This is a genomic window from Alteromonas sp. ABH4_456, assembly GCF_056160645.1.
This window is the reverse complement of sequence record NZ_JBSWXO010000020.1, coordinates 1-50,228: the sequence shown is the minus strand read 5'-3', so window position 1 is coordinate 50,228 and position 50,228 is coordinate 1. Positions and strand designations below refer to the sequence as shown.

Genomic DNA, 50,228 nt, shown 5'->3' with positions numbered 1-50,228 from the left:
TGCGTCGCACTGTCAACGGCGACATGCAGTTTGCGCCAGCGACGCCGTTTCTCTCTGCCATGTTTATAGGCGTGCCATTCGCCTTCGCCATCAGGAAATATGACGATCTGATCAGGTAAACGCTGTAAAGTTCAATTTAGGCAACAACGCCCTTTAGGGTGGTTATAACGCAGTCAGTACCGTTGTCAGGCCACTGTTGTGTATTTAATAAACTATTGATTTAGCGCTTCTACTTACTGCACAATACCGAATAATATATTACAAATCACTCACACTTAATATGAAAGAAGTTGTACGAAGTTTCTATTCTTATCTTTTCATATCATTGATAATTATACTTTTTCTTGAAGCTGCGCTTGAATATCGTGCTTATAAAAGAGGCTACGATACGTTGTTTTTTGGCGTAAAAGCCATAAACACAGTGGCCGGAAACAGCGAACCGGCGAAGAGTGATACAGACACACATTCCCTTTCTGCAAAAAAGTTTGGCCCGGTTGACGATTTTCCGTTCAAAAGCGAGGTTCTTGAACCGTCTCATCACTATAAAAATTTGATTTGGATTGCATCGGCGTCTCATGCTGAAGGTGGCCGTATTATTGCGCCAAAGGTCTTTCCTAATTTGATTTGTGATCATGTTCAGAATTTGCCGGATTGCGCAGTGATAAATGGCAGCAAAGGCGGCATGACGGTAGAACAGGATATCGGGTTACTACACAACTACAGCAACGAGTTCCCGCCAAAAGTAAGTGTGCTGTATCAAATGAGTATGATTATCAGCGCGCAACAACGGGCATTAACCACGTCTAACGCTACATCGGATGGTGAAATAACAGCACCGGACGAGAACCACAGCATTTTTGATGTAACGGCAATCTCAGCCAAAATTCAGGAAACGTCATTGTACGGGCATTTACATGACATTATTGGTGGCAGCATTAAGCTGCAGGGGGCGCTGCACGAGGAACTGCCTGAACGCTTCAATGAAGACTTCGATAACGAGATCCTGTCTTTTCTGAAGGCATGTGATGAATTACATATCCAGCCTGTACTCTCTACCTTTGCGGTGTCGCACAACCTCGACAATGTGGATTCAATGCGCTTCCAGACAAAAGTCGGGCTGGTGAAATATAATAGTTATTTGTCACCTACCGGTTGGATAAAAACGGTTAATAAATACAATGAAAGACTGCGTAACATTGCCGCCCGACATGATGTTCCGTTGATCGACCTGAACGGAGCGTTAACGGGGAAAAGTGAGTTCTTTATGGATTTTGTTCACTTTAATGAAGCTGGCCACCAGGAAGTTGCCCGTCTTATTGCTGAAGATCTCGACAACATTCTTAAGCATGAAGGGGCCGCAAAATGACATTTAACTCTTTGCAGTTCGCCCTGTTTTTCCCGGTATTTCTGATCATCTTTTTCAGTGTGTATAAGCGTGAGAATACCCGGAACGTATTTCTGCTTATCGCCAGCTATTTCTTTTATATGTCGTGGTACTGGCAATATGCAGGCCTTATCGCATTGTCGACCGTTGTTGATTACTTTATCGGTAAACAACTTGGTAAAGAATCAGACCAGAAGAAGCGTAAGCTGTTACTGATTGCCAGTTTAACGCTGAACCTCGGTATTCTGGCTATATTCAAGTATTACAACTTCTTCTATGAAGCCAGCCAGACGGGACTGGGATTCTTTGGTATTGATATACCTGACATGTACCACCAGCTGTTGCTGCCGGTTGGTATATCGTTCTACACCTTCCAAACCCTCAGTTACAGTATTGATGTTTACCGTAAACAACTTGAGCCTGAGCACTCCTTCATCAAGTTTGCGGTTTTTGTGTCTTTCTTTCCGCAACTGGTTGCAGGGCCAATTGTTCGTGCAAAAGACTTTTTACCGCAAATTAATCTGCCCACCAGAGTTACCACACAGGAATTTAAATACGGGCTGCAGCTTATTTTTGTGGGTTTATTTAAGAAAATTGTTATCGCTGATCTGCTTGCCTATCTGGCAGTAGACGCAGTTTTCCAGAACCCTGAGAACTATTCGTCGTTCGATTTAATCATGGCGCTGTACGCGTATACCTTCCAGATTTATTGTGATTTTTCAGGCTACTCAGATGTAGCTATAGGTCTGGCCCTGATGATGGGCTTCAAACTGCCGGTCAACTTTAACCGCCCCTATATGGCGCAAAACCCGTCTGACTTCTGGCAACGCTGGCACATTTCGCTATCAAGCTGGCTGAGGGATTATCTTTACATTTCGTTAGGTGGTAATCGCTCAGGAAAACTGCTTACCTATCGCAACCTGATGATCACCATGTTGCTGGGCGGCCTGTGGCATGGTGCTGCGTTCAACTTCATTCTGTGGGGCGCATTCCACGGTTTGATTCTGATGTTTACCCGTAACCTGATTACCGAAAAGCAAATTAACGGCAAAGCAGTTATGAAGATCCTGCTGAACTTCCACCTGATTGTATTCAGCTGGTTGCTTTTCCGTGTAACCAGTATGGAGAACTTCTCTGCTTACGTAAGCGGTGTATTTGAATTTACCGGTGGTACCGTGCTTAGCCCGTTATTCTTCAGTATTCTGGCGCTGGCGGTGGTGCTGCACTTTGTGCCGGTGAAGCTGGTTGAGCACATTAAAGCCAGGTTCCTGCGCTCGGCGATAGTGTTCCAGTCTATGGTCTATGTTGGTCTGATACTGTTGTTTGCCAGCGCCTCTATCGGCGCTCCGACGTTTATCTACTTCCAGTTTTAGCACAACATGTCCATTCCACCGGGCGGAGGAATGGACGCACTTTGTGTGTGATTATTTCTGCTGAACTAACCTCTGTCAGTCTTTCTGAGGGGCAATAAATACGTCAGCGTATTCACTGAGCAATTGTTGATAATCTTCCTTGAACAGAGCTGAAAGCCTTTTGTACTCTGCGTCAGATATTTTATCTACCGGCTTAGTTGCAGAATGCTTCAGTTTATCCATTAATGCTTCAGGCAGGGCTTTTTTCAAAAGTCTGGTGGCCTTTTGAATATACTTCGGATCGACATTTTTCAGTATTGCTGCCGGCCCGCTCCACTGATAAGACTGGTTAGTTTGCTTACCTGATTCGTCCTCTTTTAATTCCATTGGTGCAACATCGAGGAATGTCAGAATTTGTTCGAGTATCTGTTCCGGGTGTTTGATGAAATCCTCAAATTTGATAATGCGAATTTGCTCACGGGAGAATGCTTTCTCATACTGCTGCATTTGGTAGTGATAACGGGATCCTACAAAGTGAGGCGATTGCTGATCTTCTATTGCCGCCATTGGCTCACGTTTTTCTACACCATTTCGAATGTAATGCCAGTAAGAAGACCATGCGCGCTTAGCAGGGTCGCGCACCAGATATAGAATTTTTGCGTCGCGGTCCACTTCGGCAAGGCGGGCGGCCACTCTGTCGCTGTCCAGCCGCTCTGAGTAAGCTGTAGAAGCATCAATTCTTACTGCCGACGTGTTATCGAACAGCTTATCGTATTCGGTTAACAACGCGGGCGACACATCCGTCGCGGCAAAGGTGTCTGGCTCTTTATCTGCAGACAGACAAATTTGTGGGTGTAAATCGAGCAAGTCGGCAAGTTTAGTTGTGCCGGATTTAGCCGACCCCACTAAAAAGGCATAACGGCATTTATTGTTTTGCATCCGTGTAATCTCATCAAGATATAGATCGCTGAACTTCGCAGTATCATTGCGTGAGGATAAGGGAATTATCATACCGGCGAAGCAGGAAGATTAAAAGCCGGAGGCCGGCGCCAATGCTGCCGGCCAGGTATTAAAAAACACTTATACATATAAACTGTCAAACCGGACGTTGTTGCATAGTGTATAGATAGTATTTATTCTTCGGTAGCATCTGTTATGCCAAGGAACTGCATTGAAAAAAGTTATTGTATCTGTCATCACCTGCCGCCGGCCTGAATGGCTAAAACGGCTGTTGGTAGCGCTGGAAAAACAAGAAGTCAGCAATGAAATTTCAGCAGAAATACTGGTTGTAGATAATGCGAGTGACGAGGCGACAGCCTCTGTGGTTAAAGCTCTGGATGCTACCAGCCCGGCATTACCGGTTACTTATAAAACAGAACCAGAGCCGGGTATTGTTGCCGCACGCAATAAATGCGTGGATGTATTTCTGAAATCTGATGCAGATTATCTTATTTTTATTGATGACGATGAATGGCCTCACGCCACAGACTGGATCAATAAACTCGTTGCGGGTGCGGTTGATCAAAAAGCTGACGTGGTTACCAGTCATGTTATTTCTGTGGGCGAACCGGGCACGCCGGAATGGGCTGTAGATTTAATTTATGGCAGAAACCCCTACAAGGCTGGCGACTACATTGATGTGTTCTATACCAACAATGTTTTAATTAGCCGCCCTGTGCTTGAACAACTGGCTCCGGTGTTTGACTCCCGCTTTGCGATGACCGGTGCCAGTGATTACCATTTTGCTCTGCGTGCAAGGCACCGCGGGTTCAAATGTTTGTATATAGACAACCCGGTCGAAGAAGAATTTCCCAAAAGCCGTGCTACGGTAAAGTGGTTTTGCCGGCGGGGGTTTCGCTCAGGGATAGGATACACACGCTCGCACCTGTTTGAAGAACCCGGTTATAAAGCCGTAGTCCGCTGTCTGGCCATGGCCGGAGTACGCGCAGCCCGCGGCATGATTTATCTTTTGACTGGTGCACTGACGATGAACAAAACCAAACGAATAGATGGTTTATTCCGAATTTGCTCAGCAGCAGGCACCATTGCGGGCTTTTTCGGGATTCAACACGAAGAATATAAAGTTATTCACGGCAAGTAACTTTATCGTTGCAACAATGGCGATGTATCTACGTCAATGTATCTGCCGGCAGCCGGACGAAACTGCTTAACCTGATATTGAAGGTCAGTTCTTGCGTCTGCTTCTGTCGGATAGATATTTATAGTTGGACTGTAATCATCCGGGTCATATTTCATCGCCCGTAAATACAGAGCATAGTCACCAAACGCATTGTCTGTAATGGTGATATCCGGACTGCCTTTTTCCCACTGTTCCGGTGTCAGCGTATCAACCAGAGTACGGATCTGGTATTCCTCACCCAGGAAACCTATGTAGTTTCCATACATTTTAAATTCGCCCAGGCCCTGGGTTATACGGACGATGGATTGTTTGAACTCTGATGAAAATATAAATGCATTGTGCTCAAGCACAACGGCGCCCCTGGACGGACTCTTACCGTCGCCGCCAATACGGCTACCCAAACCACCGCTGGCGTGAATCAATACGTTGTTTCGAACGACATGATGTTGCTTGTAAAAATCGTAGCGACCATCGTAACCGATTAGCTCTAATAAATATTGAGCCAGTGGATCATCGCCAACTTCAATCCAGTTGCTCTCAATTAATGTGCTTTGGGCACGGGATTTAATAACATTTCCCATATTGTCGTGAAAATAGTTATTTGTGACCGTCAGTTTCGAGTCAGGAAAAGCATGCTGATCTGTCGCCACATACACAGGGTGTCCCCACGGAGTACCGCTCTCAACTTTTCCGCCGCTTTGCCAAAATTCTGAGTTTTTAATCGTGAGATTGCCAGAACCGTAGTCTGAGCCAAGCACACCAAAGATACAGTGGCTGAATAAGCTGTTTTCTATCACCGTACCAGCCGAAGCACTGCTAAGACAGACATAGCTGTCTTTGAATTGAATGTTCGATATATGCCAGTAATGCGAACCAAGCAGCCTTATTCCCGGCGAATTGGTTTCACTTGAGATTACGGGTCGTTCAGCGGCTACCGTTGCATTTGATGTCACCGTAACAGGCGACTCTTCACTACCTGAAATATAGCGTGCTTCAAAAGGCTCAAATGCTTCGTTTTTATTGAGAATGATTGTATCGCCAGCATGTAACCGGGTGACTATCTGACTCACCTGAGTGTATTCTTTGTCAGAGCCTACGTACCAGACTTTCTCGCCCTGTGGCGGATTGGGTGTCTGAATGCTCCAGTTTATGTAAAACAGCTGACGACGAATATCCGGGTCCGTTTCGGCAAACTCTATATTTGAGTGAGTTCTCTGCCCGTATCCCTGTGGTGCAGTGGTTCTGATCCTCAGCTCGTCATTGTCATGTATCTCCAGCTCAGACCCGTTTGCAAAGGGCTCGCCGTTAACCGACAAATCAAACCGCCGCGGTGTAACCAGTATCGGTTTTTCACCCACGCCTTTAATAATAAAGCAATGTTCTACTGTCTCACCGGGCGTAGCATCCAAAACGGATGGCAATGCCGCGTAATGTCTGTGGCCCCATTGGTAGATGGAAACATCAACTGTGTCACACAGAACCGGTACTCCCTGAATCGCATGGGCCGGAGACTGTAAACAAGCGAAGGTGAGGAAATGTAGTGCAACAAGTATGATATGTTTCATAAGAAACCTTTTTTAAATTAATATCCGGGCAAGCCATACATAATGAGGCGCTAACTGCGCCATACACGAATTCTGGTTACTTCTTGCCTGTATACCGGTATCCTAATAGTATTTTCTAAATTTTGCTTTAGCACAAACTATTTTATTTTGCTGTAATCGGGGAAAACGTTTTGAGCATAGGGAGTACCGCAAAAAACGGGTTAAAACTTGGTTTAATCCTCGGTATTTCAGGACAGTTATTATCCTGGATATCAACGCTATTTGTAGTCAGAATTCTTAATCCGGAAGACTTTGCGTACCTCGCCACCAGCGAAATGCTTGTAGGATTTCTCGTGATGGCCGGTAAACTGGGGTTCACCGGCGCACTGATCAGAAAAGACGATCTGGAAGAAAAAGAAGTCAATACGGCTTTCACCTTCCTGCTTGCCATCAACGTTTTCGCCTACCTCATACTATTCGCTTTTGCGGACGGTCTGGAGAGCCTCTTCGATAAAGACGGGATCGCCAGCCTTATCCTTGTCAATGCCTTGTTACTGTTGCTCAGCCCTCTCGAAGTTGTTAACTCGGCTCTGCTTAACAAAAATCTGAAGTTTCCGGTTATCGCTAAAATTCAACTGTTCACTACACTTCTGCAGTCATCTCTGAATTTGATACTTGTATTTTCGGGCTTCGGATTTTGGTCAATAACCCTGTCACTCATTGTGTCACAGACAATTGCTACGATTTGCTACGGTCACTTTTCACAGGCCCGCCCTGCGCTTAATTTCCGGTTAGGTAATATTAAGAAGTTATGGGAAGACGTAAACAGCAGCTTTTTTACCTCGGTACTTTGGGATGTAAATACCCGCGTTGATGTACTATTTATTCAGTCGTTTTTTGCTTCGAACATACTGGGTTTCTACCGTATGTCGAAAACAATATCTGAAAAACCGGTTAACCTGGTGTCAAAAGTGGTTCAGTCCATCACCCTTTCAACGTTTTCAAAGGTTGCCAAAGACAAAGCCCTGCTGGCACAGTACATCAAGGATTCCGCTTTTTTCGCGATTTTCATTTCCATGCCATTGTTCATTGGCATTGCGCTGACCGCAGATAACTTTGTCCCCCTTATTTTAGGTGAGAAATGGGTACCAGCTATTCCTGTGATTCAGATTCTTTGCCTGATCCAGATAGTCAACTCAATTAAGGAAATCAGTGGTATTGGCCTGTTTGCAGCAGGTAAAGGAAAACGTAAAGTAACCCAGGCTCTTCAGGCACTGGCAATTACCATTGTTGCGTGGTCAGTTGGCGTGTTCTTCAACATCACTCTGGCGCTTCTGCTGGTGTTTGCAGGTAATATAGCCTGGTACATCCTGCACATCCGGGATTCAGCCAGGCACATCGAACTCAGTGGCTTTTTTAGTGTATTTAAGGCGCCTTTCATTGCTTCCGCTGCAATGACTGCAACACTTGTGGTGATCCAGCTATTGCTGGCAGAACAATCAGATATTCTGTTAACCGGATTGAAAGTGACTGGCGGAATTGCAGTTTACTTCCTGACACTGAAGCTTCTGTTCGCCCCGGAGCTAATAAAATTTATTCGCCAGGTCAGGAAATAATTTTCTTTGCAGTGCGCTTTAATGCAGCAATAAAAAGCGCACTTTTACCGCGGCAGGAATAGTAATCAGGCGGCGCCTTCATGAGGGCAAAATACCCTTCTAAACCGAGTGCATGTACAATTTTATAATCAGTTAATTCACAAAGCAGTTCCTGCAAACACGCTTTATCATAGCCGGACGCGTTGTGATAAATACGACTGTAAACCTCATTCACCCTCAGGAACTGGCTTACGGTCAGCGTTTTCAAATAGCCTTTATTCGCATAATAAACGTGAGGTAACAAATCATCATTCACCTCAACATTCAAACCCCGTAATTGCTCAGCAATAATGCGGTAGTGATTTTTAGTCGACTCACCGGCGTTCAGTACACTCACTTGCTCGCCGTGGTTATTATAATTATGCAGGACCTCCGGCACATTACTCACCGCACCGCCAGCAGAAATGATATCAACCCACAGACCGTAATCTTCACAATGTTTGTTCTTCTCTTCGTATTTCAGACCATGGGCGCGCAAAAACTCGCTACGGAGCATAACGGAGGGATGAGCAACCGGCGGGCCAAATAACGCATGCACTTTACAGGACGCTGGTGTGACAGGCATATCAACTACCCGTTCGATATTGCCGAAGGTGCGGTAACGGGCACCACACACAACTACGTCGGGGTTTTGCTCCATGTACTCTACCTGAACAGTTGCACGTTCAGGCCCGGAAAAGTCGTCGGCATCCTCGCGCATGAGATACTTTCCTTTTGCAACGGAAAGGGCTTCGTTCAGAGTGTAAACTAAACCATGATTCTCACGCGTGATGATCTCTATCTGCGGGAACTGCTTTTGATATTCTTCCAGAATCGCCAGGCTTTGATCTTTTGAGCCATCGTTGATGGCAAGGATTTCCAGCTTCGGATAGGTTTGTGCCAGCAAAGCATCCAATGTTCGCGGCAAGGTTTTCTCGCCGTTATAAACGGGCAGAATCACCGTAACCAGGGGCTGTTCAGGCATTTTTACTTACCACATTATTGTAGTTAGCCAGGGTTCTGTCAGCCATTTTTCCGGCTGTAAAGTCTGACTCAAAAACAGTGACTGACGCTTTCGCAAATTCATTGCGTAACGCATTATCAGCCAGTAACTTATTCACCGACGCGGCAACCTGAGACGCATTGTAAGGTTCACAAAGCAGACCGGTAGTGCCGTGCTGAACAACTTCCGGTATCCCGCCTCCTGATGAAGCAATGACAGGCAGAGCTTTCATCATAGCTTCAACGAAAATTAAGCCAAAAGACTCGTAAACAGAAGGCACGACGAATAGCGTGGCATCATTGTAAAAGCCCTCAATATCTTCATCAGCAACGAAGCCGTGAAATATCACGTTGCCGGTATAGTCCGGATAATGCTCTTCAAAATAAGCTTTAAAGAATTTTCCTTCCGGCGCATGCGGCCTGTCTTTACCCACGATATGGATCTGCAGGTCCGGATGTTGTGCCACCATCTCCGGTACGGCCTCAAGAAGCGTTAACGTACCTTTACGATGCTCAAGTCTGCTCACATAAAGAATGTTTGGTGTTTTGTCTTGCGGCCATTCAATCACTTCACTTTCCGGATTCCGGGTGTCCGGAATGCCCAGTGGCAGAATCTTGAATTGTTCTGTGCCATAGCCATATTCTTCTGCAATTGTTCGGGCATGAGCAACAGTAGACGACACCAGTGAATGCGCGTTGTCACATGAGAATTTTTCCATGAAGCAAACAGCCTTTTGCTTGAACGTGAGGCTGCCTCCCTCAATTTTTACCGTTTCGAAAAACGGAGTATGTACGCGCACAACGACCGGAAATGACGGGTTCAGTCTCTGAAATATAAACCCTGCCCCCTCCCAGTTTGCAAACTCAATAATATCAGCTTTGCCATCAGCAATGAGTTGCTTACAGATTTTACTGACCTGATAGCTCCAGCTGATCCCCGGAACAAAACGTTCCAGTAAACGGATAAAACGGGGACGACGCCGGATAATGGTCAGATTAGGATGTGGAGTATCAACTGCATCTTCAGGCGCACGGCATACCACTGTAACAGCGTGTCCCTTCTCTGCTAATGCATTGGACAGATTGTAAATATAAGTTCCGATTCCACCACCATCATCAGGCGGATAAAAGCTACAGACCAGGCAAATATTCATAGTTTAAATAACTTCTAACGTTTTCTCATAGAAGCGCCTGTTCAACGCCCTACATTTTTCCAGGGCATCATCGTGTGCCACAGTCCTTTGCAACAAACTATCCAGCTCGGTTTCTTTCCCCATGGGAATGTCGAATGGAAACAACTCAAACTTGGAAGAAAAGGGAATACACACCACTTTTTTCCCCATCAGCATTGACCAGTACATACCGTGATAGCTATTCGTTACAACATAATTAGCACTGGCCAGAAACTTAATAACTCCCGGAAAATCATTATTATTGTTCTGCATTTTTGGAATATTGTTGTCATCGATTTTCAGCGGAATGTGCTCATGCTCGAAAATCACAATGTCATTTGTCACCGCATGCTTCTTGTCCAGTTCGGTATGCATACAACTGACGCACGGCAAGAATTCGTAATCAGGCTTGTTATCGCGTACGCCATAGAGAGAGGCTTTATCCAGAAATTCTTTGGTTGAGCCGTAAAGACGTTCAACATTGTCGTCATCATGGCGGTTATGACCTACGCCCCAATAAATGATGCTGTTGAACTTGATGTTGTTCAGCTTATAGATACTTTTTTCGAAGTACTCATTGTCAAGCAGTCCGCCGCCGCCAACGATCAGGTTCATTTTGACCGGTGAAAACTCACCAACTTTTCCAAGCATCACAATCTTTTTTATCTCATCACGGATATCCAGCGTGACTTGCTTTTGCGGGAAGTCGAAATAACGCAATGGCGATGACAGAAGGTCACCGATGTTTTCAACATTGCTTCTATGAGCATTGATAATCATTAGTTTTTATCTCATTCCAAGAAGGTAACGCACGACTGCGTACAGAGCCAATAAGCTGAATCCGCTGAGAGCGGAGACTTTAAAAATGTCCATCGCCGTTATTTTCAAATTAAACTGCGGGTGCTTTTTTTGAATACGAATATAAGACACCGCCACAATAGCGGCGAAAATATAGAAGAACATGATGTAACTTCTACTTATGAAAAACGCTGTTGAGCAATAGCCAATCATTGAAACGAAGAGAAACATACTCAGCGTTTTCTCCTGCTTCAAATCTTCACCCTCTGCGCCGGGTAAATCAGGCAGTTTTCCAATGCGGTACAACATAAAAAATATGAAAATCACAAAACTCATCCACAGCGTATAGCCAGTGATTCCAAGCTCCGACGCTATGGTAATGAACGAGTTATGCGCGACTTTAGGGTGGTACTCTAAGAACCGGTCCTTTCCAAACCCAAATATTGGTCTGAACTTAATCATCTGAACGCCTTCATACCAGGCGGTCAGACGGTCCTGTACACTGTTGTCATCTAATCCAATAGTTCTGAATGCACTCATTACAATAACAACAGCCGGAAGTGAAATTGCAGAAATAACCATAAATTTCACTTTTCCAAACCGGAGATAGAAAAACGCTGCAAATACGGCCAGGGCACCGACCAGAGACCCCCGGCTGCCCGACCAGAAAATTCCCAGTAACAAGAGTGCCATCGCAGCTAAGGAGCCCAGTTTTAAAAGCTTGCTCTTAGAGCTAACCAGGAAATAGGCTGCTACAGGCAGGTTCATGACAAAGAACATACCCATGTCGTTCGGATCATTAAAAATACCGACATACCTGGCCTGCATCATTTGATCTTCTGTGACACCACGGAACACTGCCGATGTAGCCCACCCTATTCCCAACGGATCATTAATTTGGGAGTAAGACTGATGCACCATGACCATGCACGCAGCTAACGAGATCATTAAAACAATTCTCTGTCGCTGCAATGAGACCAGAAAGCCAAGGAAAAGCACGAAAGGAATGATGTTCGATGTCACCCACTCAATCACATAGCCTAAGTCACTAAAAAACCTGCCAGCCCTTGCTTCTGAAAGCAGCATCGAGAAAAACAGTAAGACAAGCAATGTAGCTTGCGTATTCCAGCGTTTAGGGCTTAACGTTGTCAGATAGGCAATAAAAGTAATTATCAGAAAGGTACGCAAAACCGGTACCTGGGTTTCAAATACTGGCCATTCGTGAGGACGAATAAACACCAGTGCCGTGTATAAACACAACAAAAAGAAACCAAACGGAGAAGTCGCCGCGTGATCGATCGGCTTCAATTTATGCGCGGAGTGCGCTTTTGGTATGGCCTGCTGCCCGCTCACAAATTCACACCCTGTGACGAACACTTACCCTGAAGAGTGTGCCCACTTTCAGCATCCGTGCCATTCATCCAATAATTCATAACTTCCGTACCGGGTTATACAACATTTCGCGCTTAAAACACGCAGAATAAACAGTATTCAAGCGGTATTCAACTAACTCGGCGGTAACGCATTCGCACCACCGTATGCATTACGATATCTTCGCTTAAAGGATCGGAATTATTTCATCCGGACACGCACGACATACTCAAAACCCTAAAGCTTCAGCTAACGTCTTCATGAATCTGACGTTTTCATGACCGAAATCAGGTTTAAGAATATTTCACCCACTTTTTCCAGGTATTTGTGAGCAAAATGTTGTCGGGGACTTTTTAACCGCTATAATCAGGCAATTACTGCTAATAAGACCGTTGCCGGAGACAGATGTGAAAGTAAAAGCATTGATAGCGATGACTGTTGCTTTGGGGCTCACCACCGCCCATGCACAGGAAATGACAGACGAAGCAATAAAAGAAAGAACAAAGCCTTACGGTGAACTGAACATCGCAGGTGCAGCGGCTGCAGGCGCCAGCGCATCTGCCGCCCGTTCCGGTGAGGATGTTTACAATGGCGCGTGTGTCGCCTGCCATGGTTCGGGTGTTTTAGGCGCGCCGCGTTTGCACAATGCTGCAGACTGGCAACCCCGCCTGGATGAGCGTGGGCTGGACGGCGTATGGCAGAATGCTTTGAATGGTATTAACGCTATGCCACCCAAAGGTACCTGTGCCAATTGTAGTGATGACGAGATTAAAGCAGCCATCGAGTTCATGATCGAAGGCATTTAATTAACAAATACTTTACCCTGCATTCATAATAAGCATTTTGACTGCAGGGTATTAATATTCATACACTTCCCCGCCAGTTCCTGACAAACTCCCTCAGATTAACGTCAATAAGTAGCATTTTTCATACAAATCGGTTAATTTATTAGCGGGCACTAAACAGAATAATAACCGGCTAATCAGGATGTCTTCAGAGTCAACGCAGTACGAGTTGTCAGAGGAAGAGCTTCGCGAACTCATACCGCAGCTGCAACAACTTACGGACAAGTACAAACGGTCTGAGCGCGTACAGAAAGCGCTTTTCGATATTGCCGAACTGGCAAGTTCCGTCAGCAATCTAAACCGCCTCTATCCGGCTATCCATGAAATCATTGGTGACTTCATGAATGCGGATAATTTCTTCGTTGCCTTCTACGAAAAAGACGCAAACCTCGTTAACTTTGTTTATTTTGTCGATGAATTCGACGAGCAAACTATCAGACAAATCCCGGCAGAATCGTTAATGGACGGGATCACCGGTCACATTCTGCGTACCGGCCGTCATGTATTTCTTGAAAAAGATAATCAGGAAGCCTTCACCCGTGAAACTGGGGTGAGCATTGTTGGCGCTGTTCCCCATCAGTTTCTCGGTGTACCGCTAAAGCGTGGCTCGCAGGTTATCGGCGCAATGGTGGTGCAAACTTACGACGACACAATGTTCTATACAGATGAAGATCTGGAAGTGTTGTTGTTTGTCTCCCAGCACATTGTGAATGCGGTAGACCGGGTAAAAAGCCGCGAACTCACTGAACGCACCATTCGGGACAGAACGCGGCAACTTCGAAAAATCAATGACGAGTTACAGGAAGAAATTCTTGAACGCCAGAAAATAGAAACCCTGCAACAGGCGTTGTATGAAATTTCAGAGTTATCGGCGAACCTGGAAGGCGATATGGATGCCTTCTACGCCAGCATACACAAAATACTGGCCCGCCTGATCACTGCTCCTAACTGTTACATTGCCACGCTGGATGAAACCGGAGAATACCTCGACTTCCCCTACTTCAGCGACACCACCGAAGATACTATTGAACGCCGGCCGCTGGGACTGGGCTTATCAGAATTCGTTTTACGTACCGGCCAGACGGAGCTTATCAACCCGCCACGGGTCCTGGAACTGACTCAGGCAGGCGAACTGGATGTGGCAGCTGCCCAGCGAATGCTGAAAAGTGCGAACTCCTGGCTTGGTTCCCCGTTGGTGGTAGACGGAAAGATTTCCGGCGTTATAGGCATTCAGACTTACGGTAAGCTGGCTAAATACACGGCTAAAGATCTCGAATTGCTGCGCTTTGTCTCCCATCACATTGCAGCAGCAATTGGCAGAAAGCGGAATACCGACGCGATTCAGCAATACAATGCACTGCTTGAGGAAAAGGTCAGAGAACGCACCCGGGAACTTGATAAGATCAATTCCTTCCTGAAACAGCAGATTGAAGAACGAAAAGAAATAGAACTTAAACTGATCCATGACGCGCATCATGACAGTCTCACCGATTTACCCAACCGCACGATGTTCACCAGCCGGCTTGAGCTGGCCGTTGCCAACAAGCAGCGCTACCCTGAAAACCTGTTTGCAGTGTTGTTTATCGACTTAGATCGCTTCAAAACCATTAACGATACCCTCGGCCATCATGCCGGCGACGAATTCCTTATCGAAGTCAGCCGCCGTATCGCTTTGTGTGTCCGCGGACACGATCTGCTTGCCCGCCTTGGCGGTGATGAATTTGTGGTATTGCTGGATAACTTTGAAGATGCTGCCGCCGCTGAAGACGTAGCAACCCGTATCATTGATGCGATTTCTAAACCTTTCCTTCTTGATGGCAAGGAGATGTATTCCGGCGCGAGCGTGGGAATAGCTCATCTTGAGTCATACTACCGCGCCGCTGATGAAGTGCTGCGGGATGCAGATGCAGCTATGTACCAGGCCAAAACGCTGGGTCGTGGCCGTTTTGTGATGTTCGATAAATCCATGCGCGACCGCCTGATTGAGGAACTTGAGCTGGAAAACGAGTTCCGTCTTGCTCTGCGCCGGGAGGAGTTCGACTGTTATCTGCAACCGGTGATGGATTTGCGGAACGACAGCGCGTTTTATCATGAACTTTACGTGCGCTGGGAGCATTCAAGACACGGAAAAGTTAACCGTAAGCATTTCCGGGAAGTGGCAGAGCAAAGCGGCCTGACACTCGACCTTGATTTATTCCAGCTCCGTAAAGCCTGTGAATTGCTGAACAATGAAGCGGAAGCACCTGCCGGCATCGAAAAGATTGCAGTGAATGTGTCGATTAATCATCTGCTGCAGGCATCGCTGGTCACAAAAATTCTGCAGTTAGTAGAAGAATACCAGGTATCCCCTGACAGGCTGGTTTTTGAGTTTGATGAAAACGATTTAAACCGGCGTTCCCAGTTTATCCTGCCTGCGATTAAGAAACTGAAACGGGCCGGCATCACCCTGGTGCTGGATAACTTTGGTAGTGGTCTGGCATCACTGAGCTACCTGTTTGCCTATCCTTTCGACTACATCAAAGTTGACCACAGATTCGTGAAATCCCTCCCCCGGTCACAACGGAACCTGAAGCTGATTCAGTCGGTTATGCTGATTTCAGAACATCTGAAATTCGACGTTATCGCCGAAGGCGTCGACGCCAGAGCTCAGCTTAAAGCCCTGAATGAAATTGATTGTCACTATGCCCAGGGCAAGATACTTTCAACCCCGGAACCGGTGGCAAGACAGAAACGCGCGTAACAACGCGCTTTAATTCTTCCCTAACATGGCTTTTAAGCTGGCAAGTCCGGCTTCGTTGGTCTTTTTGCGCTGTTCTGCTGAGGGTTTCACTTTCTTTTCTTCCCACACAACGTCATCTACAGGCAGTTCGTAGAGGAAGCGGCTGGGTTCGGGGTTGATAACTTCACCGAACTGTCTGCGCTCTTTCGCCAGACTGAAGATAAGTTCGCGCTGGGCACGGGTGATCCCGACATAAGCCAGGCGCCGTTCTTCTTCCACGTTATCTTCATCAATACTGCTCTGGTGAGGCAGTAAGCCTTCTTCCATTCCCACCAGGAACACCACCGGAAACTCCAGACCTTTAGAAGCGTGCAGTGTCATCAGCTGCACCTGGTCGGCTTCGCCGTCATCCTCGCCCCGCTCCATCATGTCGCGCAAAATAAGACGGTTTACCACTTCCTGCATGGTCATCGGTGACTCTAAATCAGACCCTTCCAGCATATCAGTCACCCAACCAAACAGGGTACTGACGTTCGCCATGGCCATTTCAGCCGCTTTGGGACTGGGACTATGCTCATACAGAAACTCTTCGTACTGCATGGAGCGGATCATATCCCTTAATACCGCTTTGCTGTCACCGCGCACTACATTATCAGAGGTTTCCACCACCCACCGTCCAAAACCGGCAACACGCTGGTAAGCCGATTCACCTAATACGCCGGAAAGGCCTGAGTGTGTGGTAGCTGCAAACAGCGAAATACCGACCTGGTTAGCGAAATTCCCCAGCTTCTCAAGTGTTGCCCGGCCAATTCCCCGGTTCGGTGTATTAACAACACGCAAAAAGGCGTTATCGTCATCCTGATTCACCAGCAAGCGCAGGTAGGCCATGATGTCTTTCACTTCAGTTCTGCCGAAGAACGACATGCCACCGTTAATACGGTACGGAATACGGTTACTCATCAGCAGCTTTTCGAACAGGCGGCTCTGGTGATTACCACGGTACAAAATCGCGTAGTCTTTGTACTGGGTGCGGTTCATAAACTTATGCGCAATCAGTTCGGCGACGACTCTTTCCGCTTCATGTTCTTCGTTCTTGGCCGAAAGAACACGCAAGGGTTCGCCGTAGCCCATCTCAGAGAAAAGGGTTTTATCAAACAGGTGCGGGTTATTCTGAATAAGAATGTTGGCGCAATGCAGGATCCGGCCTGAAGACCGGTAATTCTGTTGCAGCTTTATCACATTCAGTTTCGGGAAATCCTCTTGCAGCAAATGCAGATTCTGCGGACGCGCACCACGCCAGGAATAAATTGACTGATCGTCGTCACCCACCACAGTAAACCTTGCCCGCTCTCCCACCAGCAGTTTAACCAGTTCATACTGACTGGTGTTGGTATCCTGATATTCGTCCACCAGCAAGTAGCGGATTTTACTTTGCCACTTTAACCTGACCTGCTCATTGGTTTTAAGCAGTAAGGTAGGCAGCAGGATAAGATCATCAAAATCCAGCGCGTTATAGGCCCGCAGGTGATTTTGATAATGGCGGTAAGCTTCTGCAAATTCCCGTTCACCGGCACTGGTGGCTTTTTTCGCCAGCGCATCGGGTAATAACAGGTCATTCTTCCAGTTTGAAATACAGCTTTGCAGCAACTGAAGTTGATCTTTGTCGCCGTCGATAGTGTCTTCGGTTAAGTCATTCAGTAGCGCTGTGGAATCTTTATCGTCAAATAATGAAAAGCCGGGTTTGAGTCCAAGTTCTTTAACATGGGCCTTGATGATGGTCAGGCCCAGGGTGTGGAACGTACACACTTTCAGGCCTCTGGCCTCCTGCTTGCCAAGAGTCTGCCCTACCCGCTCTTTCATTTCCCGCGCAGCCTTATTGGTAAAGGTCACAGCGGCAATTTGCCGCGCCGGCAAATCGCATTCCCTCACCAGGTGAGCTATTTTATTGGTGATTACGCGCGTCTTTCCGCTTCCGGCACCAGCCAGTACCAGACAAGGCCCGGAGACGTACGTCACAGCAGATTGTTGTGCATCATTTAACTTCATAATGAAAAGGAGCGAGCTAACGGTTTGAGAGAATGACGGTTTTTTAATTGCATGTGCGTGGCATCTAATTAGAATACGAAACACATAGTCGCGATGACGCGCATTATAAAGGAAATAGTATGCTTGATCCGAAAAAACTCGAAGAAATCGCCAAACAAATTTCAGACGCTGTACCGCCCGGGGTACGTAACATGGCCGAAGGAGCCGAGGCACGGGTGAAGCAGGTATTGCAGGCCCAGTTAAGCAAACTGGACCTTGTTACGCGGGAAGAATTTGATATTCAAAGCCAGGTACTGATCCGTACCCGTGAAAAACTGGAAGCCCTGGAAGCCCGTCTGGCTAAGCTTGAAGAAGACAACACGCCGGACGCTTAAGTGCTCCGGCGTTGCAACATATGCCTTAACCCTACAATGCGTTAAGGCCTATTCTGTCGACCATTAACCCCACAGCAAATACTAAACCGACATAGTGATTGTCCAGAAACGCTTTAAAGCAGGCCATCCGCCCGCGGTCCCGTGTTTCGTAAGACTGAATAGCAAATAAAACGGCACAGGCTACCAGCGCCACGTACACTGGCCAGCCGTAATTCAGTGAAACCGCAATACTTCCCAGAACCCCCAACGTGAACAGTTGCAGTAAACCAATGATCAGACGGTCGTTTTTACCAAATAAAATGGCAGACGATTTAATGCCGACAATCAAATCATCGTCACGGTCGACCATGGCATAGTAAGTATCGTAGGCGATGGTCCATGCCAGATTAGCAATAAACAGCAGCCAGCCTTCAATGGGTACATATCCCAGTGTGGCGGCAAAGACCATGGGGATCCCCCAGCCGAATGCCGCGCCCAGCACAGCTTGTGGCATATGGGTGTAACGCTTCATAAACGGATAACTGGCAGCAAGTAACAGGGCCACCACGGACAATGCAATGGTTTGCCAGTTAAGCAGTAAAACCAGTAAAAACGAGATCCCGACCAGCAAAGCAAACAGCTGCAAGGCTTCTTTTTCAGTTACTGTGCCCGCCACCAGCGGACGTTGATTGGTGCGCTTTACACTGCCATCTACTTTCCTATCTGCGTAGTCGTTGATGATACAGCCGGCAGAACGCATCAGTACCACGCCGGCGATGAATATCAGCGAGATCCCTAAATCCGGCAGGCCACCGGCAGCGATAACCAGCGCCCAGATAGTCGGCCATAACAGTAAATAAATACCGATAGGTTTGTCCATGCGGGTCAGTTGCATGTACGCCCGCCAGTTACTAAAAGACAATTCAAGTGACATGTTTAACGTTCCGTTTGATAAACAGGTGATTCAGGTAAGAACAGTTCAGCAACCAGCAGGGCATGCTGCCGGTAATGAAAGCAGGAACGCCGGCCCAAAAGCGTGATTCCGGTATCGCCGGCGAAAGATGAATTATCCACTTTACATAGCTCAAAGGCACCGCGCACGAAGCGGTCATCATTAAATAAACGCTTACCCAAAGGCTGACTGCCAAGCTGATTAAATTCAGTTTCCATCAGCACCACCGGAATTACCGAGCGGGCGAACACCCAGGGCGTGCCGCCGTTCATTAAGAGGACTTCCCGAACAATGTATTTGCCGTCACCATCTGGTGCCGCCACAGCACTGAGGCAAGATAATTCAGCATCATGAAGCGGCGCATTGCCTTCCCCCACCAGTGCCAGAGAAAATTTGTCAGTAAGAGATTCTATCCGGTCGGTCAGTGAACCGGTGTCCAGCAACCAGGAACGGGCACAGACCGGCAAAGCCTGAGCAGCACTGGAAGCTTCCCAGGCAACATCAAGACCGGCGGGAAAGGTTAGATCTAATTCCAAAGACTAATACACCATTGAAGATAACGGCCCTATCTTAGCATTGGTATAGCACTGAGCCCAAAGTCCTGTGCAAAGATACCCTATATTGCGGTGTTTATTTTGCGGCGTTTGCTAAACTACACTCATACTTGTAACGCGTTAACTGACTGAAATTCTGTATAGCCTATGAAAATGTTATCTCTTCGTGCATTCGCTGCGTTGTCATTACTTTGTAGCCTGCTGAGCTTTTCAAGCCATGCCCAGGATGCTCCGAACTACGGGTATTTAAGCCTGGAGCCGGACATTATTACTAATTACATTGGTCCTTCCGCGAAGAAACTTGGCTATGTGCGGGTCACGGTAGAATTAATGATAGACAGTGTGGATGTACTCGATATTGCAGAGCATCACCTGCCATTATTGCGTGCGACAGCCATCGAAATATTTGGGCAGCAACCGGAAGATAAAGTGAAATCGCTCACCGGACGGGAAGACATCCGGCTGGCAATTTTAAAGGCGCTGCAGGATCATATGCGTAAAGAGACCGGCGCCAGCATTGTAAAAGACGTCATCTTTACCAAGTATCTGTATCACAGCTGAGCCGGTTTGCGGCGGCCTGAGCCCAGTGCCAGTAACGCCGCCATCAAACAACCGCTGATGAGGCCGACAGTATGAGCGGTGTTGGCCATGTTCACCCACAGCACATCAGCATAGCCCAGTACCAGCCACACCAGCATAAAGCCAACAATGGCTTTGGGAATAGATAATCCCCAGGATGGTCTCAGCCAGCCAATCCACCATACGAATCCGAGTACGGCATAAACCACACCGGACAAACCGCCGAAGGCAGGACCACTGACCACAGCCTGCGCGAGGTTTGATGCTATCGCGGAGACCACAAACACCAGCAACAACATGGAGAAACCAAAGGTACGTTCAATCTGCGCGCCCAGCATACTCCACCACAACAAATTAAAAATAAAATGTAATGCAGAGAAATGTATGAATGCAGGCGTAATCAGGCGCCAGTACTCATGGGTTTGCAGCAACTGGCCTACAGGTTGCATTTTCAGGTACTGACTGACAGTGCCGAAGAAACCGAGCCAGGATAAGGCATAAACCAGTGTACAGATGAACAGAACGGAGGCTGCAAACGGCGCAGTTTTAGCCCACGACAACAAATTGCCGATGCTGAGATTACCGGACTTCGAAGGATGTAATGCCACGTGCTCACCGTTTTCCCAGGCAGCCTGCTGATATTTAGGATGGCCTGGCTGACGGATGAACTCTTCGCAAATTGCAGTCGCACGGCTAATGTCTCCGCCGTCAGCGAGTACAATAATGTACTCACCCTCTTTTTCAGAATCTGCAACCTGAGAAGGTAACTGCTGGCTGGTCAGATAATTCGCCAGCAGATGAGCGTAACTTTCATTGGTAATAGCAATTAACGGTGTACTCACGTTTATGCTGTCACCACATCCTGAGAGAGCTTCCACGCTTCAAAGCCGCCGTCCATACTGTAGACGGAATCGTAGCCCTGCTGCGAGATAACGTTAGCCGCCTGCTGGCTGCTGACGCCGTGATAGCACACCACCAGCACGGGTTTATCTTTGGCGGTGTTTGTCAGAAATTCAGCGAAATTGTCATTACTGAGATGAAGAGCATCAGGCATGTGCCCTGTTGCAAAAGATTGCGGATCACGAATATCGACAACCGCAAACTCGCCGAGTCTGGCTGCTGCATCCTGTACGCTGATATGCTGAAATTCTGACATTGTTGATAACTACCAGTTAAGAATAACTTTTCCGGACTGCCCTGACCCCATGGTATCGAACCCTTTCTGAAAATCGTCGATACTGTACTGATGGGTAATAACAGGAGAAATATCCAGACCACTTTGTAACAGACTGGCCATTTTGTACCAGGTTTCAAACATTTCACGGCCGTAAATACCTTTGATGGTTAAGCCTTTGAAAATCACCTGATTCCAGTCTACCGCCACATCAGTTGGCGGGATCCCCAGCATAGCAACCTTTCCGCCATTATTCATCTTATCTAACATGTCACGGAAAGCAGCGGGAACACCGGACATCTCAAGGCCCACATCGAAGCCTTCGGTCATGCCCAGTTCATTCATGACATCTTTTAATGAGGTGGTCCCCACGTTGACCGCACGGGTTGCCCCCATTTTTTCGGCCAGTTCAAGACGGTACGGATTTAAGTCAGTGATCACCACATGACGTGCACCAACATGCTTCGCGACTGCCGCAGCCATAATACCGATAGGACCGGCACCGGTAATCAGCACATCTTCACCGACCAGATCAAAGGACAATGCGGTATGCACAGCGTTACCGAACGGGTCGAAAATTGACGCCATATCATCGCTGATATTGTCAGGAATGCGGAATGCGTTGAACGCCGGAATCACCAGATATTCTGCAAAAGCACCGGCCCGGTTAACACCAACCCCTTCGGTATTCCGGCACAGATGACGACGCCCGGCACGGCAGTTACGGCAATGCCCGCAGGTGATATGGCCTTCACCGGACACTCTGTCACCAATTTTGAAACCGGCCACTTCCTGACCCATGCCCACAACTTCACCCACATACTCATGACCAACGACCATGGGTACAGGGATGGTTTTCTGAGACCACTCATCCCAGTTATAAATATGCATGTCGGTACCGCAGATAGCGGTTTTACGAATTTTGATCAGCAGATCGTTGTGACCCACTTCCGGCTCTGCCGTATCCTGCATCCAGATCCCGGGTTCGCGGTGCGCTTTTACCAGTGACTTCATCAGATAACTCCTAACTCTTTACCCACTTCGATAAACGCATCGACAGCTGTATCTACATGCTCAATGGTGTGACCGGCTGACATTTGCGTGCGGATACGGGCCTGACCTTTCGGTACGACGGGATAAGAGAAGCCCACAACATAAATACCTTTCGCCAGCATTTTTTCAGCCATTTCACTGGCCAGACGGGCATCACCTAACATAACCGGAATGATGGCGTGATCTTTACCCGCCAGAGTAAAGCCCGCTTCTTCCATGCGCGTACGGAAATGCACCGCGTTCTTCCACAGTTGCTCACGCAGTGCATGACCGTCAGCCATCATATCGAACACTTTCAGTGAGGCAGATACGATGGGAGGCGCAACGGAATTAGAAAACAGGTACGGACGTGAGCGCTGACGTAACCATTCAACAATTTCTTTCTTGCCGGAGGTGTAACCGCCCGATGCTCCGCCAAGGGCTTTACCCAGCGTGCCGGTAATGATGTCAATGCGGCCAATTACGTCACAGTATTCATGGCTGCCACGGCCATTTTCGCCAAGAAAACCGGTAGCGTGACAGTCATCAACCATCACCATCGCATCGTATTTGTCTGCCAGGTCGCACACGCCTTTCAGGTTGGCGATAACGCCGTCCATGGAAAACACACCGTCGGTGGCGATAATTTTAAACCGTGCGCCGTCAGCAACGGCCTGCTTCAGTTGCGCTTCCAGCGCGTCCATATCGTTATTCGCATAGCGGTAACGTTTTGCTTTGGATAAGCGCACACCGTCGATGATGCTGGCGTGATTCAGTGCATCAGAAATGATCGCATCTTCCGGCCCGAATAAAGTTTCAAATAAGCCGCCATTGGCATCAAAACAGGACGGGTACAAAATGGTGTCTTCGGTTCCCAGAAAATCGCTGATTTTCCCTTCCAGTTGTTTGTGAATATCCTGCGTACCGCAGATAAAGCGCACCGACGCCATACCAAAACCATGACTGTCCAGGCCTTCTTTGGCTGCCGATACCAGATCCGGATGATTGGCCAGACCTAAATAATTGTTCGCGCAAAAGTTAATGACTTCACTGCCATCGTCGACGGCAATGTCAGCTTGCTGCTGTGATGTAATAACCCGCTCATTTTTGTACAGACCTTCTTGTTTTACTTCTTCTATCTGCTCACGCAAATGCGTGATAAATGACTGTGACATGTTTCTCTCCGTCGTCGAAAACGCGTATTCTAATGGTTGGGTATTGATGGGTACAGCCTTGCTGTATCAAGGGTTCAAAGCTGTAGACGGGGAGTGTAAATTTTTTCGCACACCTTTGCCCGGCATTTGCGGACTATTTCTGAGATCAAAACTCAAACTGATGTTGAGAACCGCCGGCATTGCGTTTATCCACATTTTGCCAGCAGCCGTCTTTGACGTTTTTCTCAAGCCGCTCCCAGAGTTGCGCTTCAGGAATGGGCGGGCTGATTAAATAACCCTGGGCCTGATGACAGTAAAACTCACCCAGTTTGCCCAGTTGTTCCGGCGTTTCCACCCCTTCAGCTATCACGGTTCTTCCCAGACTCCTGACGAGGGCAATGGTAGATTCCACAATATTGGCATCTTCCGGATTATCCAGCATGCCGCTGATAAACGACTGATCGATTTTTACGTAATCTACCGGCAGGGATTTCAGGTAACTCAACGACGAATAACCGGTGCCGAAGTCATCGATGGCCACCAGACACCCCATATCCTGCAAGGCTTTGCACACATCAATGGCGGAATCCATATCAGACACCAGCGCGGTTTCTGTCAGCTCCAGCTCCACTTTATCCGGAGCCAGTTCATAGAGCGCCAGTTGCTGGGCCAGAAAATTGGGCAGTGTGATGTCTGAAAACTGTGCAGCAGAGATATTAATTGCCATTTTCAGTTCACTGTAACCGCTTATATTCAGCTCATTGAGAATACGCAAAGAACGGGTGAGTACCCAGTAATCCAGTTCCAGCATAAACGGCGTATTTTCCAGCATGGGAATGAATTCTCCCGGGGAAATATATCCTTTTACCGGATGATACCAGCGGATAAGTGCTTCAAAACCCTCCAGCCGGAAAGTATCAATACTGATTTGAGGCTGCAATGCCAGACTGAACTGATTCTCTCTAAGCGCAACCCTTGCTTCCCGTTCGAGCTCAACTTTACGCATGACCTTAATATTCATCGATGCATCGTAAAGTTTGAAAGAAGCACCTTTCAGTGCTTTGGCTTCATACATGGCAATGTCAGCATGCCGCAACAGCTCCATTGCCGTTGTTTCGGGCTGATTAGTGATGGCAACACCAATACTGGTAGAAACGTAAAACGGCAGGGAATCTACCTGAATAGGCCGCGAAAACACGTTAATCACTGATTTCGCCACCGCTTCCACTTCGCTTTTATCACGAACTTTGCTGAGTAAAATAACAAACTCATCTCCGCCAAAGCGCCCGACCAGGTCGTGTTCACCCACAGCATTGGCTATACGCTCAGAAGCAGCATGAATTAATTTGTCGCCGACATCATGGCCGTGACTGTCATTGACCTTTTTAAAATCATCCAGGTCGAGAAATAACACCGCTGCCAGCCCCTGATCACGGGTGGCGTTCACAATGTGTTTTTCAATCTGAAAGGTCATCATTGTGCGGTTTGGCAGGCCTGTCAGGCCATCGAACATGGCCATGTTTTCAAGCTGGGCGTTCGAAGCTGCAATCTTTGAATCCTGTTCTTCCAGCCGTTCAGCAAGGTTGTGCGCTGTTTCTTCCAGCAAATCGAGTTCATCCGGGAACAGCTTGTCTTTCCATTGACGGCGAAAACTACTGCCATGGGAAAACTCCTGATACCTGTGTTCTGCCAGTAACGGCAGCCGCTCCACCAGCTGAAGCAACTTGGTTTTATATTGGTGGATCAGTAACAGCAGCAAAATAGTAAAGAGAAAGAAAAGTGTGATGGCTGTACCAATAACCATGTTCTGGTAGGTGTTCACCGACTCAACAACCGCCGTAATATCGCGGATAAACAGAATGTAGTAATCCTGTTCAGACATAGGCAACAGGCTCACCAGCAAGCGTTTCTTATCCTGTTTGACCAGCACGCCCCGTTCAACCATCCCTTCAGTGGTGGCATCAGAAGGTGTCGCTGCCAGTACAGTATTGACGATTTGTTGATTCTGATTCGACAACTGACTGACAATTTTTAAATCAATATTGTCAGCGCTGTATCCTTCGTAGCGCACAATGGCAATTTTATAAGCGCTGGAGAACTGGGAAAGTGCTGCCAGAAGTTCACCGAAGCTGGAACTGAGCACCAGCACCGCGATTTGTTGATCTTCTGTCATGATGGGTGCGGTCACGTATCGGTAACACATCTCACGACAATCAAACCGGTTCTGCGGGCGAATTTGATCCCGGGTATGTTGTTCCATTTCCGGTATGAACGCGGGCATCTTGTCACGGTTGCCGGTTATCAGCTTACCGTCTGCATTGAACAGCCACATATCACTGATTTGCAGGCTGACATTCAGCGCATCCTCAGACTCTTTCAAAGCGTTAAGTAATTCCTGCTCTGACAAGGTTTCGGTATGGCCCCAGCGGGAGAAAGTTTCCACCCAGACCAGCAGCCGTACGGTAAACAACTCGTCCATCCATGCCATCTGACGCTGATTTTTAAGCTGGAAGTCTTTGTGCTGCTGCTCGATATTGCTTTGAGACTGCGCAATCAGCATTACCGCGATAGCGACTGTTACAGTAAGCATCATTGCAACAACAATGCTCAGTAATTTGGTGGTAACCGATACTTTAACTTTCATATCAGAACCAGTACATAACCTGTACTGCCCACATTCGCCAGTACTCGGCTATGTCTGGTGTATTCTGAGGGCCGGGAATGCTTGTCAGCCGGCCGGCTCCGTTTACCCAGTGGTGTTCGGCCTGGATACGCCAGTTGGGCCTTGGATCCCACTGAACACCTACCGTAGCGGTTTTCTCATAGCCAAAATAAGCAGGAATGACACCACCGGTTGCCGCTTCAAGCTTTTCACCATCACGGTCATTGCGGTCGGAGACATACATGTCGTATCCCAGCGTCAGGGTAAACTGAGAATTGAGCATGTAACGGATCTGGGCGTATCCCCCTTCCCCTTTATTTTCATCAAAGAAGGCTGGTGAATAGCCGCCGAAATCACGACTGTGATTACGCTGCAGCTCTGCATTAAACTCCCAGTTTTCCGCATAGTAAACCGCAGACAACGTATATAACCTGACAGTCCTTCCGCCCCCGAACAGGTTTTCATTGGCTGATGGATGGTAAGTGAAGTCGGAATCCAGCCAGCTGGCGCCCAGTTGCCAGTCCAGTGACGGCGGCTGCCAGAACACGCTGAACTGATGGGCATAATCCTGCTTCAATTCTCCCTGCGCAAATTCGCCCAGCAACGCTTTTGTCTGATAGCTGCTCATGGGGGAACTGCCGTAACTCCAGTTAATCTTCAGATTTCCCTCGTCAGAGGAGCGGTACAATTGCAGTAACACTCCATCACTGCCCAGCGCTACATCACGGAAATTATCGAAATAAATGGATTGCGGCAGAATGATAGTAGAACGGGTTTGCGGTACATCCCGGGTGGCGGAATATAACCAGTGCGGACTTTTAAAACGGCCCAGGTTGATATTTGCGGTCCAGTTTTCCATATCGGGCAAACGCCAGTCGACAAACAAATAATCAATTCTGGCACCGCGCTCATAGCGATTACCGCCATTCAGATAAACAGCCTGCCCGACCACAGCAAGGGAGGCGTTCATGTCGTAGCGCATGTTTATACCCAACTCAGTGAGGTCAAAGCTGATTTCATCATCTTCATGGATAAAGTCGCTGTCGATTGACTGGCTTATTCCCTGAGAGAGAAACCCGTGCCAGCTGAACGCATCTTCAGCCAGGCACTCCCCGGCGACCAGTGCGGAAAAGAAAAGTACAAAAATTGCAGGAAAAGACTTCATGGTACGGTAACCTCCCTGACGTCCTGCGACCAGGTCCCCTGATACGCATAGCCGACGGCGCCCGGCGTGCTGGCTACGGCTTCCAGCACTTCAGTTTGAGTAGCGAGAGTCTGAGGCCGCTCTCCCTGACCGGAATAAATGATTTGATTCCACAGCCTTTCCAGCTGATAGGGAAACATTTTCAGCACTTGCCGGCAAAAGTCCCGGTGAGCATCTGAATTTGATTCCAGTACATACACCGTAATTTTTGTGCCGTCGGGCCAGTACTGTTTGCGGGCTGAAAAAATATCGCGCACTTCACTGCGGGTAAGTTGATGTTGCTGAATATTTTTATTCAGAATCACTGCCGCTTCAGAAGCATGGGCTGAGAAAGTGAGACACAGGATAATGCAGGCTACAAGCATCCGTAGCAGCGGGGGACCCTGTCTGGTCGCAACGTCCTGGCGGAAGAAAATGAGCAAATGACACCTCATCCTTAAAGAAACGTGTCTGATAGAATTTTGCGTATATACAGTGTAGAGGGTTCTGGCCATTTTGCATGATTTTTTTTGAGGAAAATCACATTCATACAAAATGGCCAATAAATCTACAGCAACTGGTCAACCATTTGAATAACGCTGGCCGTTGAAATACGGGACATCAAGTCCGGTCCTTTTGCTCTTGTTCCCCAAGGCAGTGATTCCCAGGATTTGCCGGTTTGCTCTTTAATACACTCATCGTAAACTGACACGACGTGCTGTAAATCATTGTACGGGCCGGTCCGGCGGGGATTAGAGTGTGCGTATAAACCGATAACCGGAGTGCCGGCCATCGTTGCCATATGCGCAGGGCCGGTATCCGGTGCGATCACCAATGATGCCTGCTCAAGGACGGCCAGCATATCGTGCAATGAAGTTTTACCAACCAGGTCTCGGGCGATATGGCTGGTGCAACGTAAAATGGCATCGGCAAGTTGACGGTCAACCGGCCCGGGGCCACCGCACAGTATCACCGGAATGCCTTTTTCATGCAGGTGGTCAGCAACCGCCGCATAGCGCTCAGGTAACCAGTTTCGTTCAGCTTTGCTTGCGGCAGGGCTGATTACCGCAAAACGGCCATATTCTTCTGCCAGTTCCGCGGCAAATTCAAAAGCACTTTCAGGCAAGGGTAAATCCCACTCAGGCTTTCCGGCAGGAGGCAGACCAAGTGCATCGCCGAAATCCATGAAGCCGTCCAAAACATGCGCATGCTGCCTCGCTTTGACCCTTTTATTAGCAAACAGCCAGTGAAGCTCTTTGCTTCTGGCCCAGTCGAAGCCGATCCTCTCACGGGCTTTGATAACCCTTGATGCCAGATTCGCTCTTAGTGCCACCTGCATCATCAGCAATGCATCAAAATATTCTCCGCTAACGGCTTCGCGCAGGGTATTAACGGCCTGTTTGCCCTGCTTTTTATCGAACACGATAAAACGGACGTCCGGCAACATTTTCATCAGCTCATATTCAATTTTTCCGATGACCCAGGTTAACTCTGCATCCGGCCAGTGTTGTTTTATCCGATGGACTAACGCCGCCGCGTGGCAGACATCGCCAATAGCAGACAACCTCATCAAACAAATCTTTTTCTTCAAGGACCCACCTCTAAAGCTGAAAACTGTGAAATTTTCATTACAATGACCAATTTACCACATTAACGATGTAGCATGGCGATAAAACAAGTGTCAGCAGGCAGTCACCATATCCTGATCTGCGCAGATGAATATCCGCAAATTACACCGCAGTGGTTTGACCCGCAATGGTGGCAGGAAAAAGGTGCTGTTACCGGTCAGGCGAAAGGCCGGGGGACCACGTTATTTCTGGACGTAGATGGAGATGCGCTTGTGCTGCGCCATTATCGTCGCGGCGGATTACCGGGCAAATTGCTTGACGACCAGTATGTGTTTGGCGGACTTGAGGCAACACGTCCCTTTAAAGAACTTCGTTTGCTGTCAGCCATGCGGGACCAGGGTTTGAACGTACCCCGCCCGGTGGCAGCACATGTACAGCGTAGTGGTCTGGTATACCGGGGGGATTTAATTACCGCAATGATTCCTGAAAGTCAGGATCTGCATGCTGTGCTATGCCGCCAACCGTTACCGGAAGATAAATGGTTTGCTACAGGTGTTGCCGTAGCCAGAATGCACCGTGCCGGTGTGTACCATCACGATTTGAATGTGAGAAACGTGATGATAGATAGTCGGGAAGAAATCTGGATCATTGATTTTGATCGCTGTGACTTCCGCGCCGGCGATAAATGGAAAACCCGAAACGTGGCGCGTTTTTTACGCTCACTGGTTAAAGAAAAAAATAAGCATGCCGGATTTCACTGGCAGCAAAGCGACTGGAATGCCTTTCTTGAGGGCTTGCAATCTGTGTGATTGAAAGTCAGCCCGCAGACAGGTAATTTCGTTATCTCTACAGAAAAGAAGACACACTATGCACACACGAGCCATTTACCCGGGCACTTTTGACCCGATAACAAACGGGCATGCAGATTTAATCGAGCGTGCTTCCCAAATGTTTTCACATGTCATTGTGGCTATTGCGTCAAACCCCAGCAAAAAGCCACTTTTCTCGCTGGAAGAACGGGTGGAGATGATTCGTGAAGTCACCAGAGACTTACCTAACGTAGAAGTGCGTGGCTTTACCGGACTGCTTGCCGCGTTCGCGGATGAAATTAACGCTACGATACTTATCCGTGGTTTGCGGGCGGTGTCGGACTTCGAGTACGAATTTCAACTGGCGAATATGAACCGCCGCCTGAATCCGAAATTAGAAAGCGTGTTTCTGACCCCGGCAGAAGAAAACTCGTTTATCTCATCCACACTTGTCAAAGAAGTGGCTTTGCATAAGGGTAAAGTGACTGACTTTTGTCATCCTGTCGTGGAAGAAGCGCTGAAGCAGCGCTTCCACGGTAAGTGATGGCTGGCTAAATGTGATGAACCGTCTGCCGCAGAGATGCGGCAGTCAGAACACGTTGGATGGATTTACGCCGTATTTCTCTATGAAAGCTATTTCTGGCACTCCGGACAGTAAAAGGTATTGCGCTGTCCAATCACCACGCTTTTGATTTCACTGCCACACACTTCACAGTCCTTTCCGGCACGGCCATAGACTCTTAAATGCTGGGCGAAATAGCCCGGATTACCGTCGCTCTGAGCAAAATCTTTCAGTGTGGTACCGCCCTGTTCAATGGCTTTTGCCAGCACTTCTTTAATAGCGGCTGTCAGCAGAACATATCGTTTCGCACTTACCCGTCCGGCTGCACGACGCGGGTCGATACCCGACATAAACAGCGCTTCATTGGCATAGATATTCCCGACTCCCACCACCACGTCATTATCCATGATGAAAGTTTTCACCGGGCTCTTTTTCCCTTTGGCCAGTTCCACCAGCCGTTGCGCATCAAAATCGTCTGTAAGCGGCTCAGGCCCCAGTTTCAGAAGCAGTTTATGCATCTCACCTGTTGGCTGCCATAAACAGGCTCCGAAGCGTCTGGGATCGTTAAAACGCAAGCATTTACCGCTTTTGAGCACAATGTCGATATGGTCGTGCTTAACCGGCGGATGCGTGGCGTCAATCACACGTAATTTCCCGGACATGCCCAGATGCAGCACAATCTCTCCGTTGCCGGTATCTATCAATAAATATTTCGCCCGTCTGCGGATGTTACGGATCTCACAGCCCTCAGCTTTAAAAATATCATCCGGAACAGGCCAGCGAAGCCGCTTATCACGCACAATGATTTTGCTGATTGTCTGATTCATCAGCCAGGGCGAAATGCCGAGGCGGCTTACCTCAACTTCAGGTAATTCAGGCATAGAACATTACTTCCTATTGATCCCAGGGTAGTAAACCGGTGAGTGTAGCATCACTCAGCCGGTACCAGGCATTCTCTGTTTTCACCAGCGTTTTATCTTGTTGGGGATAAAAAGCAAACACAAGGCCGTCAGACTGGCCAGCCAGCCACACCACTGCTACCAGAGGTTCAGTTTGCGGCTCCGCCGACATTTCTTCAGGCTTCAACGTTGCTGAACGCCAGGCGCTGATTTGCTGCGCGGGAGTAGTGACAATCTCCGGGTCCGGAGACACCTGCCGCCAACCTTGTCCGTTTCTGACCAGCTGGCTCTGCCCCTGCTCTATTTTTAATACATAAGCGTCTTGCGGGATCAGGGGCACCACGGCGGGCGCTTTTGCCGATGGCAGAAATGTATCCAGATTGAACAAGGCAATCATCAGCAACATAGAAAATATCACTACGTTGTTCATACCGCGCTGTGAAAGAAAAGCCATATTTTCTCAGTTTTGAAGTTACTTTTATCAGGATAATGGTCAATACCGGAGTCTACGCAAATTCAGAAACGAAAATAGCGTAAAACCGGAGTCAGTGGGCGTTCAGAAACCGTCTGCCGCAGGGATGCGGCAGCCGGGGCCCCATGGATGGGTTTACGCCGTGTTTCTGAACGCCCAGTGACACAGGTAGCTATTTTCGTTTCTGAAGCCCGCCAAGTCCGGTGTATTGCTCTTTCCGGTAAGATTAACGCACTGGAGGCTAAACGCAAAAAACCCGGCAAGAGCCGGGTTTTCGTGGAGACAAAAGCAAGTTTTATTACTTGATTTTTGCCTCTTTGAACATAACGTGCTTACGCACAACGGGATCGTATTTTTTGATCTCCATTTTGCCAGGCATGTTACGCTTGTTTTTGTCAGTGGTGTAGAAGAAACCTGTACCTGCTGAAGAAACTAATTTAATTTTATCACGCATTGTCGGCTTCCTTAGACTTTCTCACCACGGGCACGAAGATCAGTCAGAACTGAATCGATACCCTTTTTATCGATGATACGCATGCCTTTAGCAGACAGACGCAGTTTAACAAAACGGTTTTCGCTCTCAACCCAAAAACGGTGAGTTTGAAGATTTGGCAAAAAGCGACGACGAGTCGCATTGCGCGCGTGCGAACGGTTATTACCAACCGCTGGACGCTTACCAGTAACTTGGCATACTCTTGACATTGTATTTGTCTCCAGAACTACAAAACTGTCGCGCCAATCGATCCCACCTAATAAGTATTCCGGGTCAGTTGACGATATTACGATAAATTAGAGGGCGCATTTTATACAGCAAACAGACGCAGATTTCAATAAAAAAGGCTAAAAACCTTCTTTTCATCGCGACATTTTTTACGCTAACTCATTTTTTAGCCGCGCGCAGACCATGAAAATTCATCCGTCACGCACAATCGGGGGCGCATAATACCACCTAAAATCGATCCTGTAACGATCTGATCGCAGATCTTTTACTCAATGATCAGATCAATCCAGGAATGACGATCGCGCATTCGTGAAATCAATCAGTCTCGCCGGCCGTCTTAACATTTGTCCGCCATCACGTGAAATAGGGATCCAGGGGAACGTACCACGCCCTTTCGCCGGCTTCAGCGTAAATAAATCCAGCGGCACGGAAATATAGAAACCTTTGGTAAAGCTTCCTTCTCCGTACTCTTCTGACGATACATCGGTAAATGCAGCATACGCTCCCACCACAATACCGCTGTCGAAGCGCTTGGCGAAATCGATATTCACCCCTTTGTCCTTAGCAAGGAACTGTCCGGCGCTCACCGTCAGCATGGTGTCATCCAGAAACTCAGGTTCCCAGTAAGCACTGATATGGCCGGTGAAGGCTGTATAGTCCAGGAAACTGAACTGATCATCATAATCACGCTGCTTAACGTAATTTACGTCCACACCAAACGCCAGAGAACTGTCTACAGGACGCCAGAGCACTTCACCACCAGCACCGCCGTACATGGTCTCCAGGTAACCACCGTAAGCCTGGGCGAAGAAATCGTTGCCAAGGCTGTCATTCCACTGCATGAAGGCGGTATCAACCCACAAGTCATTTTCCACATATTCACGCACGTAGGTTCGTACACGGGGAAGGGTTGATGTATCCTGGTCAACGGTAAAGCTGAACTTGTCGAAATTATCGAAGAGTGTGGCGCGGATACTGGAAATTGCGGTCCAGTTCTGGTTTATCGCATAGCCGCCACTCAGGATCAGGCCGCCCTGATAAAGATAAAAATCTTCCGGGTTACCGAATGTCTGGGTATAGAAGAAGTCGACAGAATGGAACAATCCGCTGGTTTTTTCCGGGTCGTACTTATCGAGTACATTGTCTTCCGGCGCCTGTCGTGTGTATGTCTGCTTAATATCTGCTTCGATATCTTCGTATTTAGCAGCCACTTTAAATGCATCCGCATCAATGACAGTATCCACCAGCGGTAAACGACCGGCATTTTCGACGATATGGTAAGACTTCACCGATTCAGGCAACTCAGACGCAGCAATACGCCCAATACGCTCAGCCGCTTCATTTTTATCACGGTATGCAATCTGATTACCGTAGAAAATGGCTTTGTCTTCTTCAATAGAGGCATCAGAAAGAATAAAGCCGCCATCAAATGCCAGGTCACGGTATAAACGGCGCTTATTAACGGAATCCACACCTGCAGCAGGTTTCGACTGCACGATATCTCTGGGCGGCTTATCTATTTTCACCTGTTTAGCTGTGTTCATATTGAAGTGATAAGTCACACCAAATCCGAATGTATTTCCGCGCTGATAGTTTGCAGAGAAGTCGAATCCTTTCCAACGGTAAACAGCACCAATGTTAAAACGGGTATCCTGCTCCAGCGCACCCGCCCGGTCATTGGTATAATTGTTCCCTTCGTATTCCAGCTTGAGGCGCAGAGGCTCCCAGGGAGTCTGATACTCAATACCACCGAACACAGCCATAGGGCCTTTGAAGAATTGCTGATAGTCAACTTTACCGCCCCGGCCGGAGAATCCGGCTGGCCGGTCGCAGTAACTGTCTTTCAGCTTACAGAAAGGATTCGTTATATCGTCGGCGGTGCCCATATAACCCCAGCCCAGGCCAAGGTGAAAGTCGAACGGCCCCCAGGCTTTTGATGCTGTGACATATTCGCTTTCGAAAAAACCGGTGCCACCAAAGTCACGGAAACCCAGCGACACTTCCGGGAAATAAAACCCTTCTTTTAATAATCTGAATTTTACATCAAGACCTTTGTCTTTCAGCGTTTGATCGCCACTGAAACTAGGTGTATCACTGTAAAGCCGGGTACGTACGTCGGTATAGCGGGCAGTGGCCTGCATCCAGTCGTACAACTGTAAATTCACCGACCAGAACCGGTATTCCTGATTGTCGGTGTAATTAATAAATAAGTCACCTTCCTCACCCATCCGCGAAGTCGGTGTCTGAATCAGTCCGGTTCCGCCCTGCACCATCTGTGAAGGCTGAACCTGCAGTGTTACGCTGTCATTACTCATCGCAGCACTACTAAAACAGGCTGCAGCAACAGCTACCGCACAACGTGTGTGCGTTCCTTTAAATTTCATCATGGCAGCACCCTGTGAACAGCAAGACTGGCCACTTTTTCATTTAAATCATCAACGTCAGGCGATAACAACCAGGTAAACAGCGGCACGTAAATTTGACTGCCGGGCATGACTTGAGAATAAGATTTCCCCCAGTACGCGATATTCTGTTTAGTGATTTCTCCGCGGGGGGAAATGACATACACATAATCAGGGTCGGCATAGCCTCTCAGGTTCACCCCTTCAGCGTAATCTGCCGGCGTACTCTGATTGCGGTATTCATATGACCCCGGCGTTTTCACCATGCCACTGAGCCACACGGTATCCGGTCTGCCGGTAAGGTAAATGGCGTAATTCCCTTCCTGAAGCATAGGATTTTGCTTCACGTCAAGCCGGGCCGCGTTCCGGTTCAACTTTACAGGCAGGCGTTTTGCCAGCGTCCAGTTTTCTACCTGTCTTTTAAGGGCGTTCAGTGCAATCGCTTTATCGTCGTTCACACTTAAATCTACAGCTACCGCATCAATGGACTGCAACACGTCTTTGCGCATGGCTTCAACGTCTGCAGTGTTCTCGCTGTAAATAGCACAGGCGGGCCAGTACCAGTCGCCATTTTTTGCGGTTGTCTGCAAAATAAGAGACAGCCTGACCGGATTCAGATAACGGTACTGCTGACCGTTTACTTTTACATTCACCGATGCCAGCGTGGATGCACTGAATAATGAGATAATGATTAGCGCCAACAATGCTTTCATGGCTTCACCTCCTGACCATCAATCAGTCGCTGAGCGCGGCTCAGATACGTCATGGTAATTAACTCTCCGGCCGGCGATAACAGTTGTTCAGATTTCAGCATTTCACCACTTTTATCATCAAACCAGTAACGGTTTATCCACTGTGTCCCCGTTTCATAAAAAGGGCTGGCGCCGTTAAAATTGACTGTTTGTTCAATCAGATATACGGAAAATTCATAATCCATAATCGTTAACTGGCTTGCCTCACTGCGCTGCCAGACAGTTTGTACATCCAGTCCGTAGCCATAATTTTCAATGTCTACCAGATAATCCCATGACAACGCTGCCCCGGTTGGATCAAACAGTGGATTAGCCAAAAGATCTGAGTGATAAATTAAATCGTTTGCGAGTCCGTGGGTTTCGGTAATCACGCCCTTTTGCATGGAAAGTAAGGCATTATCAGCTGATACCCAGGTTTGTGTCTCACCTTCGATATAGGCCAGCGCCATGATGATCTGCACACGATCACCGTGTTTAACGGCCATTAAATCCGCTTTGCTTTGTCTCAGAGTTTCAGAGGAAACGGTGTTGTCAGATTGCGTGAAGGCCAGTTTGAGCGTGTCGTAATAAGCTTTATTCGTGCTGGAACAACCGCTGACCAGTGCTAAGGCGAACAGAGAAGAAAGAATCCTGCGGAACATATTCCTAAACATCTTATTAGTAAAGCGATGAAAAAACGGCGGGGTACACCAGAAATAAAAAAGCCGCTCCGGTTAAGGGGCGGCTTTCAAAATTCATTCAGAACTTACTGAGGTGCGTAAGTATAAGTTACTGTGATAGGAGTAGTAACTGTAATAATTTGCGTACCAGATACAGTAACAGTGTCAGTTACTGTCGTCGTTGAGCCAACACATACACCGTCAACCAGCTCGTCACCATCGTTACAAGTTGGATCTGGATCTACAACGCCATCGTCCAGGTCAGCTGAACCACGGTTGTTGCTCACGATTGCGCCTAATACGCCCAGGCCGATAACACCAGTAGCGATAGAACCGGCAGTCATGCTCCCTTCTGCACCGTTAGAGCTGTTACCAGAGTTGTCTTGTGCAACAGCACCAAAAGCCATGGTTGCACCGATGACTAATGAAATTAATGACTGTTTCATAATTGTCCTTTATTAAAAATCCACCGACGCACTACCCTAAAGCATTTGTCACTAAGTGACTACTCTCCAGGCATAATTTGGTCGTAAAAAATATACGTTTCACATGCTCGTCGCATGGATCGCCGACGATCTGTCAGGATCGTAGACATCAGTATAGCAAGGTTCAAAATTACATCAATCCTTTCTGTGCTAAAGAAAACACAGAATTATCGCCCACGATAAAATGATCTAACACACTGACATCAATAAGATTGAGCGCATGTTTTACATCCCGGGTAAGACGAATATCGGCATCGCTGGGATCTGATACGCCGGAAGGATGGTTATGGACCAGAATGACCGCAGCGGCGTTGTCATCAATGACCTGCTTTACAATCTCACGGGGATAAACGGCTGCTGCATTCAATGTGCCGGTGAAAAGTGTTCTGAAGGCAATAAGATGGTGCTGGCTGTTAAGGCACATAATGGCAAAGTGCTCTTTGTATTCATGACGCAAAGATGCCAGCAGGAAAGCTTCAACATCACTGACATGATTAAATACCGGTCTGGATTTCAACGGGGTTTCCAGCACTCTGCGGGATATTTCCGATACTGCGGCAATTTGTGCATAACGCATATCGCCTACCCCTTTGATATCACATAATCGGGCTTTTTTTGCGCACACCACTTCCCGCAGAGAGCCAAACTCGTCCAGTAAATTCCGCGCGATACACAACGCCCCTGCGCCACCCATACCGCTGCCAAATAGCACTGCCAGCACTTCTGCATCAGAAAGCGCTGCCACGCCTTTTTCAAACAACTTTTCCCTCGGCCTTTCTGCCAGCGGCCATGCTTTTAACCCGGTCATATCTGTTCCTTTATCATACGGAACAACAGCCTACGCGGTATCAAACAAGCTCACTACTGGCTGCAATGCCAGATCGCTCTGTCTACCGGTAACAGAAAACATCTGGTAGGCTTACCGCAATCTTATTGTCTGAAAAATGCACTATGCACTTATTCAATAAAAAAATTCTTCTGGGTGTTACCGGCGGTATTGCTGCCTATAAAACACCGGATCTGGTAAGAAAACTGAAAGCGCAGGGCGCTGACGTGAGAGTGGTACTGACACGTGGTGCAACAGAATTTGTCAGTTCATTATCGTTACAGGCGGTTTCCGGCCATCAGGTTCACAGCGAGTTGCTGGACGAGCAGGCTGAAGCCGGAATGGGTCATATCGAACTGGCGAAATGGGCCGATGTTTTATTGATTGCACCGGCCACGGCGCACTGCATGGCTAAACTGGCGCATGGCCTGGCGGATGACCTGCTTTCAACATTGTACCTTGCAACCACGGCTCAGGTTTTCATTGCTCCAGCCATGAATCAGCAAATGTGGCAGGCACGGGCAACGCAGGATAACCTGCAAAAATTGCAACTTCGTGCCATCCGTTTCATCGGGCCGGCAGCAGGCGAACAGGCATGTGGCGATGTGGGACCGGGCAGAATGGAAGAACCGGAACTTATCGTATCTGCATTAGCCAGTGCCCTGACCGGTAATAAGCTGGAAGGTAAAAAAGTTGTCATTACTGCGGGACCAACCAGAGAGCCCATTGACCCGGTCAGATACTTATCAAATCACAGCAGTGGCAAAATGGGATACGCCGTAGCACAGGCTGCGGCTGAGCAGGGCGCAGAGGTTGTGCTGGTGTCCGGCCCGGTTTCCCTGACAGTCCCCCCCGGGGTAAAACGCATCAGTGTGCAAACTGCTGATGATATGCTCGAAGCAGTCATGAGCGAGATCAACTCAGCGCAAATCTTCATTGCAGCGGCAGCCGTTGCCGATTATCGTATTAATCATCAGGCAGAAAATAAGATTAAAAAATCTGATGATAAGTTAACACTTACTTTTGTTAAAAACCCTGATATTCTTAAGACTGTAGCAGCATTACCCTCTCCGCCGTTTACGGTAGGGTTTGCTGCTGAAAGCCAGAATGTGGAAGCTTATGCGCGGGGCAAACTAGAAAATAAAAACCTCGACATGATTGCTGCGAATGACATCACCCTGGAAGGGCTTGGCTTTAACAGTGACGAAAATGCGCTGCATGTCATCTGGGAAGAGGATGACGTACAGTTGCCTCCGGCGAATAAAACAGAGTTAGCCAAATCGCTAATCGCGCTGGTTGCAAAACATTATAATAATAAACAATCAAATTAATGGTCTGCCGGTCGATAAACCGACATAAGATAATCAAAAACACAGACCACTTTAAAATGGAACCGGGATTGAGAACTGATCCTGAAGCAGAGGAAACACTCGCCTTATGCCTGCTGTAAAGAAAACAAACCGACGGGCCCAGATACTTCAAGCACTGGCCGGCATGCTGGAAACGCACCAGGGCCAGCGTATCACAACCGCGAAACTCGCTGAAAAGGTGGGTGTATCAGAAGCGGCACTCTATCGTCACTTCCCGAGCAAAGCCCGGATGTTCGAAGGGCTCATCGAATTTATTGAAGAAACGTTATTCTCCCGTATCAATAAAATTCTGAACGAGGAAAAGGATTCAGCAGCACGGTGCCAGCTCATTTTGCACTTGTTACTGGGCTTTGCAGAGAAGAATCCCGGCATAACCCGCATCCTGAATGGCGATGCCCTGATGGGTGAACAGGACCGGTTGCGTGCACGGATTGCCAAGTTATTCGAAAGGCTGGAAACCCAACTGAAGCAAATTTTGCGTGAACGCAAGTTACGGGAAGGTAAAACGCTGGCTGCAGACGAAGGTGTAGTAGCTAATATGATGATTTGTTATGTCGACGGCCGGATAAACCAGTTCATCCGCAGTGGTTTTACCCGCAAGCCTACTGAGCAGTTCAACGAACAATGGCAGATGTTCAGACAGGTCTTTATCTGATTTGTCTGTACCGGAAATACAAAGAGCGCGATTCCGCGCTCTTTTTCGTTATGCTTACAAACTCTGAAACTACTGCTTACTGAATGTATTGCCGAAGAAGTCTCCGTCATTCCACTCCGGGCGGTTAGCCTGAGTAGCCAGTGTCAGTCCGATTTCAGCGTTCACACAAGTGAAAGTTTTTGCAGCTTCCCAGTTAAATGGCTGGTTAATATCGTCACTGGGCTTGTGATAATGGGTTGCCAGAAACTCACCGAATTTTTTACTGCCATCTATATCAGGATCTTTAGATGTCAGACCGGGTACCATAAACACCGAAGGCACACCCTGCTTTACAAAAGCATAGTGATCAGAGCGGGTAAACAATGCCTGCTCTGGCCAGGGGTCCGGGCTCAGAGTAATGCCGGCATTGCCTGCTGCCTCTTCTACTGACGCTTTCATGTCGCTGTGACTGGCACCAAATGCAATGACATCGGCAAAGGGATAGGTCAGGATTGGCATATCCAGATTTACGTCAGCCACCATGGATGTTACCGGCACCGTTGGATTACGGGCGAAATAATCAGCGCCCAGCAGCCCTTTTTCTTCGCCGGTTACGGAAACAAACAAAATTGACCGGGCTGGTTTTTCGGGCAATTCACTGAACAGCCTTGCCGTTTCGAGCATCACGGCAGTACCTGAAGCATTGTCCATGGCACCGTTATTGATGTTGTCTTTCTTAACTGTTTTGGCAAAGCCAATATGGTCGGAGTGGGCAGAAAAAACCACATATTCATTTTTAAGGGTTGGATCGCTCCCTTCAATCATACCCACCACATTCGGGCTGGTAATTTGAGAATGCAGACTCTTCTTACTCAGAGAAATAGTACCCGGAATCACAAAACCTGCCGGCGATTTGTCTTCTTCCAGTTCCGCGTAAATATCATTCAAAGAAACAGGAGCATTAGAAAATAGTTGCTGTGCGGCCGGTTCGCTAAGATAAGCACTGCCTTTCAACTGTGCGAACGTGTTCGCCGGTACGCCGTTTTCATCCACCCATGCCATACGGGGAGTATGAATGTAGCTGAGCATATTCTGATACGGGCGTACTTTTTCAGCCACTGGCGTAGAAACCGTTATCATACCAATGGCACCGTGCTGTGCAGCATAAAACTGTTTCTGATAACCCGACGCAAAGTGCGCCCCTTCTTCACTGGGGAAAGAAGCCGGCTTACCGGAAAGTACCACAACAATTTTGCCTTCCACATCCAGACCGGCGTAGTCATCGTGATTCAGTTCATCAGCAATGATGCCATAACCGGCGAAAACCATCTCACCGCTCAGCGCAGAGTCGGTGGCCATTAAATCAGGACCGGTCAAATAATCTTTAGGGTAAGCAAAAGACAACGTCCCGCCTTCCGTCTGATAAGTGAATTCGGGAGATTCCTGCACCAGACTGGCCTTGCGGAAAGGTACTGGTTGCATAAAGCCATCCGTACCGGCCGGTTTGAGACCATATTTGGCAAATTCGGTGGCAATATATAACGCAGCAATATCATGTCCGCGGGAACCGGTATCACGGCCTTCCAGCAAATCATCAGCAAGGAAAAACAGGTGAGATTTGATTCTGTTCGTGTCAGGATTGAAATGGCTGTTAACGGCATCATCCTGCGCCGCCACACCCGTAACAGCAGACGCAGCGAACAGCCCGCTCAGGATTAATTTTCTTATCATAATCATCTTCAAAATTGCATAAACCACGGGCATGTTAACCCGGAAGATGATTTAAGCAAGGCGATTAACCCTATCCCTTGATACTTCCATGGTTTACGCTACGCTCAATAGAAGTACACACTAATGCGACCGCTATGCCAAGAAGCGCACAATACGATATAGACGAGATACTCGGACAAGCTGTGGACATATTCCTTGAATATAGTTTCCACGGCGCCATCATGGATGAAATTATCGCCCGCACCTCTTTTAACCGGCGCGGTTTTTATCTGGAATTTGGTTCTAAACAACAGTTCCTGTACAAAGTTTTAGAGCATTATCAGAAAACTCAGCTGATGCCCGTAGTCAGTGAACTGGAAAACCACCACGGCATCACCGCCATCAATACTTTCTTTTTGCGATATATCCCCCTGGTCTATGGCAGAGGCTGTTTATTGATTAACTGTGTTTGCGAACTGGGGAAACAGGATCCCACAATCAGAGAAATGGGAAGACACTATCTGGACCGTCTGCAACTCGATTTTATCGGTTGTCTGGAAAAAGCCAAATTGTCAGGGGAAATAAAACCGGACATCAATATTGAGTCTGCAGCTCTTCAGCTTACCAGCTATGTTCAGGGTTTTGCCGTAAACGGCATCCTTGCTGAAAACCGTGAAGAGATGGTCATTGCCACAGAAGCGCTGCTAACCCCGTTGCAGGTTTAACAGAAAACCGTAAAATCATGCTCCCGAATGTGCATTTCAGGTTTTCAATTTCATGAGTAGTAACGACCCTTTGTACCGCATCCAGTTTGTCAGTAACGGCGAACGCTATGAGTTATATGTGAGGGAATTAAGTCAGGACAGTATGTTCGGCTTTGTAGAAATTGGTGATTTTGTCTGGGATACTCATACCAGTCTCGTGGTTGATCCCAGCCATGAGAAACTGAAAACAGAGTTTTCAGATGTCGAAAGGACGTATGTACCTATGCACAATGTGTTACGCATTGATGCTGTAAAAAAACAGGGCACGGCAAAAATCACGCAACTTTCTGAAAAAGTAACCGCGTTCCCAAGCCCGATTTACACGCCGAAGAAAGACTGAATTTCCTTAACTGACCGGAGTTGTTGCTTTGCTGGCTTTTAGTATTATTGCAGTATTAGTTTTAATCCTGATATTTTTTGTGCTTAAAGTGCAAAGCTTACAGAAATTAGTCAATTCAAATAAGCATCAGGCAAAGCAAAATGCCAGTAAAGCCAATAGTGCTTTTGACACTTTGAGTACTACGGCCAAATCTTTGCAGCAAATCTTTATCGAAAGGGTTGAATCCGCCAGTAGCAAAGGCCTTATCAGTGGCAAAAAATATGATGTTTTAATTTTGATTGTGTCCTCATCTGCAAAAATTATTTTTGATAATTGTGAGAAGGGACATTCAATTGAAGAAGGGCTCAATATCGCTTTGCGTGATACCGAACTTTCTATGGAAGACATCAAAAGCTTTATTCAGGAACAACCTAATGATGTACGTATCAGTTGGGTTAAAAATACCGCCGATGGCTTTATTAAAGCCTGTGATCTTATGACATCAGGGTTACTGGCTCCCCGCGCCTCTTCTTCCGCGTCTGAATAACATTGCTTTAGAAAACAATCACTCTGTTGAAAGATAAACAGGTGTCTTGATCACTGTTTATTTCTGCCTATAATACTGTATATATATACAGGTAAATTATTATGGCAAATTCGCTTTCTCTGGTTGAAATGCCCCCCGGAGTCTGGCGTGGCAGTCAGGCTCAGATGAAACAAAGCCGTCTGCTTCCGACGGGATTCACTCATTTTGATTCAGCATTGTCTGGAGGCTTCCCTGCATCCGGGGTAATCCGAATCGTGTGTCTGCCGGGTTGCGGTGAATTGTCATTTCTCAAATCTGTATTCAATTCATTACAAGCTGAAACGCTGGCGGTGTTTATTAATGCGCCCGGTATGCTTACCGCCCCCTGGCTGAACCGGACCGGCTTTAATCCTTCTGACTGCAAACTTGTCACCGCACCGGATGATTTGAGTGGCTGGGCAACGGAAGAAGCCATCAAATCTGATGCCTGCTCACTCGTGTGCTGCTGGACAAAATCTATCCTCCCCGGACAGGCCCGGCGGCTTCAGGTGGCGGCGGCTCAGCATGAATGTATGGTGCTACTTTTCGAGCACCCTGTGAATGTACAACACCCGCTTCCCATCGCCTTAGATTTACTTTTTATGCCGGCAACTGAAGGTTTTGAAGTGAATATCAATAAGCAATTGAAAGGCTGGCCAGTCTTGGGAGTAAAAGAGCGCTTTAAATACACGCCGGATAACAGTGCTATTGCATCAGCAATGTCCCGTTTTAACCGTCTGCCGGAGCAGGATGGTGCCCGTCATGGCTGATCAGCGCTGGCTGTATGTATACTGTTACCGGCTGACGCTGGATAACGCACTGCATGCAGGAGCCACTGACAACAGTTTACCTGTTGCGGTTTACCACCAGAAACGCAATGCCCTTATTCAGTTAAACCGGACTGCCCGTGCAGCAGGCATTGAGCAGGAAATGGGACTGGCTCAGGCCGCGGCCTTATGTGAAAACCTGGAGCTCATCGATTACGATGAATCCATGGAATTGTCATTACTGAAAAATCTGGCCTCTCAACTTTATGAGTGTGTCGCAGAGATCTCAGTAAGCCCGCCGGATGGACTGGCAATACGTATCGATAATCTGGTGCGCTATTACGGCAGCTACGAACAAATATGGGAGGCCGTAAAAGCAGTGATCCTCTCACGCAACATACGGTGTCATTATGCTTCAGCATGGAGCCCGGACGCGGCCAGCGTACTTGCAAGGCAAAAAACAAACATTCTGCTGCTGGAGAACGCATCAATTCGCCGCGCCCTGAATGATCTTCCCGTTTCTGCATTACTGCTCAGTCAGAAAGAGAGTCATGCGTTATACAGAGCGGGCATAAAACACCTGGGAGCCCTGTTTGAATTACCAGCCACTGAAATTGGTAAGCGCTTTAACAGCGATTTACTCAAATATCTGTTCTCACTGAAAGGAGACAGTTATCGTGCAGGACCGTTTTATCATCCGCCTGCGACCTTCGAACAAACGGTTATTCTGCCTTTTGAAGTAACCGGTACAGATAAACTGAATGCGTACCTCGGTAAAATTTTGAAGGATTTAGGCATTTTTCTGCGACTCCGGAATGCCGGCACGCAGTGGCTCATCCTAACCCTCTGTTACAGAGAAACAGACCCTGTAACGCTGGATATCAGAAAATCAGATCTTCGCTTCAGCTTTGATGAATGGGCGAACCTGATTGCCCTTAAACTGGAAACGACAGAACTGGCAGAACCGGTTATTCAATTCACATTATGTGCCGGTGAAATCAATGAATATGCCGGTACAGAAGCCGACTTTTTTAATGCCAGGAAGCATTTCTTCGCCCGCCAGCAATTACTGAGTAAACTCACCGCCCGGTTGGGTAATCAGGCAGTTTCTGACGCCGCCTGGCCGGAGGACCACCGGTTTACGATGGCAAAAGCGCCCCGCTCTCACGCTTTCAGTGAACAGGCTGCACAACATATTCCTGCCTTTATTTTATCTCAGCCACAACGCCTGACAGGAACGCCTAAAATTGAGTTCGGCCCGGTGAGAATAGAAAGCGGTTGGTGGGACAATGCACCGGAACAAAGAGATTACTTCATCGCGCTGAATCAACACGGTCAGCGCATGCAGATATTCAGGGAACAGGGTGGATGGTACATCAGCGGCTGGTATGCCTGAATGCAATATGCAGAACTCGTTACTCAAAGTAACTTCAGTTTTCTTTATGGTGCGTCTTCACCGGAAGAACTGGTAACCACAGCAGCATTCCTGAGCTACCAGGCTATTGCTATTACTGATGAATGTTCTGTGGCTGGTATTGTGCGGGCGCACAGCGAGATATCGCGCCATCACTTACCGGTAAAACTGATCAGCGGAAGCCTGTTTAATTTCGGCGAATCATTACAATTTGTGCTGCTCTGCCCGGATAAAAAAGCATGGAGCGAACTGTGCCGTATCATCACCAACGCCAGACGTCGCAGTCCCAAAGGAGAATATGCGCTGGCAGAGTGGGACATCAAATCTGTCCGGCACTGTATTATCATCTGGCTTCCTCACCTTAGTGATGAAGAAAATGTCCGCTGGGGAGAATGGTTCAAACGCTTTCATCCTGAAAGAACATACATCGGCGCGGTCCGTCACCTTGATGGCAGGGACCATCTTCGTTTCGCTCAGTATGAGGCACTTCATGATAGTTTTTCACTGCCAGTAACAGCGTGTACCCACGCCCTTTTTCATCACAGCGAGCGGCTTGCATTACAACATGTCATGCACGCTATGAAAGAAAATACCACGGTAGACAAACTGGGTCTTAATGCTGTCTCAAATGCAGAAAGAGCACTCCGTCCGCTAAGTAAATTACAAAAGCTGTATCCGGCAGCCTGGCTTGCAACCGCATCCAGAATTGCGTCGCAATGTGTATTTAGTCCTGACGAACTCAAATATCAATATCCTTCTGAACTGGTTCCGGCTGGTTATAACGCAACAAGCTGGCTGAGGAAATGCGTCGAAGAAGGCATTTCAAGGCGATTTCCGGAGGGGATATCTGACTGTGTGCGGGCCATCATAGAAAAAGAGCTGACACTGATAGAGGAACAGCAATACGAATATTTCTTTCTGACCATTTACGACATTGTTCAGTTTGCTGCCGCTAACGATATTTTATATCAGGGTCGTGGCTCTGCTGCGAACTCGGTAGTGTGCTATTGCCTTGAAATCACCGCTGTCGATCCCAGACAGATAAATGTGTTATTTGAGCGCTTCATTTCTAAAGAAAGAAATGAGCCACCGGATATTGATGTGGATTTTGAACACAGCCGGCGGGAAGAAGTCATTCAGTATATTTATAGCAAATACGGCCGTGAACGCACAGCGCTGGCAGCGACAGTAATCAGCTTCAGGTTTAAAAGCGCATTTCGCGAAACAGGTAAGGCGCTGGGTTTTCCCGAATCTCAACTGGATTATGTGATTAAAAATATAAACCGGCGAGACAGAGCCGTGCCCTGGCAAACTCAAATTGAATCCTGCGGTTTAAATCCGCTATACCCTAAGGTGAGTCAGTTAATCAGCTTAACTGAACAAATTACGGGTTTCCCGAGGCACCTGTCTCAGCATGTGGGAGGGTTTGTCATTTCAGCCGGTCCGTTATATGAACTGGTACCTGTTGAAAATGCTGCGATGGCGGACCGCACTGTCATTCAATGGGACAAAGATGATTTAGAAACCTTAGGGTTACTGAAAGTCGATGTTCTTGCTTTAGGCATGTTAACCGCCATCCGGAAGACCTTCGCCCTGCTAAACCGTCAGTTTCCGGTGCCGGTATCGATACCGTTTATCACCGCACTGGGCGATGATCAGCAAGTCTACGATATGATTTGTAAAGCCGATACAGTGGGCACATTCCAGATTGAGTCCCGTGCACAGATGACCATGCTGCCGAGGCTCAGGCCACGTTGTTATTATGATTTAGTGGTGCAGATAGCTATTGTCAGGCCGGGGCCGATACAGGGCGATATGGTGCATCCTTACTTACTGCGTCGTCATGGCAAAGAAGCCGTATCTTATCCGTCAGAGGAAGTCAGACAGGTACTATCCAGAACCATGGGCGTGCCTATTTTTCAGGAACAGGTTATTCAACTGGCGATGGTCGCTGCCGGCTTTTCGGGCGGGGAAGCCGATCAGCTTCGCCGTGCTATGGCGAGCTGGAAAAAAGATGGCCGCATTTACGAATTCCGGGACAGGCTGATTAAAGGCATGACGGAACGGAACTACGAACCGGCTTTTGCGGAACAGCTTTTTGAACAAATAAAAGGTTTCGGGGGTTACGGGTTTCCCGAATCGCATTCAGCCTCTTTCGCTGTACTGGCCTACGTATCCTGCTGGTTGAAATGCTATTTCCCGGCAGAGTTTTATGTTGCCCTGCTCAACAGTTTACCTATGGGCTTTTATTCGGCTTCACAACTGGTTCAGGATGCCAGACATCATGAGATCACTGTGTTACCGGTCTGTGTAAATGCGTCGGACTTTGATCACAAGATAGAGCTGAAGGCAGGGATTAAGCAAATCCGGCTCGGACTACGACTGGTGAAAGGATTATCAGAAAATGGCGCTGTATTGCTTGAATCTAAGAGACCTGAAGAAGGTTACCGGAGTTTAACTGAACTTAAGATGTCCGGTTTGACGGAATCTGATTTGTCCTCTCTGGCCAGTGCGGATGCTTTTTTCAGCATATCCGGTAATCGTTACCGTGCAAGATGGCAAATGATGGATAAGCACAGCACAATGCCTTTATTCACTGCTCAGAATGAGCAACTGCCCTTCGATTTTGCACCGGATGACAAAGACGCATTGCTGGAAGATTATGCGTCAACAACATTATCGTTAAAGCAACATCCGGTTGAGCTTATCCTGCGAGACTATTCTGTCAGGCAACTGACATTGGCGCGGGAGTTAATTAACAGACCCAACAAATCTGTAGTACACGTACTGGGTTGCGTTACATGCAGACAAGCCCCCGGCACGGCATCCGGCGCGACGTTTTTTACCCTTGAAGATCACACCGGCAACATGAATGTGGTTGTCTGGCAAGCTACCGCCAGACATCAGCATCAGGCATATCTCAAATCACAGATCCTGCAAATTGATGGCATTCTTGAACGTTCACCCGAAGGGGTTATTCACATTATTGCGGGAAAGCTGACTGACAGAAGTAGCTGGCTGGATACATTGAATTCAGGAGCAAGAAACTTCCACTAAACTTTTTATGCTGTTTTCTACTATGAAAGATTTACTTAGCTTTACACTAACTTACAAACATCCTTGAATGTTTGTTTTCAAACCTCCATTTATCTCCCTGTAAATTGGCGCATTTTTTATTGGTGAGCATTTTGCAAACGTGTTTACACAAACATGTTGCAATACTCAGGAGGAACACATGTTTTCATTTTTCAGATACAGTTTATTTGCCGCGTTCTTGTCCGGCATCACATTCTCTTCAATGGCAGGCCAGTCTGTAGCGATCGATTATCTTCATGGCTTTGATGACATTAAAGGTGTCAGAGTTGCTTATCGTCCCGTTACCACATCTTTGTATACCGACTGGTTTGGAGACATCAAACTATATTGGGAGGCAAGCTTTAATGTTTGGGAATACGGCCGTTATAATGATCACGACACCAATCTGGCACTGGCGCTTTCTCCGGTTTTGGTAAAGCAAATTTCAACGGTATACGACAAGTATCCGTTGTATCTTGAAGCAGGTATCGGGGCAAGTCTGGTTAATGACCGTCATTTTGCCGGAAAGAACATTGGTTCACATTATCAGTTTGAAGATCGTCTCGGACTACTCCTTAGTTTAGATGAACAAGAAGTCAATCAACTCGCTCTGAGGTACATGCACTATTCCAATGGCGGACTGAACAGCGATAATCCCGGTCTGGACTTCCTGAACGTGTCCTATTCATACCATTTTTAGTTACATAAATTTTGTTGCCGGTTTGTAAACCGGCACTTGCAATTGCTTATTGATTCCATAAAATATGGTCAATTTTCAAGCACTCTTAATCAGAGTAAGCACCGGCATGAACAGTGTTATTTAAAAAGAATAAACAGCCGCTAAAGCGCCTTTCATCACTTGCTTTGCTCTTGTCATCCTTTATTAATCCAAGCCCGCCGGCAAAGGCAGAAACCTACATTGTAGGGCTGCAAAACTTTGATTATTACCCTCATTATAATTTCACCTCAGATCAGGACAGAGGCTTCATCTGGGCAGTTCTCGAGCTTTATGCCAGTGAGTCCGGTCATACATTCATTTATCAGACAATGCCTGTTCCACGCCTGCAGATAGAGTTGGCTAAAGGCACGGTTGATTTGATATATCCCGATAACTCAATCTTTCATCCGGGTATTACTGAATCAACTGAAAAACACTACTCTGTGGATGTGGTGAAAACTTTAAGCGGTGCAATTATTAAACGCACCAATGTGAACATGGAAATCAATGAAGTTTCAAAAGTGAGTTTACCATTTGGCTTTACCCCACTTGACTGGAAGGGTAAAGAGAAAAACGGTGACATTGATTTTGTAGAGACTGAGGACAGCCTGTCAGCGCTGCAATTGGTTGAGCAGGGTAAAACCGATGTGGCAGAAGTCGATTATTTCGTTACCAGCTATTTATCTGAAGCAAACCCCACTATTGGCGAGTTCACTTTGTCGCCGGTTCTGCCACACAATATCGTTGGTTTTAAGCTTGCGAGCATAAAGCAACATGGGCTTATCAAACAGATTAATGACTTTCTGACCGGCAATGAATCACGTATTGATGAATTGAAATTGAAGTATGGTATTCATGATCCTGAAAACCTGATCAAAGATATTCAGTCAGCTTATGTCAGAAGTGAGTGACCATAACGAATTGAAGAGTCTTGTATTACACAAATAGATGCTTGAGTCAGAAACGAAAAAAGCCCGCTCAGATGAGCGGGCTTCTTAATTGGGAGCCTGACGGTGTGCTACTCTCACATGGGGAGACCCCACACTACCATCGCCGCTAACGCGTTTCACTTCTGAGTTCGGAATGG

The 50,228-nt window shown here is 47.5% G+C and carries 47 protein-coding genes and 1 rRNA gene; 20 read left to right on the top strand and 28 right to left on the bottom strand.

The genetic code is table 11. From position 1 onward, the window contains the following. The first annotated feature begins 325 nt into the window (after positions 1–325). Together ACXAG2_RS20380 and ACXAG2_RS20375 are read left to right on the top strand one after the other, a co-directional pair. The gene (locus ACXAG2_RS20380; protein WP_474870043.1) at positions 326–1,366 is read left to right on the top strand and encodes an SGNH/GDSL hydrolase family protein; all 1,041 of its coding nucleotides are present in this window, start codon (positions 326–328) and stop codon (positions 1,364–1,366) included. Next, a complete protein-coding gene (locus ACXAG2_RS20375) occupies positions 1,363–2,757 on the top strand; it encodes an MBOAT family O-acyltransferase (protein WP_474870041.1) in 1,395 nt (464 codons plus the stop codon). The genes ACXAG2_RS20380 and ACXAG2_RS20375 overlap by 4 nt, the downstream gene beginning before the upstream one ends. Before the next feature lie 75 nt (positions 2,758–2,832). Here the strand turns inward: ACXAG2_RS20375 and ACXAG2_RS20370 are convergent, their stop codons facing one another. Continuing rightward, positions 2,833–3,675 (bottom strand): sulfotransferase family protein, encoded by an 843-nt coding sequence (locus ACXAG2_RS20370; protein WP_474870038.1) that lies wholly within the window; start codon positions 3,673–3,675, stop codon positions 2,833–2,835. Between the two features lie 232 nt (positions 3,676–3,907). Here ACXAG2_RS20370 and ACXAG2_RS20365 point away from each other — a divergent pair, with 232 nt between their 5' ends. Continuing rightward, a complete protein-coding gene (locus ACXAG2_RS20365) occupies positions 3,908–4,837 on the top strand; it encodes a glycosyltransferase family 2 protein (RefSeq protein ID WP_474870036.1) in 930 nt (309 codons plus the stop codon). Positions 4,838–4,839: 2 nt separating this feature from the next. On the opposite strand, the gene ACXAG2_RS20360 is transcribed toward ACXAG2_RS20365, so the two are convergent. Then, entirely contained in the window at positions 4,840–6,441 is a 1,602-nt protein-coding gene (locus ACXAG2_RS20360) for a polysaccharide lyase domain-containing protein (protein ID WP_474870034.1), read from the bottom strand. A gap of 170 nt (positions 6,442–6,611) precedes the next feature. Between ACXAG2_RS20360 and ACXAG2_RS20355 the strand changes: the two genes are divergently transcribed. After that, positions 6,612–8,036 (top strand): oligosaccharide flippase family protein, encoded by a 1,425-nt coding sequence (locus tag ACXAG2_RS20355; protein WP_474870032.1) that lies wholly within the window; start codon positions 6,612–6,614, stop codon positions 8,034–8,036. Here ACXAG2_RS20355 and ACXAG2_RS20350 read toward each other — a convergent pair. From ACXAG2_RS20350 to ACXAG2_RS20335, 4 genes are read right to left on the bottom strand one after another with little or no spacing between them, the layout of a single operon-like run. Beyond that, a complete protein-coding gene (locus ACXAG2_RS20350; protein ID WP_474870030.1) occupies positions 8,026–9,039 on the bottom strand; it encodes a glycosyltransferase family 2 protein in 1,014 nt (337 codons plus the stop codon). The two genes, ACXAG2_RS20355 and ACXAG2_RS20350, sit on opposite strands and share 11 nt — an antisense overlap. Further along, complete coding sequence (locus ACXAG2_RS20345; protein ID WP_474870027.1) at positions 9,032–10,210, bottom strand: glycosyltransferase family 4 protein; 1,179 nt, start codon at positions 10,208–10,210, stop codon at positions 9,032–9,034. Before ACXAG2_RS20345 ends, ACXAG2_RS20350 begins: the two co-directional genes overlap by 8 nt. Positions 10,211–10,213: 3 nt before the next feature. Then, positions 10,214–11,008: a polysaccharide pyruvyl transferase family protein gene (locus tag ACXAG2_RS20340; protein ID WP_474870024.1), complete on the bottom strand. Its 795-nt coding sequence runs from the start codon at positions 11,006–11,008 to the stop codon at positions 10,214–10,216. A gap of 6 nt (positions 11,009–11,014) precedes the next feature. Then, on the bottom strand, positions 11,015–12,379 hold the full coding sequence (locus tag ACXAG2_RS20335; RefSeq protein ID WP_474870022.1) for an O-antigen ligase family protein: 1,365 nt from the start codon (positions 12,377–12,379) through the stop codon (positions 11,015–11,017). A gap of 425 nt (positions 12,380–12,804) precedes the next feature. On the opposite strand from ACXAG2_RS20335, the gene ACXAG2_RS20330 reads away from it, so the two are divergent. After that, a complete protein-coding gene (locus ACXAG2_RS20330) occupies positions 12,805–13,203 on the top strand; it encodes a c-type cytochrome (RefSeq protein WP_474870020.1) in 399 nt (132 codons plus the stop codon). A 181-nt stretch (positions 13,204–13,384) separates the two neighbouring features. Then, positions 13,385–15,982 (top strand): sensor domain-containing phosphodiesterase, encoded by a 2,598-nt coding sequence (locus ACXAG2_RS20325; RefSeq protein WP_474870018.1) that lies wholly within the window; start codon positions 13,385–13,387, stop codon positions 15,980–15,982. 9 nt (positions 15,983–15,991) lie between these two features. On the opposite strand, the gene rep is transcribed toward ACXAG2_RS20325, so the two are convergent. Next, complete coding sequence (gene rep, locus ACXAG2_RS20320; RefSeq protein ID WP_474870015.1) at positions 15,992–18,007, bottom strand: DNA helicase Rep; 2,016 nt, start codon at positions 18,005–18,007, stop codon at positions 15,992–15,994. 119 nt (positions 18,008–18,126) lie between these two features. On the opposite strand from rep, the gene ubiK reads away from it, so the two are divergent. Continuing rightward, positions 18,127–18,381 (top strand): ubiquinone biosynthesis accessory factor UbiK, encoded by a 255-nt coding sequence (gene ubiK, locus ACXAG2_RS20315; protein WP_119499477.1) that lies wholly within the window; start codon positions 18,127–18,129, stop codon positions 18,379–18,381. A 31-nt stretch (positions 18,382–18,412) separates the two neighbouring features. Here ubiK and ubiA read toward each other — a convergent pair whose 3' ends face one another. Further along, entirely contained in the window at positions 18,413–19,294 is an 882-nt protein-coding gene (gene ubiA / locus ACXAG2_RS20310) for a 4-hydroxybenzoate octaprenyltransferase (RefSeq protein ID WP_474844121.1), read from the bottom strand. A gap of 2 nt (positions 19,295–19,296) precedes the next feature. After that, entirely contained in the window at positions 19,297–19,848 is a 552-nt protein-coding gene (locus ACXAG2_RS20305; RefSeq protein WP_474870013.1) for a chorismate--pyruvate lyase family protein, read from the bottom strand. A 165-nt stretch (positions 19,849–20,013) separates the two neighbouring features. On the opposite strand from ACXAG2_RS20305, the gene ACXAG2_RS20300 reads away from it, so the two are divergent. Next, on the top strand, positions 20,014–20,427 hold the full coding sequence (locus tag ACXAG2_RS20300; protein ID WP_442858435.1) for a flagellar basal body-associated protein FliL: 414 nt from the start codon (positions 20,014–20,016) through the stop codon (positions 20,425–20,427). On the opposite strand, the gene glpG is transcribed toward ACXAG2_RS20300, so the two are convergent. The 8 genes from glpG to ACXAG2_RS20260 form a co-directional block, all read right to left on the bottom strand. Continuing rightward, complete coding sequence (gene glpG, locus ACXAG2_RS20295; RefSeq protein WP_474870011.1) at positions 20,418–21,287, bottom strand: rhomboid family intramembrane serine protease GlpG; 870 nt, start codon at positions 21,285–21,287, stop codon at positions 20,418–20,420. The two genes, ACXAG2_RS20300 and glpG, sit on opposite strands and share 10 nt — an antisense overlap. A 2-nt stretch (positions 21,288–21,289) precedes the next feature. Continuing rightward, positions 21,290–21,601 carry a thiosulfate sulfurtransferase GlpE gene (gene glpE / locus ACXAG2_RS20290; protein WP_474870008.1) on the bottom strand — a complete coding sequence of 104 codons (312 nt, stop codon included), beginning with the start codon at positions 21,599–21,601 and terminating at the stop codon, positions 21,290–21,292. Between the two features lie 9 nt (positions 21,602–21,610). Then, a complete protein-coding gene (gene tdh / locus ACXAG2_RS20285) occupies positions 21,611–22,633 on the bottom strand; it encodes an L-threonine 3-dehydrogenase (protein WP_119499472.1) in 1,023 nt (340 codons plus the stop codon). Continuing rightward, entirely contained in the window at positions 22,633–23,826 is a 1,194-nt protein-coding gene (locus ACXAG2_RS20280) for a glycine C-acetyltransferase (RefSeq protein WP_474870006.1), read from the bottom strand. Before ACXAG2_RS20280 ends, tdh begins: the two co-directional genes overlap by 1 nt. 145 nt (positions 23,827–23,971) lie before the next feature. Further along, the gene (locus ACXAG2_RS20275) at positions 23,972–26,449 is read right to left on the bottom strand and encodes a putative bifunctional diguanylate cyclase/phosphodiesterase (protein ID WP_474870004.1); all 2,478 of its coding nucleotides are present in this window, start codon (positions 26,447–26,449) and stop codon (positions 23,972–23,974) included. Between the two features lies 1 nt (position 26,450). Continuing rightward, on the bottom strand, positions 26,451–27,632 hold the full coding sequence (locus ACXAG2_RS20270; protein ID WP_474870001.1) for a hypothetical protein: 1,182 nt from the start codon (positions 27,630–27,632) through the stop codon (positions 26,451–26,453). Continuing rightward, a complete protein-coding gene (locus ACXAG2_RS20265) occupies positions 27,629–28,036 on the bottom strand; it encodes a hypothetical protein (protein ID WP_474869999.1) in 408 nt (135 codons plus the stop codon). The genes ACXAG2_RS20270 and ACXAG2_RS20265 overlap by 4 nt, the downstream gene beginning before the upstream one ends. Before the next feature lie 182 nt (positions 28,037–28,218). Next, positions 28,219–29,220 (bottom strand): glycosyltransferase family 9 protein, encoded by a 1,002-nt coding sequence (locus ACXAG2_RS20260; RefSeq protein ID WP_474870046.1) that lies wholly within the window; start codon positions 29,218–29,220, stop codon positions 28,219–28,221. A gap of 93 nt (positions 29,221–29,313) precedes the next feature. On the opposite strand from ACXAG2_RS20260, the gene ACXAG2_RS20255 reads away from it, so the two are divergent. Then, on the top strand, positions 29,314–30,027 hold the full coding sequence (locus ACXAG2_RS20255) for a 3-deoxy-D-manno-octulosonic acid kinase (protein ID WP_303573157.1): 714 nt from the start codon (positions 29,314–29,316) through the stop codon (positions 30,025–30,027). Positions 30,028–30,085: 58 nt separating this feature from the next. Continuing rightward, entirely contained in the window at positions 30,086–30,571 is a 486-nt protein-coding gene (coaD, locus tag ACXAG2_RS20250; protein ID WP_119499466.1) for a pantetheine-phosphate adenylyltransferase, read from the top strand. Between the two features lie 89 nt (positions 30,572–30,660). Here coaD and mutM read toward each other — a convergent pair whose 3' ends face one another. From mutM to radC, 9 genes are all read right to left on the bottom strand, one after another. Continuing rightward, positions 30,661–31,470: a bifunctional DNA-formamidopyrimidine glycosylase/DNA-(apurinic or apyrimidinic site) lyase gene (mutM, locus tag ACXAG2_RS20245; RefSeq protein ID WP_474869996.1), complete on the bottom strand. Its 810-nt coding sequence runs from the start codon at positions 31,468–31,470 to the stop codon at positions 30,661–30,663. A 13-nt stretch (positions 31,471–31,483) separates the two neighbouring features. Next, positions 31,484–31,942 (bottom strand): hypothetical protein, encoded by a 459-nt coding sequence (locus ACXAG2_RS20240; protein WP_474869994.1) that lies wholly within the window; start codon positions 31,940–31,942, stop codon positions 31,484–31,486. Between the two features lie 316 nt (positions 31,943–32,258). Then, positions 32,259–32,414 (bottom strand): 50S ribosomal protein L33, encoded by a 156-nt coding sequence (rpmG, locus tag ACXAG2_RS20235; protein ID WP_012516577.1) that lies wholly within the window; start codon positions 32,412–32,414, stop codon positions 32,259–32,261. Positions 32,415–32,425: 11 nt separating this feature from the next. After that, positions 32,426–32,662 carry a 50S ribosomal protein L28 gene (rpmB, locus tag ACXAG2_RS20230; protein ID WP_474869992.1) on the bottom strand — a complete coding sequence of 79 codons (237 nt, stop codon included), beginning with the start codon at positions 32,660–32,662 and terminating at the stop codon, positions 32,426–32,428. Positions 32,663–32,962: 300 nt separating this feature from the next. Continuing rightward, a complete protein-coding gene (locus ACXAG2_RS20225) occupies positions 32,963–35,068 on the bottom strand; it encodes a YjbH domain-containing protein (RefSeq protein WP_474869989.1) in 2,106 nt (701 codons plus the stop codon). Further along, positions 35,065–35,796 (bottom strand): capsule biosynthesis GfcC family protein, encoded by a 732-nt coding sequence (locus ACXAG2_RS20220; protein ID WP_474869987.1) that lies wholly within the window; start codon positions 35,794–35,796, stop codon positions 35,065–35,067. Before ACXAG2_RS20220 ends, ACXAG2_RS20225 begins: the two co-directional genes overlap by 4 nt. Next, complete coding sequence (locus tag ACXAG2_RS20215; protein WP_474869985.1) at positions 35,793–36,476, bottom strand: YjbF family lipoprotein; 684 nt, start codon at positions 36,474–36,476, stop codon at positions 35,793–35,795. The genes ACXAG2_RS20220 and ACXAG2_RS20215 overlap by 4 nt, the downstream gene beginning before the upstream one ends. 104 nt (positions 36,477–36,580) lie before the next feature. Next, complete coding sequence (locus ACXAG2_RS20210; RefSeq protein ID WP_474869982.1) at positions 36,581–36,940, bottom strand: hypothetical protein; 360 nt, start codon at positions 36,938–36,940, stop codon at positions 36,581–36,583. Positions 36,941–37,109: 169 nt separating this feature from the next. After that, positions 37,110–37,787, bottom strand: coding sequence for a RadC family protein (gene radC, locus ACXAG2_RS20205; protein WP_474869980.1), 678 nt, complete (start codon positions 37,785–37,787; stop codon positions 37,110–37,112). Between the two features lie 143 nt (positions 37,788–37,930). On the opposite strand from radC, the gene coaBC reads away from it, so the two are divergent. Next, positions 37,931–39,136 carry a bifunctional phosphopantothenoylcysteine decarboxylase/phosphopantothenate--cysteine ligase CoaBC gene (coaBC, locus tag ACXAG2_RS20200; protein WP_474869978.1) on the top strand — a complete coding sequence of 402 codons (1,206 nt, stop codon included), beginning with the start codon at positions 37,931–37,933 and terminating at the stop codon, positions 39,134–39,136. Between the two features lie 106 nt (positions 39,137–39,242). After that, complete coding sequence (slmA, locus tag ACXAG2_RS20195; RefSeq protein WP_119499458.1) at positions 39,243–39,830, top strand: nucleoid occlusion factor SlmA; 588 nt, start codon at positions 39,243–39,245, stop codon at positions 39,828–39,830. A 69-nt stretch (positions 39,831–39,899) separates the two neighbouring features. Here slmA and ACXAG2_RS20190 read toward each other — a convergent pair whose 3' ends face one another. Next, positions 39,900–41,540: a M28 family metallopeptidase gene (locus ACXAG2_RS20190; RefSeq protein WP_474869976.1), complete on the bottom strand. Its 1,641-nt coding sequence runs from the start codon at positions 41,538–41,540 to the stop codon at positions 39,900–39,902. A 134-nt stretch (positions 41,541–41,674) separates the two neighbouring features. Here ACXAG2_RS20190 and ACXAG2_RS20185 point away from each other — a divergent pair, with 134 nt between their 5' ends. The 8 genes from ACXAG2_RS20185 to ACXAG2_RS20150 all read left to right on the top strand — a co-directional run bounded on the left by ACXAG2_RS20185 (position 41,675) and on the right by ACXAG2_RS20150 (position 50,052). Beyond that, entirely contained in the window at positions 41,675–42,244 is a 570-nt protein-coding gene (locus tag ACXAG2_RS20185) for a TetR/AcrR family transcriptional regulator (RefSeq protein ID WP_119499457.1), read from the top strand. A 52-nt stretch (positions 42,245–42,296) separates the two neighbouring features. Beyond that, positions 42,297–42,623: a DUF1820 family protein gene (locus tag ACXAG2_RS20180; RefSeq protein ID WP_303573149.1), complete on the top strand. Its 327-nt coding sequence runs from the start codon at positions 42,297–42,299 to the stop codon at positions 42,621–42,623. Positions 42,624–42,651: 28 nt separating this feature from the next. Further along, positions 42,652–43,149, top strand: a complete 498-nt coding sequence (locus ACXAG2_RS20175) for a hypothetical protein (RefSeq protein ID WP_474869974.1) — start codon at positions 42,652–42,654, stop codon at positions 43,147–43,149. Between the two features lie 101 nt (positions 43,150–43,250). Beyond that, positions 43,251–43,937 (top strand): hypothetical protein, encoded by a 687-nt coding sequence (locus ACXAG2_RS20170; RefSeq protein WP_474869972.1) that lies wholly within the window; start codon positions 43,251–43,253, stop codon positions 43,935–43,937. Continuing rightward, positions 43,930–45,330: a Y-family DNA polymerase gene (locus ACXAG2_RS20165; RefSeq protein ID WP_474869970.1), complete on the top strand. Its 1,401-nt coding sequence runs from the start codon at positions 43,930–43,932 to the stop codon at positions 45,328–45,330. Before ACXAG2_RS20170 ends, ACXAG2_RS20165 begins: the two co-directional genes overlap by 8 nt. After that, the gene (locus ACXAG2_RS20160) at positions 45,331–48,405 is read left to right on the top strand and encodes an error-prone DNA polymerase (RefSeq protein WP_474869968.1); all 3,075 of its coding nucleotides are present in this window, start codon (positions 45,331–45,333) and stop codon (positions 48,403–48,405) included. Positions 48,406–48,583: 178 nt separating this feature from the next. Next, entirely contained in the window at positions 48,584–49,123 is a 540-nt protein-coding gene (locus ACXAG2_RS20155; RefSeq protein ID WP_303573145.1) for an acyloxyacyl hydrolase, read from the top strand. Between the two features lie 113 nt (positions 49,124–49,236). After that, the gene (locus ACXAG2_RS20150) at positions 49,237–50,052 is read left to right on the top strand and encodes a hypothetical protein (protein ID WP_474869965.1); all 816 of its coding nucleotides are present in this window, start codon (positions 49,237–49,239) and stop codon (positions 50,050–50,052) included. Between the two features lie 94 nt (positions 50,053–50,146). On the opposite strand, the gene rrf is transcribed toward ACXAG2_RS20150, so the two are convergent. After that, positions 50,147–50,228, bottom strand: a 5S ribosomal RNA gene (gene rrf, locus ACXAG2_RS20145); the annotation flags it as partial.

Excerpts from the sequence above, each read along its gene's own strand:
- ACXAG2_RS20375 (WP_474870041.1), top strand. The coding sequence starts at position 1,363 with ATGACATTTAACTCTTTGCAGTTCGCCCTGTTTTTCCCGGTATTTCTG.
- ACXAG2_RS20370 (WP_474870038.1), bottom strand. The coding sequence starts at position 3,675 with ATGCAAAACAATAAATGCCGTTATGCCTTTTTAGTGGGGTCGGCTAAA.
- ACXAG2_RS20360 (WP_474870034.1), bottom strand. The coding sequence starts at position 6,441 with ATGAAACATATCATACTTGTTGCACTACATTTCCTCACCTTCGCTTGT.
- ACXAG2_RS20350 (WP_474870030.1), bottom strand. The coding sequence starts at position 9,039 with ATGCCTGAACAGCCCCTGGTTACGGTGATTCTGCCCGTTTATAACGGC.
- ACXAG2_RS20345 (WP_474870027.1), bottom strand. The coding sequence starts at position 10,210 with ATGAATATTTGCCTGGTCTGTAGCTTTTATCCGCCTGATGATGGTGGT.
- ACXAG2_RS20340 (WP_474870024.1), bottom strand. The coding sequence starts at position 11,008 with ATGATTATCAATGCTCATAGAAGCAATGTTGAAAACATCGGTGACCTT.
- ACXAG2_RS20325 (WP_474870018.1), top strand. The coding sequence starts at position 13,385 with ATGTCTTCAGAGTCAACGCAGTACGAGTTGTCAGAGGAAGAGCTTCGC.
- rep (WP_474870015.1), bottom strand. The coding sequence starts at position 18,007 with ATGAAGTTAAATGATGCACAACAATCTGCTGTGACGTACGTCTCCGGG.
- ubiK (WP_119499477.1), top strand. The coding sequence starts at position 18,127 with ATGCTTGATCCGAAAAAACTCGAAGAAATCGCCAAACAAATTTCAGAC.
- ubiA (WP_474844121.1), bottom strand. The coding sequence starts at position 19,294 with ATGTCACTTGAATTGTCTTTTAGTAACTGGCGGGCGTACATGCAACTG.
- ACXAG2_RS20300 (WP_442858435.1), top strand. The coding sequence starts at position 20,014 with ATGAAAATGTTATCTCTTCGTGCATTCGCTGCGTTGTCATTACTTTGT.
- glpE (WP_474870008.1), bottom strand. The coding sequence starts at position 21,601 with ATGTCAGAATTTCAGCATATCAGCGTACAGGATGCAGCAGCCAGACTC.
- tdh (WP_119499472.1), bottom strand. The coding sequence starts at position 22,633 with ATGAAGTCACTGGTAAAAGCGCACCGCGAACCCGGGATCTGGATGCAG.
- ACXAG2_RS20280 (WP_474870006.1), bottom strand. The coding sequence starts at position 23,826 with ATGTCACAGTCATTTATCACGCATTTGCGTGAGCAGATAGAAGAAGTA.
- ACXAG2_RS20275 (WP_474870004.1), bottom strand. The coding sequence starts at position 26,449 with ATGAAAGTTAAAGTATCGGTTACCACCAAATTACTGAGCATTGTTGTT.
- ACXAG2_RS20270 (WP_474870001.1), bottom strand. The coding sequence starts at position 27,632 with ATGAAGTCTTTTCCTGCAATTTTTGTACTTTTCTTTTCCGCACTGGTC.
- ACXAG2_RS20265 (WP_474869999.1), bottom strand. The coding sequence starts at position 28,036 with ATGCTTGTAGCCTGCATTATCCTGTGTCTCACTTTCTCAGCCCATGCT.
- ACXAG2_RS20260 (WP_474870046.1), bottom strand. The coding sequence starts at position 29,220 with ATGAGGTTGTCTGCTATTGGCGATGTCTGCCACGCGGCGGCGTTAGTC.
- ACXAG2_RS20255 (WP_303573157.1), top strand. The coding sequence starts at position 29,314 with ATGGCGATAAAACAAGTGTCAGCAGGCAGTCACCATATCCTGATCTGC.
- coaD (WP_119499466.1), top strand. The coding sequence starts at position 30,086 with ATGCACACACGAGCCATTTACCCGGGCACTTTTGACCCGATAACAAAC.
- mutM (WP_474869996.1), bottom strand. The coding sequence starts at position 31,470 with ATGCCTGAATTACCTGAAGTTGAGGTAAGCCGCCTCGGCATTTCGCCC.
- ACXAG2_RS20240 (WP_474869994.1), bottom strand. The coding sequence starts at position 31,942 with ATGGCTTTTCTTTCACAGCGCGGTATGAACAACGTAGTGATATTTTCT.
- rpmG (WP_012516577.1), bottom strand. The coding sequence starts at position 32,414 with ATGCGTGATAAAATTAAATTAGTTTCTTCAGCAGGTACAGGTTTCTTC.
- rpmB (WP_474869992.1), bottom strand. The coding sequence starts at position 32,662 with ATGTCAAGAGTATGCCAAGTTACTGGTAAGCGTCCAGCGGTTGGTAAT.
- ACXAG2_RS20225 (WP_474869989.1), bottom strand. The coding sequence starts at position 35,068 with ATGATGAAATTTAAAGGAACGCACACACGTTGTGCGGTAGCTGTTGCT.
- ACXAG2_RS20220 (WP_474869987.1), bottom strand. The coding sequence starts at position 35,796 with ATGAAAGCATTGTTGGCGCTAATCATTATCTCATTATTCAGTGCATCC.
- ACXAG2_RS20215 (WP_474869985.1), bottom strand. The coding sequence starts at position 36,476 with ATGTTCCGCAGGATTCTTTCTTCTCTGTTCGCCTTAGCACTGGTCAGC.
- ACXAG2_RS20210 (WP_474869982.1), bottom strand. The coding sequence starts at position 36,940 with ATGAAACAGTCATTAATTTCATTAGTCATCGGTGCAACCATGGCTTTT.
- radC (WP_474869980.1), bottom strand. The coding sequence starts at position 37,787 with ATGACCGGGTTAAAAGCATGGCCGCTGGCAGAAAGGCCGAGGGAAAAG.
- coaBC (WP_474869978.1), top strand. The coding sequence starts at position 37,931 with ATGCACTTATTCAATAAAAAAATTCTTCTGGGTGTTACCGGCGGTATT.
- slmA (WP_119499458.1), top strand. The coding sequence starts at position 39,243 with ATGCCTGCTGTAAAGAAAACAAACCGACGGGCCCAGATACTTCAAGCA.
- ACXAG2_RS20190 (WP_474869976.1), bottom strand. The coding sequence starts at position 41,540 with ATGATAAGAAAATTAATCCTGAGCGGGCTGTTCGCTGCGTCTGCTGTT.
- ACXAG2_RS20185 (WP_119499457.1), top strand. The coding sequence starts at position 41,675 with ATGCCAAGAAGCGCACAATACGATATAGACGAGATACTCGGACAAGCT.
- ACXAG2_RS20180 (WP_303573149.1), top strand. The coding sequence starts at position 42,297 with ATGAGTAGTAACGACCCTTTGTACCGCATCCAGTTTGTCAGTAACGGC.
- ACXAG2_RS20170 (WP_474869972.1), top strand. The coding sequence starts at position 43,251 with ATGGCAAATTCGCTTTCTCTGGTTGAAATGCCCCCCGGAGTCTGGCGT.
- ACXAG2_RS20165 (WP_474869970.1), top strand. The coding sequence starts at position 43,930 with ATGGCTGATCAGCGCTGGCTGTATGTATACTGTTACCGGCTGACGCTG.
- ACXAG2_RS20160 (WP_474869968.1), top strand. The coding sequence starts at position 45,331 with ATGCAATATGCAGAACTCGTTACTCAAAGTAACTTCAGTTTTCTTTAT.
- ACXAG2_RS20155 (WP_303573145.1), top strand. The coding sequence starts at position 48,584 with ATGTTTTCATTTTTCAGATACAGTTTATTTGCCGCGTTCTTGTCCGGC.